Source organism: Bradyrhizobium sp. 149, from assembly GCF_023073915.1.
Taxonomy (GTDB): Bacteria; Pseudomonadota; Alphaproteobacteria; order Rhizobiales; family Xanthobacteraceae; genus Bradyrhizobium.
Map to the genome: position 1 here is coordinate 55,955 of NZ_JADPKK010000022.1, position 55,189 is coordinate 111,143.

A 55,189-nucleotide genomic window follows, 5' to 3' on the forward strand; every position below is an offset into this window, starting at 1 on the left:
TGGAAGACGCGTAGCGCCGTGCCGTAGTGCCGTAGGTTGGGTCAAGCGAAGCGTGCCCACCAGCTCCCAGTCTAATTCAACACCCGCTTGTTGTCCGGGCTGTCCAGCGAGAACGTCGGCACGTCGATCTCGAAACGTTCGCCGGTTGCGCTGACCATCTGGTAGCGGCCGGTCATGAAGCCGGAGGCGGTCGTGAGCGGCACGCCCGATGTGTATTCGAAGCGTTCGCCGGGGGCGAGCGTCGGCTGCTCGCCGACCACGCCCTCGCCCTTCACCTCCTGCTGCCGGCCGGTGGCGTCGGTGATGATCCAGTGCCGCGTCTTGAGCTGCACGGTCTCGTCGCCGGAATTGGTGATGACGATGGTGTAGGCCCAGAAATAGCGCGAGCGGTCGGCCGACGACTGCTCCGGAACAAAGTTCGGCTCGACGGTCACTTCGATCTGGCGGGTCACGGCGCGGTACATGATTGCCATCATACCGAAATCCGCTCCGGAACCAAACGCCGGAGGCGGTTATGGCGACATCGTCCCGCCAGAATTCGCAGGGAAGTACACCCGCATGTGATCCTGTCGCTTTGCGAGATGACGACCGGACCGGTACACTCCTTGCCACGTCGCGATTTGCGGAAGGGTTTTTAGGCCCCCGATGACCATTGCCGACCAAGTGACGGGACCGACGATCGCGGGAACCGCTAAACCTGTACAAACCAGGCCACGCGCGGCCGCGCCGGCCATTTCGCTGCCCGCCATCGGCGAGCGCGAGCTACGGCTCGACCTGTTCCGCGGCCTCGCGCTGTGGCTGATCTTCATCGACCACCTGCCGCCGAGCCTTCTGACCTGGTTCACGATCCGCAATTACGGCTTCAGCGACGCCACCGAGATCTTCATCTTTATCTCCGGCTATACCGCCGCCTTCGTCTACGGCCGGGCGATGCTGGAGTCCGGCATCGTCGTCGCCACCGCGCGCATCCTGCGGCGCGTCTGGCAGATCTATGTGGCCCACGTCTTCCTGTTCACGATCTTCCTTGCCGAGATCTCCTACGTCGCGACCAGGTTCGAGAACCCGCTCTACACCGAAGAGATGGGCATCATGGATTTCCTCAAGCAGCCCGACGTCACTATCGTGCAGGCGCTGCTGCTACGCTTTCGTCCCGTCAACATGGACGTGCTGCCGCTCTACATCGTGCTGATGCTGGCGCTGCCTTTGATCCTGTGGCTGATGAAATGGCGCCCCGACGTGACGCTCGGCCTCTCGGTCCTGCTCTACGCGGTGACCTGGGAATACGACCTTTATCTGTCGGCCTATCCGAACGGCTTCTGGGCCTTCAATCCCTTCGCCTGGCAATTGCTGTTCGTGTTCGGTGCATGGTGCGCGCTCGGGGGTGCGCGACGCATGTCGCGCATTCTGGCTTCGCGGGTGACGATGTGGATCTCGATCGCCTATCTGGTCGCGGCATTCTACGTGACGCTGACCTGGTATGTGCCGCAGCTCTCCCAATTCATGCCGAAGCGGCTCGAGCAGTGGATGTATCCGATCGACAAGGCCGATCTCGACGTGCTGCGCTTCACGCATTTCCTGGCGCTGGCCGCGCTCACCGTGCGCGTCCTGCCGCGGGATTGGCCGGGCCTGAAATCGCCCTGGCTGCGGCCGTTGATCCTGTGCGGCTCGCATTCCCTGGAGATATTCTGTCTCGGCGTCTTCCTCGCCTTCGCGGGGCATTTCATCCTGGCCGAAGTCTCGGGCGGCCCGGTCATGCATGCGTTAATTAGTCTCTCCGGAATCCTGATCATGTGGGCGATGGCCTGGCTGATTTCGTGGTACAAGCGGGTGGCTGACAAGAGCGGTTCCAAAACCAAAAGCGCCGTCGGCAGCGCCGATATGGCGGGAGGGGGCTGATGAAGGCGAAGGTTTTCCTGAGCCTGATCCTGCTGTGCGGTGGTCTCGCCGCGCCTCCGGCGCGCGCGGAGGATGCTGCGCCTGCTGCTTCGGCCGCGCCTGCAGCTTCAGCCGCGCCTGCAGCTTGCGAATTGCCGTCCTATCTGCTCACCAGCGAAAGCCAGCTTCCCAAGGTCGCCGATGCTGTCAAGGCCGGCAAGCCGCTCGAAATCCTGGTCATCGGCAGCCGTTCGACCACGATTCCAGCGTCCGAGGACGCCTCCTACCCCGCACGGATGCAAGCCATTCTGAAGGACAAGCTGCCGCCGTCCGAGACCGTGCACGTCTCCGTAGAAATACAGACCAAGAAGACGGCGGAGGAAGCGGCGGCCAGCTTCGTTAAGCTGATGGAAGCAAAAAAGCCTACTTTGGTCATCTGGCAGACCGGGACTGTCGATGCTATCCGAGCCATCGATCCCGACGATTTTCGCGGCGCAGTGACCGAAGGGGTTACTGCGTTGCAAAAGGCAGGGGCTGACGTCGTCTTGATGAATTTGCAATACAGCCCGCGCACCGAAACCATGATCTCGGTGCCGCCATACCTCGATAATATGCGGGTGGTGGCGCAGGAGCACGATATCCCGCTGTTCGATCGTTTCGCGATCATGCGGCAGTGGAATGATCAGGGGCAGTTCGACCTGTTCAGCCCGTCCCGCGGGCCTGAACTGGCGAAGCAGGTCCATGATTGCCTTGGCCGCGCGTTGGCACAGTTTGTGATTGACGCAGCCCATCTGGAGCCGGCCCAGCAGCAAAATTGAGGTCTAGCGTTAATGAGTTCTCTCCGCCCTTTTTGCCTGACGGCATGGCTGACTGTGCTGGCAGCAGCGCTGCTGTTGCTGAGTCCGGCCTCGCAGTCGCGCGCGCAGACCCAGGCCGCGCAGGCAACGCCCGCTCCGCAGCAATCGGCTAATCCCGCGTCCGCTTCACCGTCCCAGACCACCGTCGCAGCGACGTCCCCTGACCAGCGCGGCGTCACGGCGCGCGCCATCGACAAGGTGAAGCAGGTCGCAAAATCCGCCGGCGACATCTTCAGCCGTGTCCCCTGCCTGTCGCCGAAGGGCGGCTCGAAGACGATGGGCTCGCTGCCGCATGTCGCGGGCAAGCTCGTCGCCGGCCAGCCCGTCGTCATCGTCGCATTCGGCTCGTCGTCGACCGCGGGATTCGGCGCGAGTTCGCCGGAGTTCAACTATCCCAACCGCCTTGCCGCGCAGCTGCGCCGGCATTATCCGACCGCCGACATCACCGTCGTCAATGCCGGCGTCGGCGGCGAGGACGCGCCCGAGATGATGAAGCGGCTCCAGAAGGAGGTGATCGAGGTGCATCCGGATCTGGTGATCTGGCAGGTCGGCACCAATGCGGTGCTGCGCAATCTCGATCCCGGCGACACAGCCAAGCTGGTCGAGGACGGCATCTCCCGCATCCAGGCCGCCGGCGGCGCCGATATCGTGCTGGTCGATCCGCAATATTCGCCCGCCGTCAACCAGCGCGCGGACAGCGCCGGCAGGATGGTGAAGCTGCTCGGCAAGGTCGCCGAGCTCCGTCACGTCGGCATCTTCCCGCGCTTCGAGGTGATGCGCGACTGGCATGAGAAGCAATCGATTCCGGTCGAGAGCTTCGTGATCGCCGACGGCCTGCACATGAACGATTGGGGCTACGCCTGCTTCGCCCAACTCCTCGGCGACGACATCATACGCTCCGTCGGCCAGATCAAGCTCGGCGTCAACGTGCCGGCGGACGTGCGGACCTATCGGCCGATGTAATTGGTCGTCCCGACCCCGTGCGCAATTGCGCACTAGGCCGGGACGACACAATACCTCACGCCTTCTCCAGCGCCGCGGTCAGATCCTCGATCAGATCGTCCGGATGCTCGAGCCCCGCCGAGAAGCGAATGAATCCCTCGCTGATGCCGAGGGCTGCGCGGTCCTCCGGCTTGAGGCGCTGATGCGTCGTCGTCGCCGGATGCGTGACGAGGCTCTTGGCGTCGCCGAGATTGTTCGAGATTTTCGCCAGCTTGAGCTCGTTGAGCACGCGGAACGCACCCTGCTTGCCGCCCTTGACTTCGAAACCGACCAGCGTCGAGCCGCCGCGCATCTGCTTCTTCACCAATGCTGCCTGCGGATGATCGGCGCGGCCGGGAAACACCAGCCGCGAAATCTTCGGATGGCTCGCCAGCACGTCCGCGATGCGCGCCGCCGTCTCGGTCTGCGCGCGCACCCGCACGCCCAGCGTCTCCAGGCCCTTGAGCAGGACCCAGGCGTTGAACGGCGAGATCGACGGGCCGGTCTGGCGCATGAAATTGTGGATGTGCTCGGCGATGAACGCTTCCGAGGACAGGATGATGCCGCCGAGACAGCGGCCCTGGCCGTCGATGTGCTTGGTCGCGGAATAGACCACGACGTCGGCGCCGAGCGCGAGCGGGCTCTGCCAGATCGGGGTGGCGAACACGTTGTCGACGACAAGCCGCGCGCCGCCGCTGTGCGCGATCTCGGCAATGCCGGGAATGTCGAGCACGTCGAGCGTCGGATTGGTCGGGCTCTCCAGGAAGAACGTCTTGGTGTTCGGCTTCAGCGCGCGCTGCCACTGGTCGAGATCGAGACCGTCGACCAGCGTGGTCTCGATGCCGTAGCGCGGCAGCAAATCCTGCACGACATAGAGGCACGAGCCGAACAGCGCGCGCGAGGCCACGACGTGATCGCCGGCCTTCAGCGGCGCCAGGATCGCGGTCGTCACCGCGGCCATGCCGGTCGCGGCCGAACGGGCCGCTTCGGCGCCTTCGAGCTCGATCATGCGCCGCTCGAACATCGAGATGGTCGGATTGGAGTAGCGGGAATAGATGAAGCCGGGGTCCTCGCCCTTGAACCGCGCCTCGCACTCCTCGGCGCTGTTGTAGACGTAGCCTTGGGTCAGGAACAGCGACTCCGACGTCTCGCCATATTGCGAGCGCAGGGTGCCGGAATGGACCAGGCGAGTTTCGGGACGGTAGTGCGTGGTGGGCACCGGGGACTTCGACATAGGACCTCCTGAAGTGACCATCGAAAATGGTCACAAAAAAACCGGCCTGGAATATTTCCACGGGCCGGGATCACAGAGGTCCCCGGCCTGTTTAGCGACTTATTTAACGTGGCTGCAAGCCGGCCGGCTCAAATCACCACGGGATAAGTCATGCTCATATTCCGCAATGCCCTTTCCGTCAAGACGTCCATCGGATAGCCGTAAAACGCTAGTATTTCCCGCGTGTCGGGATGTGTTGATCCCTGATGAGGACCCCTCGGTTGACGTTCACGGTCGCCGCCGACGCCAATGGTATCCTGCCCGACCGCATGATCGCGGCGATGGCGGAGGGCGGTCTCATCCTGCCCGCTTACGACTTCGTCGAAAGCCAGATCCAGCCGGCGAGCCTCGATTTGCGCCTCGGCGACATCGCCTATCGCGTTCGCGCCAGCTTCCTGCCCGGTCCAGGCGCCACCGTCGCCGAGCGCATCGACGAGTTGAAGCTGCACGAGTTCAGCCTCGCCGACGGCGCGGTGCTGGAGACCAACTGCGTCTACATCGTGCCGCTGCTCGAAAGCCTCGCACTGCCGCCGGAGATCGTCGCGGCCGCCAACCCGAAAAGCTCGACCGGCCGGCTCGACGTCTTCACCCGCGTGATCGCCGACGGCACCCGCCGGTTCGACATGATCGGCGCCGGTTATCACGGTCCGCTCTATGCCGAGATCAGCCCGAAGACGTTCCCGGTGCTGGTCAGCGAGGGCTCGCGGCTGAGCCAGGTGCGCTTCCGCACCGGCGATGCCATCCTCAACATCGACGATCTCGAGGCGCTGCATGCGACCGAGCGTCTGGTCGACGTCGACGATGCCGATCTCACCGGCGGCGTCGCCGTCTCCGTGGATCTCTCCGGCGAGAAGAGCGGCGGCTTCGTCGGCTATCGCGCCAAGCGCCACACCGGCGTCATCGACGTCGATCGCCGCGCCGGCTACGCCGTCGAGGATTTCTGGGAGCCGATGTCGGCGCGCCCTGACGGCAGCCTGATCCTCGATCCCGGCGAGTTCTATATCCTCGCGTCGAAAGAGGCGGTGCAGGTGCCGCCCGATTACGCCGCGGAGATGGTGCCGTTCGATCCGCTGGTCGGCGAGTTCCGGGTGCATTATGCCGGATTCTTCGATCCCGGCTTCGGCTATGCCGGTGCCGGCGGGCTGGGATCGCGCGCCGTGCTCGAAGTGCGCTCGCGCGAAGTGCCTTTCATCCTCGAGCACGGCCAAATCGTCGGCCGCCTCGTCTACGAGAAGATGCTGGCGCGGCCCGACGCGATGTACGGCCAGCGCATTGGCTCGAACTACCAGGCGCAGGGCCTGAAGCTGTCGAAGCACTTTCGGGTGTAGCGATCATCCGCAGCCCGGATTACGCTGCGCTCCGTCAGGACTACATTCCGTCCGAGGTGGCGAGATGACAGATCAACCCGAGCTCGACACAAAAATCCTCGACGACGTCGCGGATGCGCTGATCTATTCGGATCGCTCCGGCACAATCATGCGCTGGAATCGCGCATCGGCCGCACTGTTCGGCTTCTCCGCGGACGAAGCGCTGGGCCAAAATCTCGACCTGATCATTCCCGAACATCTGCGCGCCGCGCACTGGCGGGGTTTCGAGGCCGCGCTGGCCAGCGGCGCGATGAAGCTTGCGGGCAAGCCGACGCTGACCCGCGCGCTGCACAAGAGCGGACGCAAGCTCTACATCGAGATGACCTTTGCACTGGTGCGGGACGCCGGCGGCGCGGTGCAGGGATCGGTGGCCATGGCGCGCGACGTGACCGAGCGCGTCGAGCGCGAGCGCGCAGCCAAAGCCACGCACAATTCGTGATGCGGAATTGGCGGGCCGGCACGCAGGGCGCCCTGCGTGCGGCTCAGGTTGTCTGTCACCGGGGGCAGTGACACACTCGATCAAAACAAGGATCGGGAGCGAACATGACCGCCGCATCGGACCCCGCGCAGGAAGCTCAATGGAAACGCTGGCGCGCGGTTGCGGACCTCTATCACGCCTACTTCACCGGCTTGATCCTCACCGTGGTCACGCGTCGCGGCACGGCGGATGCCGCGGAGTTCGTGTTTCGCGTGTTCCGGCGCCAGCAGCAGGAGCGCTTCCTGCCGGGGCTGGAAAAGCTCGGGCTGCGCCATCTGCCGCCAGCGGTCGCCGCCGCGCAATATCACTACCTCTCCAACTGGATCGGCGGCGTGCATGTCGAATACATGCATGAGAGCGACACCAAAGCCTGGATCCGTTATCCGCCGCCGCGGTGGATCTGGAAGGGCACTGCCATCTGCGGCGTGCCGGGCGAAGTTTCGCGCGCGATGCTGCGCGGCTGGCACGCCAACAACGGTGTGGCGCTCGGCGATCTCCGCCTGGGCTTTGTCTGCACCAAGCAGAGCGTCGACGGCCAGGACGGACTCGAAGGCTATTACCATCAATACGACCAACCGCTCGAGCTCGACCAGCGCTTGGTGTTTGCGCGGCATCTCGAAGCGCCGCTGTTCGATGCAAAGTCCGCGCCGGCCCTTCCCGTCGCGAGCTGGCCGAAACCGCGGCTCGAAAAAGCCTATCGCAACTATGCGATGGAATATGTGCGGACCGCCGCGCCCGTGATGGTGCAGCTGTTCGGTCCGGAGGATGCCGGCTATCTCCTGCACCTCACGGGCAAGCTGATCGGGATGCAATATTTCGATGAGGTGGCTGCGGCGCTGTCGATGGGCCGCGGCCGTGCGAGCGAATTCGCGACATTCCTCAACGCACTGTTCGTCGCGCAGGACGATGCGGCCGAGACGACGCAATCCGAAGGCACGTTTGAGCTCCGTCAGCAGAGCTGGAAGCTGATGGACGACGTCGCCGATTATCACCCCGCCTGCGCAAAGGTGCTGACGGGGTTGTTCGAAGGGCTCGCGGCAGGATGCGGGCGGCACATCTGCGTACACCTGTCCTCGACACCGGGCGGCCGTCCGCCATTGCTCTGGCGCATCGGGTAAATCCTCCAGAAATGCGCTGCCGCAGGGCACGCCTGCATCCGGCGCAGGAGGAATCGCTGCGTGCCGTGCTAACAAGCCTCTGGTTGCGCCCTGCGCGCGAACAATTTATTGGCACACCTACTCATTGCTGCGCTGCAAATGGCGCTCGCGCCCGGGAGAGGACATGTCCGACATCGCCGAAATCCCGGTCGATGAACAAGAGCGTCCGCTGCCGCCGCCTCCGCGTGCCGTGAAGAGCGCGCTGTTGGACGGCCCGATCCTGCGCACGCTGCTCGGGTTGGCTTGGCCGAACGTGATCGCGCTGTCGGCCGGCACCTGTACGGTGATCGCGGAGACCTCGTATATCGGCCGGCTCGGCGTCGAGGCGCTGGCCGCGATGGCGCTGGTGTTTCCGACAGTGATCCTGACCATGACGATGTCGGGTGGTGCCATGGGCGGTGCGGTGGCCTCGTCCATTGCGCGCGCGCTCGGCGCCGGGAACCGTGAGCGCGCCGGCACGCTCGCCGCGCACGCGATGCTGATCGGCATCAGCTTCGGCCTCGTCTTCATGCTGGGCATGTTGATCTTCGGGCCACGGGTGCTGGAAATGCTGGGCGGCCGCGGCGATGTGCTGACCCATGCGGTTGCGTACACGCAGGTATTTTTCGGCGGCGCCGTGCTGCCCTGGCTGCTCAACACCATGGCCGGCGTGCTCCGCGGTACCGGCAACATGAAGCTGCCGTCGTTCCTCATCCTCAACTCAGCGGCCTGGCAGATCGTGCTCGGCGGCACGCTCGGCCTCGGCCTCGGACCGGTGCCGCAGTTCGGCATGCGCGGCGTCGCGGCCGGCGCGCTGATCGCCTATTCCATGAACATCTGCATCATGGGCTGGTACCTGTTCTCGGGTCGCGCACGTGTCACGCCGAAGCTGCGCGGCCTGCGCATCCAATGGGCGATGTTTTTCGACATCCTCAGGGTCGGCGCCATCGCCTGCTTCTCGCCGCTGCAATCGGTGCTGACGATCTCGATCTTCACCCACATGCTGGCGAAGTTCGGCACGGCGATCCTCGCTGGCTACGGCATCGGCGCGCGGCTCGAATTCCTGCTGACCTCGATCGCGTTCTCGTTCGGCATCGCTTGTGTGCCGATGGTCGGGATGGCGATCGGCGCAGGCAACATCGCGCGCGCCCGGCGCGTCGCCTGGATCGCCAGTGCTGCCGCCTTCGTGGCTGTCGGCGCACCGGCATGCGTCGTCGCGATGTTCCCCGATCTCTGGATCAATATCTTCACGGACAGCGCGGCCGTGCGCGCGGCAAGCCATCAATATCTCTCGACGGTCGGGCCGTTCTACGCGTTTTTCGGCCTTGCCACGACGATGTACTTCTCGTCGCAGGGCGCGGCCAAGGTGATCGGGCCGGTGCTGGCGCAGACGGCGCGGCTGATCTACATCTCCGCCGTCGGCTGGTGGCTGTCGACGCACGATGCCACCGCGCAGAGCTTTTTTTGGCTGGCTGCGAGCTCGATGGTCGTGCTCGGCTTGCTCTCAGCCTCCAGCGTCGTGCTGACGCGCTGGGGACCGCGCGCGAGCAAGGCTGCGATCAGGCCGGTTCTCTCGGGCGTTGCGGACTAGCGATGCCTGTGGCGGCGATGGCCGCCGCCGCCGACATTGGCGAGCCGCATCAGTTGCGGAATCATCGCCATCATGTCGCCGCCGCCGGCGCCACCGAGCATGCCCATGATATCGCCGCCGCCCATGCCCATACCGGCCGGCATGTAGCCGCCGCCTGCCATCGGCGTGTAGCCGCCGTAATTTGGCGCACCGAAACCGCCGCCGAGATTGCCACCGGCGAGGCCACCAATGCCGCCGCCCATCATGCCGCCGAGCCCGCCGCCGCCATTCTCCATCATGCGGCTCATCATCGGGCCCATGGTCTGCATCATCATGCCGAAGCGGCGCTTGCCCATCTTGGCCTTCATCATCTCCAGCATCGGGGCCATCTGGGTCATCATGTCCTCGCCGCCGGCACCTCCGCCGCCGAGGAACTGCGCCTTTGCCGGCGCGCCCGAAATCGAAAACATCAGCAGCACGGCGGCCGCCTGGCAGATCACCTTGTCCGCGCCTCTCATGGCCTGCTCCTCGCGTGCGTGGCGCCGCCGGGAGAGCGGAGCCAACCGGACGCACGCCGCCATGGTTATTGCGGACGAAGGCTGGGCTCTGTGAGAAAGATCACGCAGCCGCTGCTGGGAACGCTCGGTGTATGGCGGCGACGGCGTCCTTGGTCTGTCCCTGCACATAGGGCGCAAGCTCGTTCGGCAGCATGTCGATGGTCCAGACCAGGCGGCATCTCGCCTCGTCCTCGGCGATCACCTGCACCGAGGCGCTGTAATGCTTCAGCCGCTCGTTGTTGATCGCGTAGACCAACCGCTGCCGCGCATCGTCGCAATCGACCAGCACCTCGCGTGCCACGGAGCCATTGGCGAAGGTGACGATGCGCGCATCGCCGTCGAGCTGACATGCCGTGACGAAGCCCGGCGCCAGCCGCCGATGCAGCGCGCCGAAATCGCGCACCGCGGCCCAGACGTCGTGCGCCGAGGCGGGGAGGGGAATGTCGTTGTGGATGGAGGCCATGAAAATATCCTTGACTGGTTGAGTAGGGTGGGCAAAGGCGCAAAGCGCCGTGCCCACCATCCATCGGCATTGTCGCGTGCGACCGTGGGCACGCTTCGCTTTGCCCACCCTACGAAATCTCGCGGGTGGCGAGCTTCACACACAAACCGCCTCGATATTGTTGCCGTCGGGGTCGATCAAAAACGCTGCGTAGTAAGTCGGGCTGTAATCCTTCCGTGGGCCGGCGCCGCCATTGTCGCGGCCGCCGCTCTTCAGGCCCTCGCTGTAGAACGCCTTGACCGCGTCATGATTCCCGGCGCGAAACGCGATATGCGCGCCATCGGCTTTCCGTCCCTTGTTCAGGTGCAGCCACAGCGCCGGCTCGCCCTTTGGCCCGAAGCCGGCATAACCGTCGCCGCTCGAGCACAGGACGTAGCCGAGCGGGGCCAGCACCGCGGTGTAGAAGCGCGTGGCCGCGTCGAGGTCGGCAACGCGCAATCCGATATGGTCGTACATGGTCGTCTCCATTTCCAAAGCGCGCCGCAACTGGCGCGCGCCGGAGACGAACCTAGTCAGTTGAGGGCGAGCTGCTCTTGGAGAATCTTGCGCTTCCCCTTCGAGGCCTGACGGAATTTTGTCGGCGACACGCCGGCGGCGCGGTGGAAGGTGCGGACGAAGTTGGAGAGATCGCCGAAGCCGACGTCATAGGCGATGTCGGTGACTGCGATGTCGTCGTCGGTCAGCAGCCGCGCCGCATGTCGCAGGCGCGAGCGCACCAGATATTGATGCGGGGTGACGCCGAGCACGGCCGAGAACAGCCGCAGGAAATGGAACGGGCTGAGGCCTGCCTGCCGCGCCGCCTGTTCGAGGTCGACCTCGGCGTGCGAATGGGCGTCGATCCACAGTGCGGCCTCCACGGCGCGGCGGCGGTCGCGCGCGGTCGGCGTTGTCTGCTTGCGCGACCTGCCCGAGACGACATCGACGAAGCGGCCGGCGAGGATCTGACCGACCTCGTCGAGACCGAGATCGCTGTTGCCATCTGCCGCCGTCTGGGCGAGCTCGCCCAGCACCATCAGCTCGGGGAGCGGCGGCGTCGCGCCGACCTTCCAGATGTCGCTTCGGCCGCCGAGAGCGTCGACCAGATCCTCGCCGAGGAAAAAGGACAGGCAGACGTCGCCGGAGACATGTTCGTGCGTGCAGGTGTATTCCTCGCCCGGCGCGCCGACCAGCATCGAGCCGGCCACCAGTTCGAAGAAGCCGGCGCGGCACTGGCAGCCGAAGCTGCCCGCGCGGACATAGGCAATGGAATGGCCGGTGCGGCACTCCGCAAACGGGCTGTCGTCCGGTCCCGCATCGCAGCGAAACTCGGAGACCGTCATCGAGGGCGTCGTCAGCAGCGTGGTCGCATCCATGTCGCCTATCTAGGTGGGCGCACGGGGCGGGGCAACGGGCAGCAGCACGTCGAACAGCGATTTGCTGGCGATCGGATGGGCGCCCTCGAGCGAGAGCAGCCGCCGCTTGGAGAGCACCCCGCCATAGGGCGAGAGCCGGTCGGTGTAGTTGCCGGCCTCCAGCACCCGGTGGCAGGGCACGATCAGCATGTAGGGATTTTTCGCGATCGCCTGCGCCACCGAATGCGTGGCGCCGGAGGCGCCCAACGCCTTGGCGATCTCGTGATAGGTGCGCGTCTCCCCGCGCGGGATGGCGCAGGCGGCCTCATAGACCCGCCGGTTGAAGCCGGGCACCGCGCTGGCGTCCAGGCTGACGTCTGAGAAATCAGGATCGCTGCCTTGCAGCAAGCCCACGATACCCTCGATCGCGAACGCGGCGTTCGCGGATGGCCGCTGCTCGCGCGCCTCGGGATGGACCTGGAAAATCCGGCGGCGGGTGTCGATCTCCCGCGCCTCCGGCAATTGCACGGCGACCACGCCGGTGCTGCTCCAGATGATGCCGCAGCGCCCTATGGTCGTGTCGAATATCGAATAGCCAAGCCCCACCATGCACACGCCCCACTCAGTGCACGTCTCTCCCCAGACACGCGATCATAACACCGCCACAATCCGGCGCACCTGGAATCTTATCGAGACGTTAACAACCATCCGGCCGGTCGCGCCAAAGCGCTTGGCGGGAAGCGCCGTCTCGGCTAATCAGAGCGGGTGTCGGCTACCGCGCATCCCGCGGGCGTAGTTCAATGGTAGAACGGCAGCTTCCCAAGCTGCATACGAGGGTTCGATTCCCTTCGCCCGCTCCATGCCTCTTCTACCGGGGCGCTCCCCCACACGGTAAGTTATTGAGCCAAGTCGCTGTTCTAGGCTTCTGTGGACGCGTCTTCGTTTATAGGTCGCGGTTTTTTTTGGGTCCGCTTCTGTCGTTTCTCAGCAATCTTAAACAGGGGCAAGCGCGGTTTTCCTCATAACCGCGAGTGCCACATCAGACCAACAACAATAGGCAGCCTCACGACAAATGGCACAAGTGATCAATCTGACACTTCATCCTGATGGTGTTGCGGCTCCGGCGCACAGATCCGCAACGATCTGCCGAGAAGTCGTTGATCTATATTTTGATGCGTTGTCCAGAGCTGACCTTTCTCGGCCCCCTCCAGCACAAGAAAGCGCATTCTTCCGGTTTGACATCAATGGGCCCGAACTGACGCAAGAACAGCGCCGCGGCGCCCATGAGCGGTGGGTGTTGGCGAAAGCATTCCAAGATCTTATGCGAGGCGTTAGAGGTTCGTTGGAAGAGGCGTACTTCTTCATCGAATTGCTCAATGCCGGCAAAGTCAAAGTGCAGACGAACGCGACATTGGAAGAGGTGCTTGCGCCATTCCGGACCAAGGCCCAGAAGCTAAGTTTTCCTGATCTCATGACGCGTGTTAATCAGGGCCTTGAAAAACCTGTCTCGTTCGCTGAAGCGTATCGGTCCATGCAATCCGCGCGAAATTGCCTTGAGCACCGTGACGGCATTGTAGGGCGTCAGGACGTGGATGTAAGCGAGACGCTCAAGATAAGCGTGCCAAGATTGAAGGCGTTCGTGGAGCGGAGTGGAATCGAGATTGAGCTCCACAAGAATTTTTATGTCGAAGCTGGCACTTTGATGCAGGTTCGCGTGGAAACTCGGGATTTGGTCTTTCAATTGGGCGAGCAGCTAAGGATCAGCGCGTCTGACTTTGATGATATCGCATTTGCGTGCGCCAATTTTGGGACGATGCTGGCGCAGCAATTGCCAAAGATGTCCCCGGCTCCATAGGTTTGTGTTTCGAATACTAAACCCGTCACTAGCATCGCTCAGACGACCAGCAGAAATTCTAATATATTAGCCCGTTACTTCCGGCGTTCGCCGCTGCCCGCGCTAAGCTCCTTTGGCCATGGCGCAGATGCGGTCCTCTTGCTGGGCGATGTCCGGATAAAGGGCCATGACTTGCAAAAAAATGGACCAGCAAAAGCTCGATCGTGCGATCGGTCATCGCGTGAAGACGCTTCGGACGCAGGCCGGCATGACGCTGAACGAACTGGCAGCGCGCTCCGGCGTCAGCCGGGCCATTGATCGGGCGGGTGGAGCGGGCGCAGAGCAGTGCGACGGCTGCGCTGCTGGGAAAGCTTTGCGCCGCGCTCGACGTGTCGCTCAGCGATGTCGTCGCGCTGGCCGAGAAGCCGCCGGAGCGGCTGGTGCGGCTCGCCGACCAGCCGCACTGGCGCGATCCCGAGAGCGGCTATCGCCGCCGGCACGCCTCGCCGACGGATGCGGCGAGCGGCATCGAGATCATCGTCGTCGATCTGCCGGCCGGCGCGCGGGTGCCGTACAGCCCTTGGGGCCGTAACGCCTTTACCCAGCAGCTCCTGATGCTGGAGGGCGCGATCGCCGTGCACATCGACGCTAAGGCGGTGCGGCTGCGCGAGGGCGACTGTCTGGATTTTGACGTGATGCGCGCGGTGATCTTCGAAAACGAGACCAGACAGGACGCGCGCTACGTCATCATCACGCGCCGCGGCGCTTCCTATGGAAAAATGTGATGATGCCGATGCGAAATGAAATCCTGGAGTGAACCTGGCGATGCAGATCCGAACCGGCGACACCTTTGATCCACGCGTCATCGCGCTGCTCGATCATCACGTCACGGCTGCGCGGGCGCAGACGGCGCCGGGCGGCGCCCACGCGCTCGATCTCTCCGGGCTGCGCGCGCCCGACATCGCGTTCTGGACCGGCTGGGACGGCGAGACGCTGGTCGCGGTCGGCGCGCTGAAGACGCTATCGGCTTCGCATGGCGAGGTGAAGTCGATGCATACGGTCCAGACCACGCGACGGCGCGGATTTGGCGGCGAGATGCTCCGCCACATCATCACGCAAGCCCGCGCGCGCGGCATGAGGCGGCTCAGCCTCGAGACCGGCTCGTGGGACTATTTCAAGCCGGCGCACGCGCTCTACCGGGCGCATGGCTTTGTCCTCTGCGGCCCGTTCGAGGGTTATGTCGTGGATCCCAACAGCCTGTTCCTGACGCTCGATCTGTCGGCGGGCCGGTAACTCAGGAGCGCGTCTCCTCGATCCTGTCAAGCACGCGCTCGGGGGCGATGTCCCGGCTTGCCTCCTCCAGATCGCGCTTCGAGTCGGGCTGGACGTCGAGCCGCTCGGCGATTTGCGTGAGGAGGCGGGCGACCTTGGTCAACTCGTGCTCGGCGAGCAGGCTGATCTGGAGATCGAGATCGGCGCGCTTGTCCGCTGCCGCGGTCATGCGGTTCTGCGAGATCAGCACGAAGGTCGACAGGAAGATCGCCTCGACCGAAGCAACCATCGCCAGCACCACGAAACTCTCGTCCCAGGCCGGGATTCCCGGCAGCCAATGCAGATTGGCAATGATCCAGAAGCCGAACACCGCGACATGGAGGTAGACGAAAACCATGCTGCCCGTGAAGGCCGTGATGGCGTCGGCAAGCTTTTCCTGGCCCCTGGCCGCGCGCTGCTCCTGGCGGCGGCGCTCGACCAGGGCCTGGATGTTACGCTCGAGCGTCGGGCTCAATCCCTCGCCGGGATCATGGGTGATGTCGTTACGCACGCGGCGGCAACGGCCGACGGACGAGGCTGTTCCTACAACAATGGCGGGAAATGCCCGCCGTCCCTCAAAATGAGTTGCGAACCTCAAAACACCTCTGCTAGCCTCCGGTCATGGCAGACACGCTCACCGCGACCGCGCTGACGCTCAAGGACATCGCCCGCCAGGCCGGCGTCAGCCTCGCGACGGTCGACCGCGTTCTGCACAATCGTCCGGGCGTGCGGCCCGATACGGTCCGGCGTGTCAGGGAAGCGATCGAGCGCAATTCGTTCCAGCCGCATGTGGCCGCCGCCGAGCTCGCCCGCGGCCGCGCCCGCCGGTTTGCCTTCGTGATGCCCGCGGGGCCGAACCCGTTCATGCAGCAGATCCAGGACTATCTCGGCGAGATGTCGGCCTGGCTGTCGGCCCGCCGCCTCGGTGTGGAGACCGTCGCAACCGACGTGTTCGATCCGTCCGTGCTCGCCGCTTCGCTGGAAGGGCTCTCCGACGATTACGACGGCATCGCCGTGGTGGCGCTGGACCATCCGGGCGTGCGCGCAGCCATCGACGATCTCGTCGATGCCGGCGCCAAGGTCGTCACACTGGTCTCGGACGTGCCGTCGTCGCGCCGGCACCATTATGTCGGCATCGACAACATCGCGGCGGGGCGCGCCGCCGGCGCACTGGTCGGGCGGCTGGTCGGCCAGAAGTCCGGCAAGGTTGCGATCGTCGCGGGCTCGCAGGGCCTGCGCGACCATGCCGAGCGCATCTTTGGCTTCAACCAGGTGATGGCGTCGGAATTCCCCAGCCTCAGCGTGCTGCCGGTGCTGGAAGGACGCGACGAGGACGGCCGTTCAGAACAGCTGTTGGCGCGGCTGTTGGACAAGCATGCTGACATTGTCGGCCTTTATAACGTCGGCGCCGGCACGCAGGGCGTCGCCAACGCGTTGAATGATTCTTGCCGCGACAAGCAGGTGGTGTTCGTCGGCCACGACGTCACCGCGCTGACGCGCCGGCTGCTGCTGCAGGGCGTGATGGACGCGGCGATCTCGCAGAACCCCGGACACGAAGCGCGCGCCGCCGTGCGCGTGCTGCTCGCGCTCGCCCGTGGCGAGCCGATCTTGCGCGAGCAGGAGAGGATCAGGATCGACATTGTGATGCGGGACAATCTGCCTTAGCGGCAGGGATTCAAAACGACCCGTTGCGGCAAGCCGACTGTGAGCTCGCGCACCGCAACAGGCGAAAGGGAAGATAGCGTGTATCTCGGAATCGACATCGGCACGTCAGGTGTGAAAGCGGTGCTCGTGAGCGAAGCCGGCGCGGTTCTCGCGACGGCGGCGCGCGAGCTTGCGCTGTCGCATCCGGCGCCGCTGTGGTCCGAGCAGGATCCCGACGCCTGGGTCGATGCGGCGGTTGGCGCGGTCGACGATCTTGCCGCCCGCCATCCGCGCGAGGTCGCGCAGGTGCGCGGCATCGGGCTGTCCGGCCAGATGCACGGCGCGACGCTGCTGGATGAGGATGGACGGCCGCTGCGCCCCGCGATCCTCTGGAACGATGGCCGCTCGCACGCCGAATGCGTTGCGCTGGAGCGACGCTGCCCCTCGCTGCACACGATCGCCGGCAATCTGGCCATGCCCGGTTTCACCGCGCCAAAACTGCTCTGGATCGCCAGGCACGAGCCGAAAATCTTCGCGCGCGTCGCGAAGGTGCTGCTGCCGAAGGCCTATGTGCGCTATCGCCTGACCGGCGAGATGATCGAGGACATGTCGGACGCGGCCGGCACGCTGTGGCTCGACGTCGGTCTGCGCCGCTGGTCGGCCCTGCTGCTGCATGCCACCGCGCTCGATCTCCACCACATGCCGCGCCTGGTCGAAGGCAGCGAGGTCAGCGCCATGCTCGCGCCGGACTACGCGCAACGCTGGGGCATGGCTCGGGATGTCGTTGTCGCCGGCGGCGCCGGCGACAACGCCGCGAGCGCGATCGGGCTCGGCGCCATCGCGCCGGGCGATGCGTTTCTGTCTCTGGGAACCTCAGGTGTGGTGTTCCGCGTCACCGATCGTTTCGCGCCGGCGCCTGCGTCGGCCGTGCATGCGTTCTGCCATGCGCTGCCCGGCCGCTGGCATCAGATGGGCGTGATGCTGTCGGCCGCGGCGTCGCTGGCCTGGCTCGCGGGCGTGATGGAGACGCCTGCGCCTGCGCTGCTGGCGCCGCTCGGCGAGCGCGTCGATGGACCGAGCCCGGTCAAATTCCTGCCCTATCTCGACGGCGAGCGCACGCCGCACAACGACGCCGCCGCCAGCGGCGCCTTCGTCGGCCTGCGCGGTGCGACCGGGCGCGGACAGATCGTTCAGGCCGTGCTCGAAGGCGTCGCCTTCGCGGCGCGCGACAATCTGGCGGCACTGAGCGCGGCCAGCGGGCCGCTGCCCGAGGTCGATCTCGTCGGCGGCGGCTCGCGCTCGCCGCTGTGGGCGCAGATCTGCGCCGATGTGCTCGGCATTCCCGTCCACCGCGTCGAGGAGGGCGAGGTCGGGGCGGCGCTCGGTGCCTCCAGGCTCGGCCGGCTCGCCGCCACCGGCGAAGACGCGGCTGCGGTCTGCACCCGTCCGCGGCGGCTCGCGAGCTTCATACCTCGCGCATCCGTCAGTGCCGCCTATGACGAGGCCTATCGCCGCTGGCGCGAGCTTTATCCCGCGTTGAAGGAGTGTGCCTGAGTGAACGCGTTAGCGAAATTCTTCGATGCAAGCACGCCTGTCGCCTTCGCCGGCAAGGACGCGGGAAACACGCCCGCCTTCCGCTGGTACGACAAGGACCGCCTTGTTCACGGTCGTCGACTGGAGGACCATCTGCGCTTTGCGGTCTGCTATTGGCACTCGCTGTGCTGGCCGGGCGGCGATCCCTTTGGCGGCGAGACGTTCCTGCGGCCCTGGCAGCACGGCACCGATGCGATGGCGCAGGCGCGCGCCAAGGCCGATGTCGCTTTCGAGCTGTTTCGCCTGCTCGACGTGCCCTTCTTCACCTTCCACGACGTCGATGCGGCGCCGGAAGGCAACTCGCTCCGCGAGTCCGTCGCCAACCTCAACGCGATCGCCGATCTGTTCGAAGCGAAGATGGCGCAAAGCAAAGTGCGCCTGCTCTGGGGCACCGCCAATCTGTTCACGCATCGCCGCTACATGGCAGGCGCGGCCACCAACCCGGACCCTGACATCTTTACTTATGCCGCGGGTCAGGTCCGCGCCGCGCTGGAAGTGACGCACCGTCTCGGCGGCCAGAACTACGTGCTGTGGGGCGGGCGCGAGGGCTATGAGACCCTGCTCAACACCGATCTCAAGCGCGAGCTCGACCAGCTCGGCCGCTTCGTTTCGCTCGTCGTGGAGCACAAGCACAAGATCGGCTTCAAGGGGCCGATCCTGATCGAGCCGAAGCCGAAAGAGCCGACCAAGCATCAATATGATTTCGACGTCGCCACCTGCTACGGCTTCCTCGCGCGCTACGATCTGCTGAAGGACGTCAAGCTCAACATCGAGCAGAACCACGCCATCCTCGCCGGTCACTCCTTCCATCACGAGGTCGCGCTGGCGGAGGCGCTGGGTGTGTTCGGCTCGCTCGACATCAACCGTGGCGACGATTTGCTCGGCTGGGACACCGACCAGTTCGCGATGAACGTGGGCGAGCTCGCTTTGGTGTTCCACGAACTCCTGAACCGCGGCGGCTTCACCTCGGGCGGGCTGAATTTCGACGCCAAGATCCGCCGCCAGTCGATCGATCCCGACGATCTGATCCACGCCCATGTCGGCTCGATGGATGCCTGCGCGCGCGCCTTCATCGCGGCTGCGGACATGCTCGACGCCGGCGCGCTCACTGCGCCGCTTGCGGAGCGCTACGAGGGATGGGCTGGGCCTGAGGGCCGCGCCATTCTTGGCGGCCAGCGCTCGCTCGCCGACCTTGCCGATCGTGCGCTCGGCCCGGGCTTCGACCCGCAGCCGCGCTCGGGCCGGCAGGAATATCTGGAATCCCTGGTCAACCGCTACGTCTGAGGAAGGCCGCTGATGACAAATACTGAAGCGACACCGGTCCTCGAGCTGACCGGGATCGGCAAGGAGTTCGGCGCGATCCGCGCGCTGCATGATGTCGACCTGCAGGTCCTCCCCGGCGAGGTCGTCGGCTTGATGGGCGACAACGGCGCGGGCAAGTCGACGCTGGTCAAGATCATCGCCGGCAATTTCCGCCCCAGCCACGGCGAAATCCGCTTCGCCGGCAGCGCGGTTCATTTCAGCCGGCCCGTGGATGCGCGCGGCGTCGGCATCGAGGTGGTCTATCAGGACCTCGCGCTCGCCGACAATCTCACAGCGGCGGCCAACGTCTTCCTCGGCCGCGAGCTGAAGCGCAGGTTCGGCCCGCTCGCGTTGCTCGACCACAAGGCGATGGCGGCGCGCGCGCTGGAGCTGTTCGGCGAGCTGCGCTCGGAAACGCGCCCCGACGATCTCGTCAAGCAGATGTCGGGCGGCCAGCGCCAGGCCGTTGCGATCGCGCGGACCCGGCTCTCCAACGCCCGGCTGGTCATGATGGACGAGCCGACGGCCGCGATCTCGGTGCGCCAGGTCGAGCAGGTGCTCGGCCTGATTCACCGGCTGAAAGAGCAGGGCGTGGCCGTGATGCTGATCTCGCACCGTATGCCCGACGTGTTCGCGGTGTGCGATCGCGTCATCGTCATGCGCCGCGGCGAAAAGCGGGCCGACAAGCCGATCCACCAGACCTCGCCCGAGGAAGTCACCGCCCTGATCACCGGCGCGAAGGAGGCGGCGTGATGGCCATGCCCTTGGAAACTCCGATCAGCTTCACCAATGTCGGCCGGATCAGATGGTGGCAGCGCGGCATCTTCGCCTCCCAGACCGGCTATGTCCTGCTCGCGCTGGCGGTGCTGCTGGTGGTCATGCATTTCGCCAGCCCGTATTTCTTCACCGAAGGCAACATCCAGAACGTGGCGAAGAATTTCTCCTTCATCGCCATCGCCACGCTCGGGGTCACCTTCGTGATCATCACCGGCGGCATCGATCTGTCGGTCGGCTCGATGATGTGCTTCTCCGCCATGATCACCTCGATGGTGATGACCGAGCTGTCGGCGCCCGGTTCGCCCGCGGGCTCCCTGTTCGTGCACATGGCGGCCGACGGCAAGACCGTGCTGGCCAATGTTCCCGGCCTGATCTTGCTGGTCTCGCTCCTCGCCGGCCTCGGCGTCGCGCTGCTCGCCGGCCTCGTCAACGGCTTCTGTATCGCCGTGCTCGGCCTGTCGCCCTTCGTCACCACGCTCGGCATGCTCTCGATCGTGCGCGGGCTCGGGTATGTCGTCTCCAACGGCCGCGGCAGCTTTCCGGGCGGACCGGATGCCGATTATTTTTACGCGCTCACCTCCGGCGACGTGCTCGGCGTCCCCGTTCCTTTCATTTATTTGATGGTCCTCGCGCTGACGATGGCCGTGGTGCTGCACCACAGCGCGTTCGGCCGTCACGTGTTCGCGCTCGGCGGCAATGAGAAGGCAGCCGAACTCACCGGCATCCCGGTCGTGCGGGTGAAGATCGAGGTCTATGTGATCTGCGCGCTCGCCGCGGGCCTCCAGGGCATCATCATCTCCGGCTGGCTTGGATCGGCGCCGGCCAACATGGCAACATCCTACGAGCTCAACGTGATCGCCGCGGCCGTCATCGGCGGCGCCAATCTCGCCGGCGGCATCGGCGGTCCGTTAGGGGCCATCGTCGGCTGCGTGCTGCTCGAGGTGATCCGCAACGGCCTCGTGCTGGCCCAGGTCAGCTCCTATTGGCAGCAGACGCTGGTGGGCGTGATCATCATCCTGGCCGTGCTGGTCGACCGCATCCGGTCGCGGATGACCTGAAATGACGTCGTTCGGGAGGGCAACGAAAATGCCGCCTGTCCGCTTCCCGGACGATCTTGAGAGGACGGGCGCCAAAGAAGGGTGGAGGAGACGATGAGAAAATTTCTTCTTGCCGGCATCGCCGTCGCGATGATGGCAACGCCGGCGTTTGCCGCGAACTACCGTTTCGTGATCGTGCCAAAGGCGATGAACAATCCGTTCTTCGATTTCGCGCGCGACGGCTGCCTGAAGCGTGCCAAGGAGCTCGGCAATATCGAGTGCATCTACAAGGGGCCGGTCGAGCACGAGCCGGCGACGCAGGCCCAGATCATCCAGGACTTCGTCACCCAGAAGGTCGACGGCCTCGCCATCTCGGTCGCCGACGTCGCGGCCATGACCAAGTCGATCGATGCGGCGACCGCGGCCGGCATCCCGGTTATCACCTTTGACGCCGATGCATCCGGCTCCAAGCGCATCGCTTATATCGGCACCAACAACAAGGAGTTCGGCGTCGCCCTCGGCAAGCAGCTCCTGAAGCTGCGGCCGGACGGCGGCAAATACGCCATAGTCTCGGGTGGTCCCGGCGCCAAGAACCTCGCCGAGCGCGTCGACGGCGTCCGCGAAGCGCTGAAAGGCTCGAAATGGGCCGAGGTCGCGGGCTCTCCGACGTTCTGCAACGACGATCCCGCGCTGGCGGTGCAGCAGATGACCGACATGCGCACCGCGACGCCCGACCTCGCCGCCATCGTTCCGATCGGCGGCTGGCCGATGTTCGCCCCCGAAGGCTTCAAGGCCTTCGCCTCCAGGAACAAGAAGGACATTGATTCCGGCAAGTTCACGCTTGTCGTTGCCGATACGCTCAAGATGCAGCTCGAGCTGTTGCGCGACGGCTATGCCAATGCGCTCGTCGGCCAGCGTCCGCTGGAGATGGGCGAGAAGGCGATGGACACGCTGCTCGCCATCAAGAAAGGCGAGAAGGTGCCGGAGATCGTCTATACCGGCCTCGATCTCGTGACCAAGGACAACGTAGCGCAGATGTTGAAGTAGGAGCGTCACCAGCCCCGCGCTCCTGCGTGCCTCTCCCGCTTGCGGTTTTCGCAAGCGGGAGAGATGATTTTGGCCGTTGGAAGCGATACTTTCGGAAGCGGGACTTTCGAAAGCAGGCTGTTGGAAGGCAATGGGAATGAAAAAATCGTGGCTCGGCTCTCTCGGCGTCACCTCGCTCGGCCTCGGTTCCGCCCCGCTCGGCGGATTGTTCACTCCGGTCAGCGATGCCGATGCGGAAGCGACGATCGCCCGCGCCTGGTCGCTCGGAATTCGCTTCTTCGACACCGCGCCGCTCTACGGCTTTGGCCTCGCGGAACGGCGTCTTGGCGCATTCCTGCGGCAGCAGCCGCGTGACTCCTACGCCATCTCGACCAAGGTCGGCCGCCTGCTGCGCACGCCCGATGGCGCTGTCGGCGAGGACGAGCATTACAAGGGCGCGCCGCGCGAGCGGCCGGTGTTCGACTTCTCCTATGACGGCGTCATGCATTCGATGGAAGAGAGTCTGGCGCGCCTTGGGCTCGACCACGTCGATGTCCTGCTCGTGCATGATCCCGATGATCACTACGACGACGCAGTCGCCGGCGCCTTCCGCGCGCTCCAGCGTCTGCGCACTGAGGGCACCATCAAGGCGATCGGTGCCGGCATGAATCAGTCGGACATGTTGGTTCGCTTTGCAGAGGCCGTCCCGGTCGACTGCTTCCTGCTCGCCGGCCGCTACACACTGCTCGACCAGGGCGCGCTGGATGCGCTGTTCCCGGTCTGCGCCGCGAAGAACATCGGTATCCTGCTCGGCGGCATCTACAACAGCGGCATTCTGGCCAATCCGCACACGGGCGCCAAGTTCAACTATCAGGACGCCGATGCGGCACTCGTCGCCCGTGCGCTCGCGCTCGACGAGCTCTGCCGCAAGCACGGCACCGAGCTGAAGGCCGCCGCGCTGCAGTTCTGCATGGCCCATCCGGCCGTCACGGTCGCCGTGATGGGCGCGCGCAACGCGGCGGAAATCGCCGACAACGTCGCAATGTCGGAGATGCCTGTGCCGGCGGCATTCTGGCAGGAGCTGCGTGGGCGAAAGCTCGTCGACGCCCGCGCGCCACTGCCCGGCGGAGCGTAGGCATGATCGTCGATGGCCATCAGCATTTCTGGGACCCGGCGCGCGCCGACTATCCCTGGATGGACGCGCCCGAGCTCACGCCGATCCGGCGCGCCTTCAGTCCGGCCGATCTCGCGCCGCTCCTGAAAGCGAACGGCATCGACGCGAGCATCCTGGTGCAATGCCGCTCCGCGCTGGCGGAGACCGAGGAATTCTTGCAGATCGCGCATGCGACGCCCACGGTGATCGGCGTCGTCGGCTGGGCTGACCTGACTGACGCTGCACTTGGCGAAAGGCTGGACCGGTTGCGCGCTTTGCCAGGCAGCGACAAGCTGGTCGGCATCCGTCATCAGGTCCATGACGAGGCCGATCCGGAGTGGCTGCTGCGCGAGGACGTCCAGCGTGGCCTCACGGCCGTGTTCGCGCACGATCTCGCCTATGATTTCCTCGTCCGCACCCGCGAGCTGCCGGCCGCGATCGCCACCGCACAGGCCTTCCCGCAGGCGCGCTTCGTGCTCGACCACGCAGCCAAGCCGCCGATCGCCGACGGCGGAAGCACCGAATGGTTCGATGGCATCGCGGCACTCGCGGCGTGCGGCAACGCCTGGTGCAAGATTTCGGGGCTGGCGACGGAAGCGGTGTGGAACGATTGGGATGCGGAGCGGCTGTTTCCGTTCGTCGCACATGCCGCGAAATGCTTTGGCGAAGATCGCCTGATCTTCGGCTCGGACTGGCCGGTGTGCTTGCTTGCGGGCAGCTATAGCGAGATCAAGGGCGCGCTGGAGGCGTGTCTGCTGAAGCTCGGTCCGCAGGTGCGGGAGAAGGCATTTGGTGTGAATGCGAAGGCCGCGTATCGGTTGGCGTGATTGCGGCGGTCGCTCTCACTTCTTCCTTCTCCCCTTGTGGGAGAAGGTGGCGCGAAGCGCCGGATGAGGGGTTGTTTCCGCAAGCGCAACTGCACAAGAATCGTGCGTGGAGAGAGACCCCTCACCGCAGTGAGGCTGTGTCTACGAACGGAGATGCCCTCTCCCGCAAGGGGAGAGGGCGCAGCAACGAGCAACGCTCCCTCACGCGCTCGCGGGCACCTGGTCCAGAAATCCCGTGATGCTCCTGATCCGCCCGTCCTTCAGCACGGCGAAATCCGTCCCCTTGATCGGGCTGTCGACGCCGTCGGGGCCGAGGCCCCAGCTGAAGCGGACATGATCGCCGTAGCCATTGGGCTCGCCGATCAGCTTGAACTTGAAGTCCGGAAAGCGCTGCTGCACGCCTGCAATCAGCGCATCGATGCCGTCATGGCCGTCGCCCTTCATCAGCGGATCGACATAGTTCGCATCCGCCGCCCAGTCCTCGCTGAGCAATTCGCGACGGCGGCCGGCGGCGCGCTCGTTCCAGAGATCGATGTAGCGGCGGGCGATGGTGATGGGGTCAGTCATTGTCGTCTCCTTCGATGGCGCCGTGTTGTTCGGCTGACCTGACTATCGAAGGTTCACGCGCGCTGATCGATTACCTCTGAGGTCATCAGCGCGCGTGAATTCCTGCGAGCTTACTTGGCTGCGGTGACCATGATTTCGACGGTGTATTGTGCCGCCGCGAGCTTGGCTTCGACGGTGGCGCGTGCCGGGGTGTTGCCGGGCGAGACCCAGGCGTCCCACACCGCGTTCATCTCGCCAAACGTCTTCATGTCGCTGATGTAGATCGTGGCCGAGAGCAGCTTCGACTTGTCGGTGCCGGCCTTGGCGAGATGGCTGTCGATGGTCGCCAGGATGTCCTGGGTCTGCTTCGTCACGCTTTCACCGGCCGCGTTGTTGGCGACGACACCGGCGAGATAGACGGTGTTGCCGTGCACGACGACCTGGCTCATGCGCGGGCCGGTTTCAAGACGCTGAATGCTCATTGGGGTCTCCTTTGAATGGCGGCCCTGTCTAGCGCAGCGGCCTGCTCCGTGCCACCCCGGGCACGCATGCGTTGTCCGCGGCGCATGCGTCGCCGGCAATACCTGCGCCGCGCTTCAAGGAAACTGGCCGAAGAACGTCCAGATCGTCTCGGCGCCGTCGATGTCGCCGTTCTGCGTCCCGAGCAAGCTGGCTGCGACCTTCGGGAAGCGGGCATCCGGAGCGAATCCGGGCATGCGGTGACCGCCCTGATTAATGCGATAGAGCACGACGTCGTGCCCCCTAGGACAGCGCGAGGAGATCCGTGTCACCGTGGACTGGTCTGCGGGCGTCCTGTCGGGCAGATCGGTCATGTCGGAATCTTCGGTCTCGCACCCGTTGAGCTTGCGCCAGAACGCAAGCGTCTCCTCGGTGGACCAGAACCCGTCTGCGGCATAATAGCTCGATCCGCGGCCGCCCTCGTAGGGGACCAGCGGGTCGGCCGTGCCGTTCATCAGCAGCATCGGCAGCGGCCGCGACGGATGGCAGGTGACGGCGGCCTCATCAGTGAGATTCATGATCACGCTCGCGCCGGCGGCAAACAGATCGGCACGGGCGCAGACAAGCGTCATCGCCATGGCGCCGCCATTGGAGATGCCGGTGACATAGACGCGGCGAGGGTCGGCGGTGCCGTTCGTCACCAGCTTCTCGACCAGCTTTGCGATGAAGGCGACGTCGTCGGTGCCTGCGGGCGGACCACGAAGCGCGGGTCCAGCTTTCGTTCTCGCATCGGCCCATGCGTGGTTGAGGCCATCAGGAAAGACCACGGCAAACCCTTCGCGCTTTGCGATCTGCGGCCACGCCGTCCGCGTCATCATGTCGGCGCCGCGCTGGGTCTTGCCATGCAGCACGACCACGAGCGGCACCAGCCGCTTCGCCGGCAATTGCACGGTGTAGGACCGCTTCACGCCGTCGATGTCGATCGTATCGGCGGACGCAGCCGAAGCGGCGGCGGCCAATGCCGCAACAAACGCCGCGATGCGCATCCGCCGCCGCATGATCTAGCCGACCGCCTTCGCCGCGGCGCGGCCCGCATTGCGGCCCGAGAACAGGCAGCCGCCGAGGAACGTGCCTTCCAGCGAGCGATAGCCGTGCACGCCGCCGCCGCCGAAGCCGGCGGCTTCGCCCACTGCATAGAGGCCCGGAATGACGCTTCCCTCCTCGCCGAACACGCGCGAAGCGAGGTCGGTCTCGAAACCGCCCAGCGTCTTGCGGGTGAGGATGTTGAGCTTGACCGCGATCAGCGGTCCTTGCGCGGGATCGAGGATGCGGTGCGGGGAGGCGGTGCGGATCAGTCTGTCGCCGATATAGCGCCGCGCATTGTGGATGTTCATCACCTGCGCGTCCTTGACGTAAGGATTGGCGATCTCACGGTCGCGCGCCTCGATCTGCATCCTGATGTGCTCGAGCTTGAGGAGGTCGCTGCCGGCCAGCTTGTTCATGGCCGCAACGAGATCCTCGATCTTGTCGCGCACGATGAAGTCGACACCATGGCTTTTGAACGCTTCCACCGGCGCCGGCGCGCCCTTGTTGGTGGCGCGCTTGATTGTCATGCGCCAGCTCTTGCCGGTCAGATCGGGGTTCTGCTCCGAGCCCGACAGCGCAAACTCCTTCTTGATGATGCTCTGGGTCAGGATGAACCAGGAATAATCATAGCCGGTGGACATGATGTATTGCAGCTGGCCGAGCGTGTCGGAGCCCGGGAAGAGCGGCGCCGGCAATCGCGTGCCGGTGGCGTCGAACCACATCGAGGAGGGGCCAGGCAGGATGCGGATGCCGTGGCGCGGCCAGATCGGATTCCAATTCTGGATGCCTTCGACATAATGCCACATGCGGTCGCGGTTGATCAGCCGCGCGCCGGATTTCTCGGTGATGCCGATCATGCGGCCGTCGACATGCTCGGGCACGCCGGAGATCATGAATTTCGGCGGCGTGCCGAGCCGCTTCGGCCAGTTCTGCCGCACCAGCTCGTGATTGCCGCCGATGCCGCCGGAGGCCACGATCACGGCTTGCGCCTTCAACGCAAACTCGCCGACGACGCTGCGCGACGAACTCTTGCCGCGCTCGACATCGTCGGGAGCGAGAACGGCGCCGCTGACGCCATCCACCGTGCCGTTGGTGATCGAGAGCGCATCGACGCGGTGGCGGAACCGGAAGCTCAGCCGCCCGCTTCTGACGGCCTCGCGCGCGCGGCGCTCGAACGGCTCGACGATGCCGGGCCCGGTGCCCCAGGTGACATGAAAGCGCGGCACCGAATTGCCGTGGCCCATCGCGTCATAGCCGCCGCGCTCGGCCCAGCCGACCACGGGGAAGATGCGATGGCCCATCGCGCGCAGCCAGGCGCGCTTCTCGCCGGCCGCGAACGCCACATAGGCCTCGGCCCATTGGCGCGGCCAGAAATCCTCGTCGCGATCGAAGCCGGCGGTGCCGAGCCAGTCCTGCATCGCAAGCTCGTAGGAGTCCTTGATGCCGAGCCGGCGCTGCTCCGGCGAATCGACCAGGAACAATCCGCCGAACGACCAGAATGCCTGGCCGCCGAGCGACTGCTCGCCCTCCTGGTCGACCACGATCACGCGCTTGCCTGCGTCCGCGATCTCGGTCGCAGCCACGAGGCCCGACAGTCCTGCGCCGACAACGACGACGTCCGTCTCTTCAGCCAATTGTTTAGCGACGTGTTGAGCCATGTGTCTCCCCCTCCACAGGTTCCCCCCTGTAGTTGCCCGGATTGAAGCCAGCGGTTGCAACTGAGATCAAGAGTGTGGCGCGTAAGACATCGTTAACTTGTTCCACTTCGGGATAAAGACCGGCTGAGTGCAGCGCGGGCGCAACACTGGATTTGAATTTGTTTTGAGCGAGCCGGCATGCCTAGACAAAACCGCGGTTACGACAGACCCTAGCAGGGCATCACCACCTGACACGCAGATTCGAATTCGACTGGGGCGGGGGATAATGAAGTTTCTGACGGGGTTGCTCGCGGCGGTTCTCCTGATCGCGAGCATGGGGGCTTCTCACGCGGTGGTCCGGATCGCGGATGACCGCGGCGGCCGGATTGGAACCTACGTCGACAGATACCAGGATCTGCGACAATCAGGCGATACCGTCATCATCGACGGCCTCTGCGCCTCGGCCTGCACCATCGTCCTCGGCGCCATCCCGCATGACCGTATCTGCGTGACGTCGCACGCGACACTGGGCTTCCACGCCGCCTGGGACTTCGGCAGCAACGGCCGCGCCGTCACCAATTCCGAAGCGACCCAGATGCTCTACGCGATGTATCCATCGCAGGTGAAGCGCTGGATCATGCAGCGCGGCGGCCTCACCCCGCATATGCTCTTCCTGAAGGGCAGGCAGCTCCAGGCCATGTACAAGCCCTGCTACCTCGACGCGCAGGCCTCGGCCAACAAGCCGTCGTCGCGGTAGGCTCGCGGGGTCGCTCGCTTCATTCAACGCTGATTTTGCGTCATGGCCGGGCTTGTCCCGGCCATCCACGTTTCTTGGGCCGGGCGAGAAAGTACGTGGATGCGCGGGACAGGCCCGGGCATGACGGAGAACCTCCGCACCACCTGATCTCCCGCCGCGCTTGCCCGGTCCCGCCCCAGCGCCTATTTGAGAGGCAGGGAACCCTTCACCCGATCGTTGTCATGGCTCAACCACTGCACCCCGCGCATCCTGTATCGGACAATTCGCCCACTGCCGGCCGGACCCCGTTCGTGCTGCTGTTGGCAGGTGCCGGCGTCGGCGGTCTGGTTGTGCTCGGCGCGCTCGCGCTCTGGTTCCACTACGGCAGCCAGGTGTTCTTCGAAATGATCAGGACCGGTTTTGCCGCCTGCTTCTGACCCGACAGGAAGTTTTCCGCCCATGAGCCCCGCCGCCCGTCCGCTGGTGATCGCGACCGCCTTCGCCGCAAGCCTCGTCGTCGGGCTGCTGATCGTCTTCTGGGCCATGGGTGGGGTCAGCAAGGTGGCGCAGCCGGCGGCGATCGGCGGCCCGTTCCAGCTCACCGACCAGAACGGCAAGGCCGTCACCGACAAGAACCTGAAGGGGAAGCCGACCCTGATCTTCTTCGGCTACACCCATTGCCCCGATGTCTGCCCGACCTCGCTGTTCGAGATCTCGGAAGTGCTGCGCGCGCTGGGCAAGGACGCCGACAAGGTCAATGCGGTCTTCATCTCGGTCGACCCCGAGCGCGATACGCCGGCGACGATGAAGGATTATCTGTCGAGCTTCGACCCGCACCTCGAAGGCCTCAGCGGCGATCCCGCCGAGACCGCCAAGGTGATCACCTCCTACCGGGTCTACGCCAAGAAGGTCCCGACCAAGGACGGCGACTACACCATGGACCACACCGCGCTGATCTATCTGATGGACCGCGACGGCCGCTTCGTCTCGCCGTTCAACCTGAAGCGCACGCCGGAAGAGGCCGCGGTGGAGTTGAAGCGGTATCTGTAGGCTCCCCTATGAACCGCAATCCTGCTCGCGTTCCCGGCCGGATGGGCTATAAGGCCTTCCGATCTCAACGAAATTCGTTCATTTTCAGCCGATGGCTCCATCGCAACAGGCGAAATCGTCCAAATCCGCCCGTGGCTTGCTGACCGGGCTGGTCGTCGGCGTTTGCCTGGTCGCGGGCCTAGCCGGCGCCAGAGCGCAGGCCCCGGCCAAGCAACCCCCAGCGGCCCCCCAAGCGACGCCGCAGGTCGCGCCGCAAGCCGCCCCGCAGGCGGTGCCGGGCTTCTGGGACCCGCGGCGGCGGCCGGAGCGGCCGGACCTGTCACGCCTGACCGTGATCCGCTTCCTGACCGAGACTGACTATCCGCCGTTCAACTACACCGGCGCCGACGGCAATCCGGCCGGCTTCAACGTCGACCTCGCCCGCGCGCTGTGCGAGGAGATCAAGGTCACCTGCACGGTGCAGATGCGCCGCTTCGAGACATTGGTCGATGCGCTCGCCTCCAACCGGGGCGATGCCATCATCGCCTCGATGGCGGTGAGTCCGCAGCTGCGCGCCCGCGTCGACTTCACGGATCCCTATTACCGCGTGCCGGCGCGCTTCGCCTCGCGCAAGGACGCGGTGATGCCGGAGATCCGGCCCGAATATCTGGAGGGCAAGAAGGTCGGCGTCATCGCCGGATCCGCGCATGAAGCCTATCTCAAGGCGATGTTCACCGACGCCGAGCTGCACCCCTATCCCAACGACGAGGCCATGCGCGGCGCCCTACGCAAGGGCGAGGTCGACTTCATCTTTGGCGACGCCATCGCGCTGGCGTTCTGGATCAACGGCACCGATTCCGGCGATTGCTGCGCCTTCTCCGGCGGTCCCTTCGTCGAGAGCCGCTTCTTCGGCGAAGGCATCGGCATCGCCGTTCGCAAGGGCAACGACGTGCTGCGCCAGGCCCTGAACTGGGCGATGTTCCGCGTCTGGGAAAAGGGCCGCTATACCGATCTGTGGCTGCGGTATTTCTCGGTGAGCCCGTTTTAGCTTCGCTGCCTCCTTGTCGTCATTGCGAGGAGCGCAGCGACGAAGCAATCCAGAGTGCTTCCGCGGAAAGATTCTGGATTTGCTTCGCTTCGCTCGCAATGACGATGGGTGCGGTTGCACCGTCTCGCAAAATTGCATTCTGCCCGGAAATCGCTATTTTCCGCGGCCCGGAGGCCTCTGTAGATGTCCGTTATCGATCTTGCCGCGAATCCGAGCGACCTGCGTGCGCTCGCCGAACAATCCAACGCCTGGCCGTTCGAGCAGGCCAAGGCCATTGTCGCGCGGCTGAAGAAAAGCCCGAAGGACGAGGTGCTGTTCGAGACCGGCTACGGCCCGTCCGGCCTGCCGCATATCGGCACCTTCGGCGAGGTCGCGCGCACCTCGATGGTGCGGCATGCGTTCCATGTGCTGACCGAAAACAAGATCAAGACGCGCCTGCTCGCGTTCTCCGACGACATGGACGGGTTTCGGAAAGTGCCCGACAACGTCCCGAACAAGGAGATGCTGGCTGCGCATCTCGGCAAGCCGCTGACGCGCGTGCCGGATCCGTTCTCCAACGAGTACCCGTCGTTCGGGCACCACAACAATGCCCGGCTGCGCGCGTTTCTGGATCATTTCGGCTTCGACTACGAATTCGCAAGCTCGACCGACTATTATACGTCCGGCCGTTTCGACGCGACGCTGCTCAAGATGCTCGCGGCCTACGACAAGGTGATGGCGATCATTCTGCCGACACTCGGACCCGACCGCCGCGCGACCTATTCGCCGTTCCTCCCCATCAGCAAGACGACGGGCGTCGTGCTGCAGGTGCCGATGATCCGCCGCGACGTTGCGGCCGGCACGGTGACCTATGTCGATCCTGAGACCAACCAGGAAGTCGAGACGCCCGTCACCGGCGGCAACGTCAAGTGCCAATGGAAGGCCGACTGGGCGATGCGCTGGGTCGCGCTCGGCGTCGACTACGAGATGGCCGGCAAGGACCTGATCGACTCGGTCAAGCTCTCCGGTGCGATCGCGAGGGCGCTCGGCGCCACGCCGCCGGAGGGCTTCAACTACGAACTCTTCCTCGACGACAAGGGCCAGAAGATCTCGAAGTCGAAGGGCAACGGCCTCACCATCGACGAATGGCTGCGCTACGCCTCGCCGGAATCGCTGTCGCTGTTCATGTATCGCGAGCCGAAGGCGGCCAAGCGGCTGTATTTCGACGTCATCCCGCGCAATGTCGACGACTACCAGCAATTCATCGACGGCTTTGCCAAGCAGGACGCCAAGCAGCAGCTCGGCAATCCCGTCTGGCATGTCCACAGCGGCCATCCGCCGAAGTTCGATATGCCCGTCACATTCCAGCTCCTGCTGACGCTGGTGTCGTCGTCGAATGCGGAGAATGCCGAGACGCTGTGGGGTTTTATTGGCCGCTACCGTCCCGGCGTGAGCCCGCAGACGCATCCCAAGCTCGATGCGATGGTCGGCTACGCCATCAACTACTACCGCGACTTCGTCGCGCCGACGAAGACGTTCCGCGAACCCACCGAGACCGAGCGCGCCGCGCTGCAGGATTTGCGAGATGCGTTGTCGCAGCTTCCGCAGGACGCATCGGCCGAGGACATCCAGAACGTCGTCTACGAGATCGGCCGCCGCGAGCCGTTCCTCGACCAGGTCAAGAAGGGCAAGGACGGCCGTCCGGGCGTGACCCTCGACTGGTTCAACATGCTCTACCAGGTGCTGCTAGGCCAGGAAAAGGGCCCGCGCTTCGGCTCCTTTGTCGCGGTCTATGGCCTGCAGAACGCCGTCAACATGATCGACGGCGCGCTGGCGCGGAGTGCGTAGGTCCAAGACTCACTGTCATCGTCCGCGAAGGCGGACGATCCAGTATTCCAGAGACCGCCGTGCCTGAACCGAGACGCCGCGGCGTACTGGATTCCCCGCCTTCGCGGGGAATGACATCGGAGTAGATGGCACGCCTCACTGGCTCGCCCACACGATCCTTGCGATCCACGCAATTTCGCTCGCCGCCATCGTCCGCTCGGCCTGTGCCGGATCGAGCGGCTGCAAATCCAGAACCTTTGCCGTGCGGCGCTTCAGCGTCGCCACCGTCAGCTCGCCCGCCTTCGTCTTCACCACGACGCGATCGCCTTTGCGGATCGGCGCGCTCGCTGAGACGAGGATGATGTCGCCGTCGCGATAGGAGGGCTGCAGCGCTTCGCCGGAAATCCGCAGCGCGAAGCTATGGTTGTCCTCGGCGGTGGGAAGCGCAAATTCGGTCCAGCCCTTGCCGATGGGAAAGCCGGTCTCGTCGAACGCGCCGCTTGCGCCCGCGAGCGCGAAGCCGAGCAGCGGCACCGAGCGGCCGTCACCCGCCTCGTCGCCGACCAGCCTGGCAAAGGTGCCGATCGATGAATCTGCCGCCGCCAGGGCTTTCGCGATCGATTCGGTCGAGGGCCAGCGCTCGCGGCCGTCGGAGGTGACGCGCTTGGACTTGTTGAAGGTGGTGGGATCGAGCCCGGCGCGCTTGGCCAGGCCCGACGGTGACAGGCCGGCGCGCTCCGCCAGCCGATCCAGTGCGCCCCAGATCTGGTTGTGGGAGAGCATCCTCTGCGCTTTGGCCTGCCTCACCATGGAAGGTCCAGCCCGTCGCAACTCAGGAAAACTATCCTTAAATCAACAGGTTTTCCGTTTTTCGCGCAAGGGGCCGTGGCTAAGTCTTGAGTTCGGAGGGGGGCGCCATTACGGTCGCGCCCGGGTTTTAACACCCGCAAGGGACGAAAAAACGCAAGAAACTCAAAGGGCTCCGCAAGCGGTGGTCAAGATCTACAAAATCTGTCCGGCCTCGGCCTGGCGCGAGGCGGAGCGGGAGGGTGTCTACCGCGGCAGCGCGGACGATTCGCGCGACGGATTCATCCATTTCTCGACCGCCGCCCAGGTTCCCGAGACGTTGCGCAAGCATTATTTCGGGCAGCGCGCGCTGTTCCTGGTCGAGGTCGACGGCGATGCGCTCGGTAGCGAATTGCGCTGGGAGCGTTCGCGCAATGAGGAGCTGTTTCCGCATCTCTATGGCGAGCTCGATCTCGGCGCGGTGATTGCGGTGGTGAACCTCAACACGCGCTCCGACGGCGGCCATGATGTTCCGGAGCTTGCCCCGTGATCCGCGCTTTTGATGCTCTTTCGCTGCCCGTGTTGCGCTGGCTCGACCCGGAGGATGCGCATCGCCTCGCGATCCAGGGCCTGCGCTTCCTGCCGCCGGGCAAGCCGCACGCGGATGATCCCAAGCTCGCAGTGCGTGCCTTCGGGCTCAACTTCCCCAATCCGATCGGCATGGCGGCGGGCTTCGACAAGAGCGCCGAAGTGCCGGATGCGCTGCTGCGGCTCGGCTTCGGCTTCGTCGAGATCGGCTCGGTGACGCCGAAGCCGCAAAGCGGCAATCCGCGGCCGCGGCTGTTTCGCCTCGAGCGCGACGCGGCCGTCATCAACCGCATGGGCTTCAACAATGACGGGGCGGAGACAGCACTGCGCCGGCTCGCGGCACGCGCTCAGCACGGCGGCATCGTCGGCGTCAATGTCGGCGCCAACAAGGATTCGCCTGATCGGGTCAATGATTACGTCAAGCTGATCGAGACCTTTGCCCCGGTGGCGAGCTATTTCACCGTCAACGTTTCCTCGCCGAACACGCCGGGCCTGCGCAATCTGCAGGAAGGCGCGCTGCTCGACGATCTCCTCGCCAGGGTGATCGACGCGCGCGAGCGGGTACGCCAGAAGGCCGGCGACACGCCGGTGCTGCTCAAGATCGCGCCGGATCTCAGCCTCGCCCAGCTCGACGACGTCGTGCAGGTCGCGCGCTCGCGCCGGGTGGACGGCATGATCGTGTCGAACACCACGATCGCGCGGCCGAGCACGCTGCGCGAGGAGATGCGCGCGAAGGAGCAGGGCGGCCTGTCCGGCCGGCCGCTGTTCCGGCTGTCGACGCGGATGGTCGCCGAGACCTATGTGCGCGTCGAAGGCGCATTCCCCCTGATCGGCGTCGGCGGCGTGGACTCGGGCGGCGCCGCGCTGACGAAAATCCGCGCCGGCGCGAGCCTGATCCAGCTCTATTCCTCGCTGGTCTACAAGGGCCTCGGCCTCGTCGACGAGATCAAACGCGACCTCACCTCGACGCTGTTGCGGACGGGACGGGATACGTTATCCGAGATCGTCGGCGCCGATGCCGCGACGCTGACGGCGGAAGACTGGCCGGGGATGTAAGCCAAGCGGCTAGTGCTTCGAAAACGTCTTCCTGAATTGCGCCGGATAGCGCGCGGCCTGCAGGCCGCCGCGCGAGACGTAGGAGGCAATCAGCGCGCTCCACAGTCCGGCATTGCCGAACGATTGCAGCGCCCACCATGCGGCGAGGAAGATCGCGAGCGAGGTCAGCATCAGATTGCGCATCTCGCGCGCCCAGGTCGCGCCGATATAGATGCCGTCGAAGCCGAAGGCGAACACGCCGGGAATGGGGGCGAGCACGACGAACGGCAGGAATTCCCGCGCGCTGCGGCGGACGGCCTCGCTCGCCGTCATGAAATCGATCAGGTGCGGTCCGAACGAAGCGAACAGCGCGGACACGACCAGCGCGAAGCCGAGCCCCCACAGCAGCACCAGCCGGGTGGAATCCGCGAATCCCTTGGCGTCGCGTGCACCAAGCGTGCGGCCGCAAAGCTGCTGGGCTGCGTTGGCAAGACCATCAAGAAAGAAGGCGCTGACCAGCAAGAAGTTGTTGAGCACGGAATTGGCGGCCAGCGTGACGTCGCCGGCCCGCGCGCCCTTGGCGGTGAAAAACAAGAACACGGCGATCAGCGCCGCGGTGCGGATCAGGATGTCGGAGTTCACCGCCAGCAGCCGCATCAGCTTGGCCCGGTCGAACAGGGCCGCGTATGGCACCGCGAACCCACCGTCCGCATAGCGCCGACAGACGATCAGGCCGAGTCCGAATCCGACCGCTTCAGACAGCAGCGCCGCGATCGCAGCACCCGCGATGCCGGTATCGCAGACCAGCACCAGCAGGATCGTCGCCGCCGCGTTGACGAGATTGATGACGACCTGGAGCGCGAGCGCCGGATTGGCGCGGGCCTGGCCGACCAGCCAGCCGAGGATGACATAGTTGGCAAGCGCCAGCGGCGCCGACCAGATCCGGACCACGAAGTAAGTTTTCGCCGCGTGCGTGACGCCTTCGCTGCCGCCCATCAGGTCGAACAGCACGGCGGCCAGCGGCAGTTGCAGCGCGATCAGGGCTATGCCGATCAGGCCGGCGACGATGAAGCCACGCACCAGGATCGCGGTCAGCTCGCCTGTCTCTCCGGCGCCGAGCGCCTGCGCCGTAAAGGCGAGCGTGCTCATGCGCAGGAAGCCGAACAGCCAGAACAGGCAATCGAAGATGACGGAGGCGATGGCGACGCCGCCGAGCAGCGCGGCATCGTCCAGCCGTCCGATCGCGGTGGTCGAGACCACGCCGATCAGCGGCGTGGTGAGGTTGGCGACCATCGCGGGGCCTGCGATGGCGAAGACCTGACGGGAACCGATCTTCAAGTGAACGGGTGCGTGCATGTCAGAACACGAGCACCATGCCGTCTTCGGCGGCGAGATGGGCGATGTCGTGGAGGCGCGACAGCACGTCTTCGCTCATATGGGTGAGCACGAGGCGTTTTGCGCCGATTTCGGGAAGATGCTGTTCCAAGGTCTTCAGGCTGAGATGGTTCTTGACCACCTTCTCGTACATATAGGCTTCCGCGATGAAAAGGTCCGCGCCATGCGCCAGCGGAATGAGCGTCTCCGTCCATTCGGTATCGGCGCTGTAGGCCAGCGTGCGGCCTTCGGCTTCGATGCGATAGGCGACGAACGGTCCGCCGGATTCGCCGTGCACGACGGGATAGGGCGTCACCGTCACCGGGCCGAAGCTTTGGCTCTGCTCGGGCGCGAGCTCGATGACGGACAGCTCGAAGCGTTGTTTCGTCTTCGAGGAGTGCTCGAACAGAGCCTCCATCACCGCACGCAGCCGCGTCTCGATGCCTTTGGGGCCAGCGATCGTGAGCGGCCGCGTCCGCCGGGAGAATTGCGCGTCGAGCAGGACAAACGGCAGTCCGGCAAAATGGTCGCCGTGGAAATGCGTGATCAGGATGAGATCGATTTCATTGCGGTCGATCTCGAGCCGCTTCAGCGCCGGCAGAGCCGACGCGCCGCAATCGATCAGGAAGTTGGCCTCGCGTCCCAAGACGTGGAAGCAGGTGTTGAGCCTGCCGCCGGATCCGAAGGCGTCGCCGCAGCCGACAAAGCGCAATTGCATCGGCGGCTCGCTCCCAAATCCTTACCTGCGGGGCGCGCCGAAAACGCGCATCAGCAGCCAGATCGGAATTACGATGACGGCGCCGAGCAGGAAGTAGCGCCACAGCCAGTTCACGGTGTCGAAGCCGAGATCCCACAAACGCTGGAACAAGAGACGAATGCTGTAGATGATATTCCAGGGATCGAAGCCGATCGCCGCCAGCACGACGCCGACGAGGATCGAGAGCAGGACCAGGCGAAACGCGACCGCCAGCGGCGAGCCGCCGAGAAAGCGGTTCAGGCCGTCGCTGCGGCCGGCCGGCAAATCTCTGACGTCGTTGGTCATCTCAAACTCCTCAGCGGATTCGACCCTATCATAGGGCACGGCGGGGGACATGGGGAACCCGCAATGGCGCGTCAATCGGCTTACGGGATTTTAATTCGGGCAAGCGGGCGAGGGGGCGCGCTGCCTTCGTGGTGGCACTCGAGCCGATCTCGCACTCTCTTCAAGCCTCCACCACCGCCGCCTCCGCTTTCAGCATCCTTTCCAGCGTTTCCAGCCGGTCGGCCTCGCGCGGCGGCTTGTCCCATCGCAGCCGGCTGATGCGGGGAAAGCGCATCGCGACGCCAGATTTGTGCCGCGGCGAGCGCTGCAGCCCCTCGAAGGCGACCTCCAGCACCAGCCCCTTGTCGCCCTCGTGCACGACGTGGCGGACGGGGCCGAATTTTTCGGTGGTATTGCGACGCACGAAGCGGTCGATCTGGAGCAGCTCCTCGTCGGTGAAGCCGAAATAGGCTTTTCCGACCGGCACCAGCTCGTCGCCGCCCGCGCCTTCGGTCCAGACGCCAAAGGTATAGTCGGAATAGTAGGACGAGCGCTTGCCGTGGCCGCGCTGCGCATACATCAATACGGCGTCGATGATGTGCGGATCGCGCTTCCACTTCCACCACTGTCCCTTCGGCCGTCCCGGCAGATAGGGTGCATCGCGCCGCTTCAGCATCACGCCTTCGACGGCGTCCGCGTCGTCGCCCGCACCGGCGCTCGCGGGATCGGCGCGTGCGGCGGTCAGTGCCTCCCAGCTTGCGAAGGGGACGGTGGGCGAGAGATCGATGCGGGGATCGTCAAGTTTCCCGATGAAGGTCTCGAGCCGTTCGCGCCGCTCCGCAAACGGCAGCTCGCGTAGATCGTTCTCGTCGTCGCCGAGCAGATCATAGGCCCGCAGATGAATCGGAAACTCCTTGATGAGCTTCGGCGACACGGCCTTGCGATTGAGCCGCTGCTGCAGAACATTGAAACTCTGCACGCGGCCTTCGCGCAAAATCAGAAGCTCGCCGTCGATGGCGCCCGGCAGGCGCAGCGACGGCACCAGGTCCGGAAAGCTGCCGGTGATGTCCTCGCCGGTGCGCGAATAGAGCCGCGCGGTGATGTGGCCGTGCTCGTCGCGGCCTGCGACTGCCTGCACGCGGATGCCGTCCCATTTCCATTCGGCGATGTAGTCGGCGGGATCGAGTGGTGCGAAATCGGTCTCCTCGATCGCATGCGCCAGCATCACCGGGCGGAACGGTGCGGGATCGCGATTGACCGGTTTTTCGCCGCGGCCTTCCAGCCAGGCGAACAGGTCGAGATAGGGCGGGCTGAGACCGGGCCAGATCAGCTCGACCTCATGCGGGTCCTTGTCGCCGAGTGCCGCGGCCGCGGTCTTGGCCAGGCGCGCGGAGATGCCGATGCGCAACGCGCCGGTGACGAGCTTCAGAAGCGCCCAGCGTCCGGTCTCATCCAGCTCGTCGAGCCAGCGTTCGAGTTGCTTTGGCAGATCGGTCTTGCCGAGCGTGCGCAGGGTGGTAACGACCTCGGTCAGTGTTGGGGGAGGTGGGTTGTTGTGAGCGGCCATCGCCGCTTTCGGCCACATCAGCGCCACCGTCTCCGAGAGGTCGCCGACATAATCGTAACTCAGCCCGAACAGCACCGGATCGGTGCGCGATGCGATCAGGTCGCGGATCAGCGCGGGCTTTGCGTGCTTGAAGCTGAGCGCGCCGGTCAGCGCCGCCAGGGCATAGCCGCGGTCGGGATCGGCGACCTCGCGAAAATAGCCGGTGATCAGCCGCAGCTTGTTGTTGCGGCCGGGCTCGTAGGCGAGGCGGTCGAGAAGTTCGGCGAAGCGGTTCATGCTTCGGCCTCGTCGGCGAGCGGCGTCTCGGTCTCCTCCTCGTCGCCATAGCCGACGAGATCGAGCGGCCGCGCCTGCAGACCTTTGCTTTGGCACCAATGCACCAGCGCGTCTTCCTGGCCGTGGGTAACCCAGATCTCGCCGGCGCCGGTCGCCGCGATGGTGGCGGTGAGGCCGTCCCAATCGGCGTGGTCCGAAATCACCAGCGGCAGCTCGATGCCGCGTTGCCGCGCCCGGGCGCGCACCCGCATCCAGCCGGAGGCGAATGCGGTGACGGGATCGGGAAACCGCCGGGTCCAGAGATCGGATGTCGCCGAGGGCGGCGCCAGCGTGATGGTGCCGGCAAGCGCGGCCTTCTTCACGCCCTTCACCGGCCGGAGCTCGCCGAGTTCGATCCCGCGGCTCTGATAGTAATGCGTGATCTTCTCCATCGCGCCATGCAGATAGATCGGCGCCTCGTAACCCGCCTGGCGCAGCAGTGCGATCACGCGCTGTGCTTTGCCGAGCGAATAGGCGCCGACGAGATGTGCGCGCTCCGGAAACAGCGCCACCGACGCCAGCAGCTTTTTGACCTCGTCGGCGGCATCGCCATGGCGAAACACCGGGAGGCCGAACGTCGCCTCGGTGATGAAGACGTCGCAGGGCACCAGCTCGAACGGCGTGCAGGTCGGGTCGGGCGCGTCCTTGTAGTCGCCGGAGGCGACGATGCAGATATCCTTGCAGGTGACCGCGATCTGCGCCGAACCGAGCACATGGCCAGCGGGATGGAATTTCACCCTGATATCGCCGAGCCGGATCTCCTCGCCATAGCGGATCGCCTGCGTCGAGCCGGCAAAATTCTCGCCATAGCGCAGCCGCATCATGTCCAGCGTTTCCTGCGTCGCCAGCACCGCACCGTGGCCGGCGCGGGCATGGTCGGAATGGCCGTGGGTGATCACGGCCCGCTCCACTGGCCGGACAGGGTCGATATGGAAGCCGCCGGGCTTGCAGCACAGGCCCGCGGCAACGGGCAGCAGGATGTCTTGTGGACGCATGCCTGTTATATAGGTTGCGCGCCCGCGTGTTCGAGTCATCCGCCCGCTTCGCTTCCTGGTTCCCCCAATGCCCCTGCGCCTGTTCCTGACCTCCGGCGATCTCATGGCCGACCGCCGCTTCGAGTTCGCGCGCGACCTCCAGCTCAAGGGCGATCTGGCGGCGGCCGCCGACCTGCTGGAGCAGACCATCGAGCTCGCGCCGAATTTCACCTCGGCCTGGTTCACGCTCGGCGAAATCCGCGCGCAACTCGGCGAGCGCGACAAGGCCATTGCGGCCTTTCGAAAATCGCGCGAATCCGACCCGAGCGATCAGCATGGCGCTCACCTGCATCTGATGCGCCTCGGCGATGCGCAACTGTCCGGGATGCCCAAGGCCTATGTGCAGGCCTTGTTCGATCAATACGCGCCGCGCTTCGAGCACGTCCTGATCAACGATCTCGACTACCGCGCGCCGTCGCTGATCTTCAAGGCGGTGGTGGCTGCCCGCGTCGCCGCGAAGAAGCCCGCCCTGTTCAAGCGCGCCATCGATCTCGGATGCGGTACGGGGCTGGCGGCCGCCGCCTTCGCAAAACAGGTCGACCAGTTCATCGGTATCGATCTGTCGCCCGGCATGATCAAGGAGGCGCGAGCAACCGCGCTCTATGCCGAGCTCGAAGTCGCCGACATGATCGAAGGCCTGCGCACCAGGACTGACGCGAGTGCGAACCTCGTCGTCGCCGCGGACGCGTTCGTCTACCTCCCCGATCTCGCGCCGGTGCTCGGCGAAGCCAGGCGCGTGCTCGCGCCCGATGGCGTGCTCGCCTTCACGCTGGAGACGCATGACGGCAGCGGCATCGTTCTCGGTGAAGGCCTGCGTTATGCCCATTCGGCGGAATATGTGCGCGATGCGATGGGGAAGGCCGGCCTCAAGCTCCTCACCTTGGAGCAGGCCTCGCCACGCATCGAGAACAACGAGCCGGTGCGCGGCCTCGTCGTGGTCGCCGAGAAAACTTGAGTCTAGGCGCTACAGGCGACGCTTTGGGCGTGATTGCACCGCAAAGCTGTGACTTCCCACTTGCGACACGGGCCGCGATGCCAGCACAATGTCCCCGCTAGGGAGAACCAAACAATGATTAGGAATCCATCGCGGCGCGATTTCAGCGCCGCCGCGCTCGCGACCATCGCGGCATCCACCTTGCCCGCGCCCTACGTCTGGGCCGCGGAGAAGAAATACGATGCCGGCGCTAGCGACACCGAGATCAAGATCGGGCAGACCGTGCCGCATTCCGGCCCCGGCTCCCTTTACGGCGTGCTCGGGCGCGTCGGCGAAGCCTATTTCCAGATGCTGAACGAGAAGGGCGGCATCAACGGGCGCAAGGTCAAATTCCTCACCATGGACGATGCCTACAGCGCGCCGAAATGCGTCGAGGCGACGCGGCGCCTGGTCGAGCAGGAGGAGGTGCTCGCGCTCTACGGCTCGCTCGGCACCGCGCCGCAGACCGCCGTGCACAAATACCTGAACTCGAAGGGTGTGCCGCAACTCCTGCTGAACACCGGCGCGTCGAAGTGGAATAACCCAAAAGAGTTCAAATGGACGATGGCGGGCCTGCCGCTCTATCCCACCGAAGCCCGCATCCTGGCGCGGCACGTCATCAGCGTGAAGCCGAATGCCAAGGTCGGCATCCTCTACCAGAACGACGATTTCGGCCGCGACTTCCTCGGGCCCTTCAAGAAGGTTCTGGAGGACGCCGGCGGCACCGCCAAGGTGATCATGGAGCAGACCTACGATCTGACCGATCCGACCGTCGATTCCCAGCTCATCAATCTCTCGAAATCGGGCGCGGACGTCTTCTACAACATCTCCACCGGCAAGGCGTCGTCGCAGTCGATCCGCAAGGTCGCCGAGCTCGGCTGGAAGCCGCTGCAGCTGCTGTCGGCCGGCTCCACCGGTCGCTCGATCCTCACTGCCGCCGGCCTGGAGAACGCCACCGGCATCGTCGCGATCCGCTACTCCAAGGATGCCGGGCCCGGCCCCTGGGAGGCGGACAAGGACGTGATGGCGTTCGATACGCTGCGCAAGACCTATTTGCCGAGCATCGATCCGGACAACACCATCGCCTTCGCGGGCTATGGACAGGCCGCAAGCATGGCCGAGATCCTGCGTCGCTGCGGCGACGACCTGACACGGGGGAACGTGCTGAAGCAGGCGTCGAATCTCAACGGCTTCCATTCGCCGTTCTTCCTCGACGGCGTCAATTACAACTACACGCCCGACGATTACACGCCCATGAAGACGCTCTTTATCTCGACCTTCAATGGCAAGGATTGGGTCGTGTCCGACAAGCCGGTGACGGAGTAGGGGGAGCGCGCTTTCTTCCTTCTCCCCTTGTGGGAGAAGGTGGCGCGAAGCGCCGGATGAGGGGTTCTCTCCGCGGATGCTTTGCGAGAGATAAATCGCGGAGAGAAACCCCTCACCCGTCTCGCCGCTACGCGGCGATCCACCGTCTCCCACAAGGGGAGAGGGGACGCAGCATCTCGCTTATTCGCAGCACTCACCCCCTCGACGAACCCAACCCGACGGCTTACCTGTGATGCCGTGCCGCCCCGCATCCTCAAATCTCCGGCAGAGCCTGCCGCGCTGTTGCCGGACCACTTCAAGGCGTGGTTCGCGGCGCGCGGCTGGTCGCCGCGCGCGCATCAATTGGCGCTGCTGGAGAAAGCGCGCGAGGACCGTTCCGCACTGCTGATCGCGCCCACCGGCGCCGGCAAGACGCTGGCGGGATTTTTGCCGACGCTGGTGGAGCTGAGTTCTGTGCCCAAAGCTTCGGCGAAAATGGCTTCGGCGAAATCGGTGGTCTCCACCGGGCGCACGCTGCAGCGCGCCGGAGGCCTGCACACCCTTTACATCTCACCGCTCAAAGCGCTCGCGGTCGACATCGCCCGCAACCTCGAGCGTCCCGTCGCCGAGATGGAGCTGCCGATCAAGATCCAGACCCGCACCGGCGACACGCCGACGTCGCGGCGGCAGCGGCAGCGCCGCTATCCGCCCGACATTTTGCTGACGACGCCCGAACAGCTCGCGCTGCTGCTCTCATCCGACGATGCGCCGTTCCTGTTCTCCTCGCTCAGGCGCATCGTGCTCGACGAGCTGCATGCGCTGGTGACGTCCAAGCGCGGCGATCTGCTGTCTCTCGGCCTCGCGCGGCTGTGGCGGTTGGCGCCCCAGATGCGCGCCATCGGCTTGTCGGCGACCGTGGCCGAGCCTGAATTGCTGGCGCGCTTCCTGGTGCCGCAGCCCGGCGGCCAAGAAGCGGCGGCCGATATCGTCATTGCCAGCGGCGCGGCGCCGCCGCTGGTCGAGATGATGGACACGCGCGAGCGCCTGCCCTGGGCCGGCCACAGCGCGCGCCATGCACTTCCCGAGATCTACGAGCTGATCAAGGCGAACAAGACCACGCTGGTCTTCGTCAACACCCGCAGCCAGGCCGAGATGCTGTTCCAGAATCTCTGGAGCATGAACGACGACAACCTTGCCATCGCGCTGCATCACGGCTCGCTCGACGTCGCGCAACGCCGCAAGGTCGAGGACGCCATGTCGGCGGGACGCTTGCGCGGCGTGGTCTGCACCTCCTCGCTCGATCTCGGCGTGGACTGGGGCGACGTCGATCTCGTTGTCAATATCGGCGCGCCCAAGGGCTCCTCGCGCCTGATGCAGCGCATCGGCCGCGCCAACCACCGGCTTGATGAAGCCTCGCGCGCGGTGCTGGTGCCCGCGAACCGCTTCGAGGTGCTGGAGTGCCGCGTCGCGATCGACGCCATCGCCGAGAATGCGCAGGACACGCCGCCGCTCCGGATCGGTGCACTCGACGTGCTGGCCCAGCACGTGCTCGGCTGCGCTTGCGGCGAGCCGTTCTTCTCAGATGAACTCTACGACGAAGTGCGCACCGCGGCACCTTACGCTGATCTCACGCGGCAGGATTTCGACGACGTCGTGGATTTCGTCGCCTCCGGCGGCTACGCGCTGAAGACCTATGAGCGCTTCGCACGCATCAAGCAGGACAAGGAAGGCCGCTGGCGCGTCGCCAATCCCAAGGTGCGGCAGAGCTACCGGATGAATGTCGGCACCATCGTCGAGGATGACATGCTGAAGGTGCGCCTGGTTCGCTCGCGCGGCGGCGGTCAAGGAAAAGCAGGCGGGTCAACGGGCGTGATCGCGCGCGGCGGCAGGTTGCTCGGCGAGATCGAGGAAGCCTTCATCGAGGGCCTCAGCCCGGGCGACACCTTCGTGTTCAGCGGCGAGGTGGTGCGCTACGAAACCCTGGTCGAGGACCAGGTCTACGTCTCGCGCGCCAACGACAAGGACCCGAAAGTGCCGTCCTATATGGGCGGCAAGTTTCCGCTCTCGACCTATCTGGCCGAACGTGTTCGCCGCCTGCTCGATGACGGGCGCGCCTGGGGCGCCTTGCCGGAGCAGGTGCGCGACTGGCTGTCGCTGCAGAAGGACGTCTCGCGCGTACCGGCGGTGCGCGAGCTGTTGGTCGAGAGTTTTCCCCGCGCCAACAAACATTATATCGTCTGCTATCCGTTCGAAGGCCGTCTCGCGCATCAGACGCTCGGCATGCTGCTGACGCGCCGGCTCGAGCGCGCCCGCGCCCGGCCGCTCGGTTTCGTCGCCAATGAATATGCGATCGCTGTCTGGGCACTCGGCGACCTCTCCTTCATGATCCGGGACGGCAGGATCGATCTGGACGCGCTGTTCGACCCTGACATGCTCGGCGACGATCTCGAAGCATGGCTCGCCGAATCCGCCCTGATGAAACGCACGTTCCGCAATTGCGCGATCATCTCCGGCCTGATCGCGCGCCGGCATACCGGCGAGGAGAAGAGCCGGCGGCAGGTGCTGTTCTCGACCGATCTCGTCTACGACGTCTTGCGAAAACACCAGGCCGATCACGTGCTGCTGCGCGCCGCGCGGGCCGATGCCGCCACCGGCCTGCTCGATCTGCGCCGTCTCAGCGACATGCTCACCCGCATCCAGGGCCGCATCACGCATCGGGAACTCGACCGTGTCTCGCCGCTCGCCGTCCCCGTGATGCTGGAAATCGGCCGCGAGTCAGTCTATGGCGAAGCTGGAGACGAGCTGCTGGCGGAGGCCGCCGACGAGCTGGTCAAAGAGGCAATGGGATAACAGCAGGTTCGGATGTGACGACAGGCGCGCTGGTTTCAGGAGATATCGAGGACATGCGCGTTTCGAATGTCAGCATCAGCGGTGTGACGTTCGCGGCCGATCTCTCCGGCGCGCTGTTCTGGGAAGAGCAGCGCCTGCTCGTCGTCTCCGATCTGCATCTGGAAAAAGGGTCAAGCTTCGCCGTGCGCGGCGTGCTGCTGCCGCCCTACGATACGCTCGCAACGCTCGGTCGTCTCGCTGCTGTCATATCCCGCCATGATCCGCGAATCGTCATTGCCCTCGGCGACAGCTTTCACGACCGCACCGCGCATGAGCGGCTTTCCGCGGAAGACCGCGACGCCATGGCCGCACTCCGGATCGGCCGCGACTGGATCTGGATTTCAGGCAATCACGATCCGATGCTGCCGGGCGATCTTGGCGGCACGGTCGCCGACGAGGTCGCGATCGGCCCGATCACCTTTCGTCACGAGCCGACCGGCGCGTGCGGCGAGATCGCCGGCCATCTGCATCCCAAGGCCCGCGTTTCCGCGCGTGGCCGCTCGATGGAGCGACGCTGCTTCGTGTCGGACGGGATGCGCGCCGTGATGCCCGCCTTCGGCGCCTATGCCGGCGGCCTCAGCATCCGCGATGCCGCGTTCGCAAAAATCTTTCCGAAAAATGGCTTTGTCGCGCACCTGCTCGGCGACCGCCGCGTGCACGCGATCGCAGCGTCGCGGTGCAGCTAAGCCGCCTTGGCCTGCACGTCGTCGCAGAACTCCGCCAGCCGGTCCGCCAGCCGCAGCGTCGCGGAGCTTGCGCCTGGCGCGGCCATCAGCGCCACCTCGGTCCGGTTGATCGGCGCAAAGCCGTCCTTCGCGCTCAGCACGCGGTGGTCGGACTGGATCGCCATCTCCGACAGGATGCTCAATCCCATCCCGGCGGCGACCGCAGCCTGGATGCCGGCGAGGCTCGATGACGTATAGGCCATGTGCCAGATGCGGCCCGCACTTTCCAGCGCGTGGATGGCACCGGCGCGGTAGAGGCAGCCGAGCGGAAAGCCGATCAGCGGCACCGACGGCGCGCTGGCATCGATCGGATGGCTCTTGCTGGTGACCCAGTGCACCTGCTCCGGCCACACCGCAATCGCGCCCTTCGCGCCGGCCTCGCGCTTGAACAGCGCCAGGTCAAGTTCGCCGCGATCGAGGTCGCGCGACAGGTTCTTGCTCTGGTCGGCGCGCACATCGAGCCGCAGGCTCGGATGCGAGCGCGAGAATGCGCCGAGCAGTTTCGCCAGCCGATACGCCGCAAAATCCTCGGGGATGCCGAGCCGGATCGCGCCTTCGCTGTCGGGCACGCGCAGCGCGTCGCGCGCCTCCTCCGCGAGCGACAACAGCCGCCGCGCATAAGACAGCAATCGCTCGCCGGCTTCGGTCGGGCGCACGTCCTTGCCGTCGCGATGCAGCAGGACCTGACCGACATCCTCCTCCAGCCGCTTGATCTGCTGGCTGACGGTCGATTGCGTGCGGTGAACGCGCTCGCTGGCCCGGGTGAAGCCGCCGGCATCGACCACGGAGACGAAGCTGCGCAAGAGCTCCAGATCGAGCATGTGATGTCTCCATTCGAAAATCCACTGATGCCGAGTTAATCATTTAATTTCCAAATGACAAGGCTGATCCCTAGATCGAGGGCTCAGGAGAATGCCCTCATGTCGCTTGCCCCCTCGATTTCGATTCCCGGCAGCCGTTTCAACACGCTGCCGCTCGCAATCGGTCTGTTCTGCCTGCTCTGGAGCTACGCTTTTGTCGCCGGGAAAATCGGGGTGACGCATTGCCCGCCGCTGATCCTGCTCGCCGCGCGCTTCTCGCTTGCCGGCATCTTGATCCTTGGCGCCACGCTGAGCCGCGGTGACGACTGGTCGCTGTCCTGGCGCGATGCCGCGATCTTCGCCGTGCTCGGCATCGCCAACAACGCGCTCTATCTCGGCCTCGGCTATACCGGTCTGCAATCGGTCTCGGCCGGCCTCGGCGGCCTGATCGTGTCGGCCAATCCGGTGTTCACCGCGGGCCTGGCCGCGCTTCTGCTCGGCGAAGGCATGACCTGGCGCAAGGCGAGTGGCCTCCTGCTCGGCATCATCGGCGTGACCTTGATCGTCTGGCACCGCCTGTCTGTCGGCACCGACTCGCTGCACGGCATCATGTTCACGCTGGCCTCGCTCGCCTCCATCGTCGCCGGCACGATCCTGTTCAAGCTGCTCGCGCCAAAGGGAAGCTTGTGGATCGGCAATGGCGTGCAGAATCTTGCCGCCGGAATCGTGCTGACGCCGGTCGCGCTCACCTTCGCCGATTTTCATGCCATCGACGTCACGCCGGGCCTGATCGGCGCCTTTGCCTTTCTCGTACTCGGCGGCTCGATCCTGGCCTACTGGCTCTGGTTTCATCTCCTGAAAGTGTGTGGCGCCACCGCCGCCAGTGCCTATCATTTCCTGATGCCGCCGCTCGGCATGCTGTTCGCCTTCATCGTCCTTGGCGAGCACGTCGAAGCGCGCGATCTGCTCGGCGTCATCCCGGTCGCCCTCGGCATCTATCTGGTGACGCGGCCCGCCAAATCCGTCTCGTAAGAGGAGTTCATCATGCCCATTTCCATCACCCTGATCGGCGGCCCCACCGCGCTGATCGAGATCGACGGCTTCCGCCTGCTGACCGATCCGACGTTCGATGACGCGCACACCGCTTATCAGCTCCCGCATGTGAAGCTGGAGAAGACGATCGGCCCTGCCCTCAAAGCCGATGCGATCGGGCCGGTCGACGCGGTCCTGCTCAGCCACGACCAGCATTCGGACAATCTGGACAATTCCGGCCGCGAGTATCTCAAGCACGCGAAGCGCGTGCTGACGACCGAGGCCGGTGCCAAGCGCCTCGGTGGGCATGTCGAAGGTCTGGTGCCATGGGGCACGGCGCATCTGAAAGATCGTGACGGCAATTCGCTGACGATCACCGCCACCCCGGCGCGTCACGGCCCGGCCGGCATCGAGCCGCTGTCAGGCGACGTCATCGGCTTCGTGGTGTCGTCGAGCCGGACCGACACCAATTCGGTCTATATCAGCGGCGACACCACCTGGTTCGACGGCGTCGCCGAGGTCGCGCGCCGCTTTCAATGCGGCGTGGTGATGCCTTTCGCGGGCGCCGCGCAAACGCGTGGGCCGTTCCATCTCACCATGGACACCAACGACACCATCGAGACCGCGCGGGCCTTCCCCGATGCGATGATCGTGCCGGTGCACACGGAGGGTTGGGCGCATTTCCGCCAGAACAGCGAAGATCTGCGCAAGACCTTTGACGTGCTTGGCTTCGGGACGCGGTTGCGGCTGCTGGAGCCCGGCGTGCCGACGGTGGTGCAGGCGCCGTAGCTGCCACAGCCGTCATTGCGAGCGAAGCGAAGCAATCCAGAATCCCTCCGCAGTGACAGCCTGGATTGCTTCGCTGCGCTCGCAATGACGGAGGCTAATCCTTCCGGAACACGATCGATGCCATCCAGCCCGTCATCAGCGCCATCGCGGCGGTGACGAGGCCGTAGATCAGCCCGTTCTGCCGCGCGGTGGTGGCGACGAACTGCTCGAAGCCGACCTTGACGATCTCGAAGGCGGTCTCGGTCTTGCCGATGAACGCGCCGTCGGAAAACAGCTTGATCTCCACCTCGTAGGTGCCGATCGGCACCTCCGCCGGCAGTGGAATGCCGGTGCGGAACAACGTCGGTGTCAGGAACGTCACCGCGCTCGGATCCTCGCGATAGAGACCGCGCTGGGTGCGCAGGCGGATGAAGGCGGAGCGGAATACGTCGTTCGGCACCACGTCGGCGTAGTCGCCGCTGACGCGTTGGGTCAGCAGCACGTTGTTGAGCCCGATTTGCTGGCGCCGCGCGATCTCGGGCGAGGTGATCGCCTCGAAGGAGCGGTTGGCGAACAGCGCGAGATAGCTCGGCACCTCCAAGAACTGGCGGTAGTCGGTATTGATCCATATCCCGAAGGTGCGCTCCTTGCGCCGCGTCACCATGTCGGCGCGCGGTCCCATCACGGTGACGACGAGATCGTAGGTCTTGCGGTCGGCGGGCGAGGAGGCCTCCTTCTCGACCGAGCCGAACAGCACCAGCTCCTCGCCGGAATAGTTCGGCGTTACCGTGACGCGATGGTTGGAGACCGACACGATCAGCCGCTCGGCGCGTGCGGCGGAGCCGAGCAGCAGAACGAGCAGGATCGCGAGAGCTGCGCGCGTCATCCGCTCACTCCCAGCTCGCGGATGGTGAAGAGGTCATCGGGCCGGATCACCAACTCGATCGCGAAGCGGACGCCGACCGAGAGGATCAGCAGGCCGAGCAGCAGCCGCAACTGTTCGCCGCGGATCTTCTGGCCGGCGCGGGCGCCGAATTGCGCGCCGGTGACGCCGCCGACCATCAGGATCAGCGCCAGCACGGCGTCCACCAGATGATTGGTCACCGCATGCAGCAAGGTCGCAAACAGCATCGTGACCAGCGTCAGGACCATCGACGTCCCGATCACCGTCGAAGTCGGCACCCGCAGCAGATAGATCATGATCGGCACTAGGATGAAGCCGCCGCCGATGCCCATGATGGCGCCGATGAAGCCGATCATGATGCCGACGATCACGATCGGGATCACCGAGAGGTAGATCTTCGAGCGCTTGAACCGCATCTTCAGCGGCAGGCCATGGATCCAGTTATGGGTGCGTCGGGGCGGCACCGCGCCGCGCCGGGTCCGCATCAAGGCGCGCAGGCCTTCGGAGAACATCAGGCTGCCGACGGTGCCGAGCAGCACAACGTAGGACAGCGCGATCATCAGATCGAGCTGGCCGAGCGCGCGCAGCTGCGTGAACGTCCACACGCCGAGCGCCGTCCCGGTCACGCCGCCGCATAACAGCACGCTCGCCAGCGCCGGATCGATCGCGCGCCGCCGCCAATAAGCGAGGGCGCCGGAAAAGGACGAGGCGGCGATGTGGCTCGCCACCGAGGCGACCGCGACCGCCGGTGTGATGCCGATGAAGATCAGCAGCGGCGTCATCAGGAAGCCGCCGCCGATCCCGAACATGCCCGAGACGAAACCGACAGCCGCGCCCATCGCCAGCACGAGGAAGACGTTGACCGGAAGGTCGGCGATCGGAAGATAGAGCTGCATTGAACCACGCGCCGGCGAGACGGATCGATTGCCGCGTCCCTCAATAGCGGAATTCGGCGCCGCGCGGTTCAGGAATTTGGGGCGTCGTGAATGATCGTGACGAGAGCGGCAGCGGTGCTCTGCCCCCTCACCCTGAGGAGCCTGCACAGCAGGCGTCTCGAAGGGCCAAGCCCGGATTTAGAGCCGGGTCTGCATGGTTCTCGCGGCGATGCGAAGCATCGTCCGCTACGCGCGCAAGTGCGCGCTCCTCACCATGAGGAGAGAGAGTCTAGTGTACCGCTGACGCGGCGCGCTTGCTCGCAACCGGCTTTGGCGCGGGCTTTGCGTTTGCCTGCGGCGCGCTATCCCAGCCGCCGGCGGGCGTCACGACATTGACGGCGTCGTCGGGCTGCGGCTCGGCGCTGAAGGTCTGGATCGCGAGCTTGGCAGCGGCGAGCGATTGCGGGTCGAGCCGCTTGGCGACGTCGTCGCGCTTGCCGGCCGCATCGGCGTCACCCTGGGCGGCTGCGAGGGTGAACCATTTGTAGGACTCGGCGAGGTTCTGTTCGACACCGATGCCGCGGGCATAGAGGATGCCGAGGTTGAACTGGCTGTCGGCGACACCGCGATCGGCGGCCTTCCGGAACCACTGCGCCGCGCTCTTGTAGTTGGCGCCGCGTCCGCCGCCGTCGGCGTCGAGCACCGCGAGATTGTGCATCGCCTTGGCGTTGCCGCGCTCGGCCGCCTGGGTGTAGTAGCGGCGGGCGATGTCGGCGTCCTTCTTCACGCCAAGACCCTTCTCGTAGAGTGTCCCGAGGCGGAAGGTCGCGGGCACTACGCCGGCCTGGGCCGCGCGGTCGTACCATTTGGCGGCTTCGTCGTAATTCGCAGCCACGCCCTTGCCCTCGGCAAAGCGCACGCCGATCTCGTAGGCCGCGGCCGCATCGCCCTTCATCGCGGCATTGCGCAAGCTCGGGCCGCCGATGGCGTCAGGCAGTTTTTCGCTCGGCGGCACCTGCACCATCGCGAGTTTCCCGCGGCTCGTGCCCGACAGCGCGCCGGTGATGTCGCTGGAGGCCGCTGGCGGGGCTGCGGCAGGCGCCGGCGGAATTTCGACCGAAGCTGACGGCGCCGGCGCGGCATTGTTCTGGGATTGACGCCCGATTGGCGTCGGCGAGGTCATCGACGGGGTGACTTGCTCGGGCGTGGCGGGCTTGTTCTCGATCGGCGGCGGGGCCTGCGGCGCGGGTGCGGGCGACGAATTCTCCATCGCCTGCGGCGACGGCGACGGGCTGCCGCCATCGAGCAGGTTCATCGCCATCTTGAAGGTGCCGAGCACGATCACGACCACGCTTGCGCCGACCAGCAGCGAGCGGATCTTCGAGGTGATGGTCGAACCGCCATCCCTACCGTTGTCCTTGCCCTTGTCCTTGGACCGATCGGCTCCAGCCTTGGCGCCGCGGGCCGGCTTTTCCGGCTGTGCGGCGGCGGCCTGGGCCGCGCGGCGCGCGGCAGCGATGAAGCTCGACGACGACACCGGCTCCTTCGGCGCGGCCGGGATCTCGCTGATTGCGCTTTCGGACGCAGCAATGCGCTCCGACGGCGTGGCGGCGCGGGCACCCGGCCGGGTGCCCGGCTCGAGCGGATGATCCGGCGGCAGTTCGGGCGCAAGCGCGGCGCGTGCGGGCGCCGCATGCGGCTCCAGGATTTCGCTGATCGCGCGCGGCGGAAAGGGCGGCGCCATCGGCATCGGCGGCGGCGCGGTCGCTGCGGCGGCGTGGAATTCGCGCGGCGCGGCGACGAAGGCAGCTTGCGCTGCCTGCGCGGCGGCGGGATTGGGCAGTTCCGGCTTGGGGTCGTAGTTCGGCGGCTGTTGCTGCGGCCGCGGCTCGCGCGCCATCGGCGCGGGCTCCATCGGTGCGGCCATCGGCATGGGCATGTGCTGCGGCGCAGCGGCCGGCGGCGCGGTGCGCACATTGCGCAGATCGCCTTCGATCATCGAGAGACGATCGACGACGTGGCCAAGTGCGTTGTGGACGGCCTCCAGCGAATCCTGGGTGGTCCGGTTGGTCTCGGCCTGGCTGAAGCGGATGTCGGAGAGCTCGCGCTTGACGATATCCACCATGCCGGAGTCGGCAGGCGGCGCGGAATTGCGGCTCTCGGCCAGCGCGGCATAGGTCGCCTGCTGCCGCTCCAGATGCCGCAGGATGTCGTGCAATCCGTCCTCGACGCGGCTCAAATTACCGTTGCGCGGATCGGAGGCGGCCTCGATCCGCTCCAGCAGATACGAGACCCGCTGTTCAAGATGCGCAAAGGTCGACGCCGAGTCACTGCCGACCTGCATGCGGTCGAAACGGTCGGACAGGGCGCGGATCGCGCTTTCGAGATGCTCGGTGTTTTCGGATGGCTGAGGCCGTTCGCGCGTTTCCAGCGCGGCGGTAAGCGCCGCGATGCGCTGCTCCAGCACCGCAAAACCGTCACCGGAGCCGGACGAGCGGGTGACCTGGTCGACCTTGGACGACAGCAGCTGCACGTCGTCCGAGAGCCGCGCCAGCGCTTCGTTGGAGGCGACGTTGGAGACGATGCCGCGCAGCGCCGAGATCGCGCCTTCGAGCTGGCGGACCGTCGAGGGATCGTCATTGGCGCGCAGGATCAGATCGAGCTTGGCGCCGAGATTGCGGATCGCCTCGTCATAGCCGGTGAGCTGTTCGGCCGGCGTCAGCGTGCGGAGCACCTGCTTGATTTCGGACAGCGCGTGCTCGATGCCGGACAGGACCTGACCGTCGGTGCCGTTGGAACGGGTCTCGTCGATGCGCCGATGCAGCGAGCGGATCTCGTTCTCGATCGATTCGATCGCGCGGCGCGGCATCGCCTCGGTGATGGCGTTGCGGATCTCCGCAAGCTCGCTGCGGAAAGTGTTGATCGCCTGCTCGGTATTGTCAGGGCGCTGGAGCGATTCGATCTGGCTCGTGATCTTGAGCAGATGGCGCTCGAGCGCGGAGAAGTCCGGCCCCGGCTGCGGTGGCGGCGGAGCGTAGGCAGGCGCGGGCGGCGCCATTGCGGGCGCGAAATGAGCTGCCGCAGGCGTGATCGAGGGTGCTGCGCGCGGCGGCATCTGCCTCGGCGCAAAGCCGTCGAGCTCGCCTTGGCGCGCGGTGATCTCGGCGACCGCGACGTCGAACGAAGCGGGGCTCAGAGGCGGTGAGTTGCGATAGACCTGCGCTGCTGCGCGCTCGACCGCATCGGCCTGGCGCTGGCGCGTCTCAACGGGTGCCTGCCGCGGTGCTGGAGCCTGCTGCGGCTTTGAGATTTGCGACAGCCGGGCATCGAGCCGCGAAATCGCGTCGTTCAGCTGGCGCGCAACGCCCTGCTCGCGCGAGACGTCTGGCCGCGAAGCGTCCTGGCGCGAAGTGTCTTGTCGCGAAGTGTCCTGCCGCGAAATGTCTTGTCGCGAAATGTCCTGGCGCGGCGCGGGCTTTGAAATCCGTTCGATCTGCTGGGTGATGGCGTCGAGCCGCTGGTGGATGTCGGCGACTTCGCGGCTTTCCTGACTCGGTAGGTTCAGGGCCTGCGGACGCTGGTCGTAAGGTCGGTGAAAATTCGGCGGGGCAGTCTCGCCGAGCGTGGAGTTCAGCCAATCGTTGAGTGACATGCCGGCGCGGCGCGCAGCAGCTTCGGCCCGCTCCCGGACGGATGGATCGATGCCGTCAACACTCCACGATACGCGCGAATTCATGACTCTGTCCGGTTCCGACTCCGGCGCCCCACCCGGCGCCTCCAGTCTTCCCTCGCGTGCCGGTTGCAAAGACAATCGGATTTGGCGCGGGTCGTCTGCCTCGAAAACCGACTTTTGTCTGTTACGGTAAATAACGGGTTAAGGAACTCGTTGACGGGGTCTTAAAGTTGGGCGGCGGAAACGGGGGGGCGGCACCCACCGCTGTCATGCTCCGCGAAGGCGGGGCATCAAGTACGCCGCAGCCTCTCGATTCCAGCCGCGCAGCCGCTGGAATACTGGATCGCCCGATCAAGTCGGGCGATGACAGGGGAGTGCATAGCGAAGGCTGAGCGCCCTCATCCCTTCCCCTCGCGCTTGCCGTCCTCCAGCGGCACCACCGTGGCCTTGCCGTTCGTCGCCGAGAGCGCGGCAAGCGTCTCTTCGCAGAAATCGGCCACCATCTGCTCGTGGCGGGCGCCGAGGCGGAGCAGGAGTAAATTACCGAGGTCGAGCACGCCCGACGCCGTCCCTTCCGGAAAGCGCTTCTTCAGGATGCGTTCGTAATTCTCGTGTCGATCGCGGTGGTGCTCGAGCCGGGCCATCAGGTCGGCGCGCATGGGCTCGATGTCGATGCTGTCGAGCGCATGCAGCCTTACCAGCAGATCGTCCTTGATCGAGGGCGGCGTGCTTGGCCGCGCGGCCCAG

55 protein-coding genes, 1 tRNA gene and 1 riboswitch (2 of these 57 cut by a window edge) are annotated in these 55,189 nt (G+C 65.4%); of the genes, 33 read left to right on the forward strand and 23 right to left on the reverse strand.

The genetic code is table 11. The features are described 5' to 3' along the window. Positions 1-14, forward strand: partial view of an Hsp33 family molecular chaperone gene (locus IVA88_RS17770; RefSeq protein WP_247498531.1) — the 3' portion only. Its footprint begins 1,018 nt before the window's first position; the window shows 14 of its 1,032 coding nt (coding positions 1,019-1,032); its start codon lies beyond the left edge, outside the window; the stop codon is at positions 12-14. A gap of 57 nt (positions 15-71) precedes the next feature. On the opposite strand, the gene apaG is transcribed toward IVA88_RS17770, so the two are convergent. Beyond that, positions 72-476, reverse strand: a complete 405-nt coding sequence (gene apaG, locus IVA88_RS17775) for a Co2+/Mg2+ efflux protein ApaG (protein WP_156948545.1) — start codon at positions 474-476, stop codon at positions 72-74. Between the two features lie 169 nt (positions 477-645). Here apaG and IVA88_RS17780 point away from each other — a divergent pair, with 169 nt between their 5' ends. From IVA88_RS17780 to IVA88_RS17790, 3 genes are read left to right on the forward strand one after another with little or no spacing between them, the layout of a single operon-like run. Continuing rightward, positions 646-1,896, forward strand: coding sequence for an OpgC domain-containing protein (locus IVA88_RS17780; RefSeq protein WP_247498532.1), 1,251 nt, complete (start codon positions 646-648; stop codon positions 1,894-1,896). Next, positions 1,896-2,693 carry an SGNH/GDSL hydrolase family protein gene (locus IVA88_RS17785; protein ID WP_247498533.1) on the forward strand — a complete coding sequence of 266 codons (798 nt, stop codon included), beginning with the start codon at positions 1,896-1,898 and terminating at the stop codon, positions 2,691-2,693. Before IVA88_RS17780 ends, IVA88_RS17785 begins: the two co-directional genes overlap by 1 nt. Before the next feature lie 12 nt (positions 2,694-2,705). Next, on the forward strand, positions 2,706-3,695 hold the full coding sequence (locus tag IVA88_RS17790; RefSeq protein ID WP_247498534.1) for an SGNH/GDSL hydrolase family protein: 990 nt from the start codon (positions 2,706-2,708) through the stop codon (positions 3,693-3,695). Between the two features lie 55 nt (positions 3,696-3,750). Here IVA88_RS17790 and IVA88_RS17795 read toward each other — a convergent pair whose 3' ends face one another. Further along, on the reverse strand, positions 3,751-4,947 hold the full coding sequence (locus IVA88_RS17795) for an O-succinylhomoserine sulfhydrylase (RefSeq protein WP_247498535.1): 1,197 nt from the start codon (positions 4,945-4,947) through the stop codon (positions 3,751-3,753). A gap of 70 nt (positions 4,948-5,017) precedes the next feature. After that, a riboswitch (SAM riboswitch) is annotated at positions 5,018-5,097 on the reverse strand. 110 nt (positions 5,098-5,207) lie between these two features. On the opposite strand from IVA88_RS17795, the gene IVA88_RS17800 reads away from it, so the two are divergent. From IVA88_RS17800 to IVA88_RS17815, 4 genes are all read left to right on the forward strand, one after another. Next, on the forward strand, positions 5,208-6,314 hold the full coding sequence (locus IVA88_RS17800) for a 2'-deoxycytidine 5'-triphosphate deaminase (protein WP_247498536.1): 1,107 nt from the start codon (positions 5,208-5,210) through the stop codon (positions 6,312-6,314). 64 nt (positions 6,315-6,378) lie between these two features. Beyond that, on the forward strand, positions 6,379-6,792 hold the full coding sequence (locus IVA88_RS17805) for a PAS domain S-box protein (protein WP_247498537.1): 414 nt from the start codon (positions 6,379-6,381) through the stop codon (positions 6,790-6,792). Between the two features lie 104 nt (positions 6,793-6,896). Further along, entirely contained in the window at positions 6,897-7,949 is a 1,053-nt protein-coding gene (locus IVA88_RS17810; RefSeq protein WP_247498538.1) for a hypothetical protein, read from the forward strand. A 163-nt stretch (positions 7,950-8,112) separates the two neighbouring features. After that, entirely contained in the window at positions 8,113-9,558 is a 1,446-nt protein-coding gene (locus tag IVA88_RS17815) for an MATE family efflux transporter (protein WP_247498539.1), read from the forward strand. On the opposite strand, the gene IVA88_RS17820 is transcribed toward IVA88_RS17815, so the two are convergent. The 5 genes from IVA88_RS17820 to IVA88_RS17840 all read right to left on the reverse strand — a co-directional run bounded on the left by IVA88_RS17820 (position 9,555) and on the right by IVA88_RS17840 (position 12,536). Next, positions 9,555-10,055 (reverse strand): hypothetical protein, encoded by a 501-nt coding sequence (locus tag IVA88_RS17820; protein ID WP_247498540.1) that lies wholly within the window; start codon positions 10,053-10,055, stop codon positions 9,555-9,557. The genes IVA88_RS17815 and IVA88_RS17820 overlap by 4 nt on opposite strands. A 100-nt stretch (positions 10,056-10,155) precedes the next feature. Next, positions 10,156-10,557: an SRPBCC family protein gene (locus tag IVA88_RS17825; RefSeq protein WP_247498541.1), complete on the reverse strand. Its 402-nt coding sequence runs from the start codon at positions 10,555-10,557 to the stop codon at positions 10,156-10,158. 135 nt (positions 10,558-10,692) lie between these two features. After that, the gene (locus IVA88_RS17830; protein ID WP_247498542.1) at positions 10,693-11,052 is read right to left on the reverse strand and encodes a VOC family protein; all 360 of its coding nucleotides are present in this window, start codon (positions 11,050-11,052) and stop codon (positions 10,693-10,695) included. Between the two features lie 56 nt (positions 11,053-11,108). Next, the gene (locus tag IVA88_RS17835; RefSeq protein ID WP_247498543.1) at positions 11,109-11,948 is read right to left on the reverse strand and encodes an AraC family transcriptional regulator; all 840 of its coding nucleotides are present in this window, start codon (positions 11,946-11,948) and stop codon (positions 11,109-11,111) included. Between the two features lie 9 nt (positions 11,949-11,957). Continuing rightward, a complete protein-coding gene (locus IVA88_RS17840; RefSeq protein ID WP_247498544.1) occupies positions 11,958-12,536 on the reverse strand; it encodes a methylated-DNA--[protein]-cysteine S-methyltransferase in 579 nt (192 codons plus the stop codon). Between the two features lie 177 nt (positions 12,537-12,713). Here IVA88_RS17840 and IVA88_RS17845 point away from each other — a divergent pair. From IVA88_RS17845 to IVA88_RS17860, 4 genes are all read left to right on the forward strand, one after another. Beyond that, positions 12,714-12,787 (forward strand) — tRNA-Gly (locus IVA88_RS17845). Positions 12,788-12,999: 212 nt separating this feature from the next. After that, complete coding sequence (locus IVA88_RS17850; RefSeq protein WP_247498545.1) at positions 13,000-13,782, forward strand: hypothetical protein; 783 nt, start codon at positions 13,000-13,002, stop codon at positions 13,780-13,782. A 293-nt stretch (positions 13,783-14,075) separates the two neighbouring features. Continuing rightward, the gene (locus tag IVA88_RS17855) at positions 14,076-14,546 is read left to right on the forward strand and encodes a cupin domain-containing protein (RefSeq protein ID WP_247498546.1); all 471 of its coding nucleotides are present in this window, start codon (positions 14,076-14,078) and stop codon (positions 14,544-14,546) included. Between the two features lie 40 nt (positions 14,547-14,586). Beyond that, positions 14,587-15,054: a GNAT family N-acetyltransferase gene (locus IVA88_RS17860; RefSeq protein ID WP_247498547.1), complete on the forward strand. Its 468-nt coding sequence runs from the start codon at positions 14,587-14,589 to the stop codon at positions 15,052-15,054. A gap of 1 nt (position 15,055) precedes the next feature. Here IVA88_RS17860 and IVA88_RS17865 read toward each other — a convergent pair whose 3' ends face one another. Further along, positions 15,056-15,583 (reverse strand): DUF1003 domain-containing protein, encoded by a 528-nt coding sequence (locus IVA88_RS17865; RefSeq protein ID WP_247498548.1) that lies wholly within the window; start codon positions 15,581-15,583, stop codon positions 15,056-15,058. A 110-nt stretch (positions 15,584-15,693) separates the two neighbouring features. Between IVA88_RS17865 and IVA88_RS17870 the strand changes: the two genes are divergently transcribed. The 8 genes from IVA88_RS17870 (at position 15,694) to IVA88_RS17905 (ending at position 24,431) form a co-directional block, all read left to right on the forward strand. Continuing rightward, complete coding sequence (locus tag IVA88_RS17870; RefSeq protein WP_247498549.1) at positions 15,694-16,737, forward strand: LacI family DNA-binding transcriptional regulator; 1,044 nt, start codon at positions 15,694-15,696, stop codon at positions 16,735-16,737. A 78-nt stretch (positions 16,738-16,815) separates the two neighbouring features. Then, positions 16,816-18,270, forward strand: coding sequence for a xylulokinase (gene xylB / locus IVA88_RS17875; protein ID WP_247498550.1), 1,455 nt, complete (start codon positions 16,816-16,818; stop codon positions 18,268-18,270). Further along, on the forward strand, positions 18,271-19,593 hold the full coding sequence (gene xylA / locus IVA88_RS17880; protein WP_247498551.1) for a xylose isomerase: 1,323 nt from the start codon (positions 18,271-18,273) through the stop codon (positions 19,591-19,593). A gap of 12 nt (positions 19,594-19,605) precedes the next feature. After that, positions 19,606-20,364: an ATP-binding cassette domain-containing protein gene (locus IVA88_RS17885; protein WP_247498552.1), complete on the forward strand. Its 759-nt coding sequence runs from the start codon at positions 19,606-19,608 to the stop codon at positions 20,362-20,364. Beyond that, entirely contained in the window at positions 20,364-21,446 is a 1,083-nt protein-coding gene (locus IVA88_RS17890; protein ID WP_247498553.1) for an ABC transporter permease, read from the forward strand. Before IVA88_RS17885 ends, IVA88_RS17890 begins: the two co-directional genes overlap by 1 nt. A gap of 93 nt (positions 21,447-21,539) precedes the next feature. Next, the gene (locus IVA88_RS17895; RefSeq protein ID WP_247498554.1) at positions 21,540-22,472 is read left to right on the forward strand and encodes a sugar-binding protein; all 933 of its coding nucleotides are present in this window, start codon (positions 21,540-21,542) and stop codon (positions 22,470-22,472) included. A gap of 136 nt (positions 22,473-22,608) precedes the next feature. Then, on the forward strand, positions 22,609-23,586 hold the full coding sequence (locus IVA88_RS17900; RefSeq protein ID WP_247498555.1) for an aldo/keto reductase: 978 nt from the start codon (positions 22,609-22,611) through the stop codon (positions 23,584-23,586). A 2-nt stretch (positions 23,587-23,588) separates the two neighbouring features. Then, entirely contained in the window at positions 23,589-24,431 is an 843-nt protein-coding gene (locus IVA88_RS17905; RefSeq protein ID WP_247498556.1) for an amidohydrolase family protein, read from the forward strand. Between the two features lie 201 nt (positions 24,432-24,632). On the opposite strand, the gene IVA88_RS17910 is transcribed toward IVA88_RS17905, so the two are convergent. The 4 genes from IVA88_RS17910 to IVA88_RS17925 all read right to left on the reverse strand — a co-directional run bounded on the left by IVA88_RS17910 (position 24,633) and on the right by IVA88_RS17925 (position 28,156). Continuing rightward, the gene (locus IVA88_RS17910) at positions 24,633-24,998 is read right to left on the reverse strand and encodes a nuclear transport factor 2 family protein (protein ID WP_247498557.1); all 366 of its coding nucleotides are present in this window, start codon (positions 24,996-24,998) and stop codon (positions 24,633-24,635) included. A gap of 110 nt (positions 24,999-25,108) precedes the next feature. Next, on the reverse strand, positions 25,109-25,459 hold the full coding sequence (locus IVA88_RS17915) for a RidA family protein (RefSeq protein ID WP_247498558.1): 351 nt from the start codon (positions 25,457-25,459) through the stop codon (positions 25,109-25,111). 114 nt (positions 25,460-25,573) lie between these two features. Next, on the reverse strand, positions 25,574-26,494 hold the full coding sequence (locus tag IVA88_RS17920) for a PHB depolymerase family esterase (RefSeq protein WP_247498559.1): 921 nt from the start codon (positions 26,492-26,494) through the stop codon (positions 25,574-25,576). A 3-nt stretch (positions 26,495-26,497) separates the two neighbouring features. Beyond that, complete coding sequence (locus IVA88_RS17925) at positions 26,498-28,156, reverse strand: FAD-binding dehydrogenase (RefSeq protein WP_247500342.1); 1,659 nt, start codon at positions 28,154-28,156, stop codon at positions 26,498-26,500. Positions 28,157-28,445: 289 nt separating this feature from the next. Here IVA88_RS17925 and IVA88_RS17930 point away from each other — a divergent pair, with 289 nt between their 5' ends. The 5 genes from IVA88_RS17930 (at position 28,446) to IVA88_RS17950 (ending at position 32,799) form a co-directional block, all read left to right on the forward strand. Further along, positions 28,446-28,916, forward strand: coding sequence for a hypothetical protein (locus IVA88_RS17930; protein ID WP_247498560.1), 471 nt, complete (start codon positions 28,446-28,448; stop codon positions 28,914-28,916). A 221-nt stretch (positions 28,917-29,137) separates the two neighbouring features. After that, entirely contained in the window at positions 29,138-29,332 is a 195-nt protein-coding gene (locus tag IVA88_RS17935) for a hypothetical protein (protein ID WP_247498561.1), read from the forward strand. A 22-nt stretch (positions 29,333-29,354) separates the two neighbouring features. Beyond that, on the forward strand, positions 29,355-29,945 hold the full coding sequence (locus tag IVA88_RS17940) for an SCO family protein (protein ID WP_247498562.1): 591 nt from the start codon (positions 29,355-29,357) through the stop codon (positions 29,943-29,945). A 91-nt stretch (positions 29,946-30,036) separates the two neighbouring features. After that, positions 30,037-30,972 carry a transporter substrate-binding domain-containing protein gene (locus IVA88_RS17945; protein ID WP_247498563.1) on the forward strand — a complete coding sequence of 312 codons (936 nt, stop codon included), beginning with the start codon at positions 30,037-30,039 and terminating at the stop codon, positions 30,970-30,972. 183 nt (positions 30,973-31,155) lie between these two features. Then, on the forward strand, positions 31,156-32,799 hold the full coding sequence (locus IVA88_RS17950; RefSeq protein WP_247498564.1) for a lysine--tRNA ligase: 1,644 nt from the start codon (positions 31,156-31,158) through the stop codon (positions 32,797-32,799). A gap of 135 nt (positions 32,800-32,934) precedes the next feature. On the opposite strand, the gene IVA88_RS17955 is transcribed toward IVA88_RS17950, so the two are convergent. Next, positions 32,935-33,588 (reverse strand): helix-turn-helix transcriptional regulator, encoded by a 654-nt coding sequence (locus IVA88_RS17955; RefSeq protein ID WP_247498565.1) that lies wholly within the window; start codon positions 33,586-33,588, stop codon positions 32,935-32,937. Between the two features lie 181 nt (positions 33,589-33,769). Between IVA88_RS17955 and IVA88_RS17960 the strand changes: the two genes are divergently transcribed. Together IVA88_RS17960 and IVA88_RS17965 are read left to right on the forward strand one after the other, a co-directional pair. Beyond that, on the forward strand, positions 33,770-34,114 hold the full coding sequence (locus IVA88_RS17960) for a DUF952 domain-containing protein (protein ID WP_247498566.1): 345 nt from the start codon (positions 33,770-33,772) through the stop codon (positions 34,112-34,114). After that, entirely contained in the window at positions 34,111-35,208 is a 1,098-nt protein-coding gene (locus IVA88_RS17965) for a quinone-dependent dihydroorotate dehydrogenase (RefSeq protein WP_247498567.1), read from the forward strand. The genes IVA88_RS17960 and IVA88_RS17965 overlap by 4 nt, the downstream gene beginning before the upstream one ends. A 9-nt stretch (positions 35,209-35,217) precedes the next feature. On the opposite strand, the gene IVA88_RS17970 is transcribed toward IVA88_RS17965, so the two are convergent. From IVA88_RS17970 to IVA88_RS17990, 5 genes are all read right to left on the reverse strand, one after another. Then, positions 35,218-36,543 (reverse strand): MATE family efflux transporter, encoded by a 1,326-nt coding sequence (locus IVA88_RS17970; protein WP_247498568.1) that lies wholly within the window; start codon positions 36,541-36,543, stop codon positions 35,218-35,220. A gap of 1 nt (position 36,544) precedes the next feature. Continuing rightward, complete coding sequence (locus tag IVA88_RS17975; RefSeq protein WP_247498569.1) at positions 36,545-37,279, reverse strand: MBL fold metallo-hydrolase; 735 nt, start codon at positions 37,277-37,279, stop codon at positions 36,545-36,547. A gap of 21 nt (positions 37,280-37,300) precedes the next feature. Next, a complete protein-coding gene (locus tag IVA88_RS17980) occupies positions 37,301-37,603 on the reverse strand; it encodes a DUF6460 domain-containing protein (protein WP_247498570.1) in 303 nt (100 codons plus the stop codon). A 160-nt stretch (positions 37,604-37,763) separates the two neighbouring features. Next, on the reverse strand, positions 37,764-39,425 hold the full coding sequence (locus IVA88_RS17985; RefSeq protein WP_247498571.1) for a cisplatin damage response ATP-dependent DNA ligase: 1,662 nt from the start codon (positions 39,423-39,425) through the stop codon (positions 37,764-37,766). Beyond that, on the reverse strand, positions 39,422-40,459 hold the full coding sequence (locus IVA88_RS17990) for a ligase-associated DNA damage response exonuclease (RefSeq protein ID WP_247498572.1): 1,038 nt from the start codon (positions 40,457-40,459) through the stop codon (positions 39,422-39,424). The genes IVA88_RS17985 and IVA88_RS17990 overlap by 4 nt, the downstream gene beginning before the upstream one ends. A 67-nt stretch (positions 40,460-40,526) precedes the next feature. Between IVA88_RS17990 and IVA88_RS17995 the strand changes: the two genes are divergently transcribed. From IVA88_RS17995 to pdeM, 4 genes are all read left to right on the forward strand, one after another. Beyond that, the gene (locus IVA88_RS17995) at positions 40,527-41,453 is read left to right on the forward strand and encodes a methyltransferase domain-containing protein (protein ID WP_247498573.1); all 927 of its coding nucleotides are present in this window, start codon (positions 40,527-40,529) and stop codon (positions 41,451-41,453) included. Positions 41,454-41,567: 114 nt separating this feature from the next. After that, on the forward strand, positions 41,568-42,797 hold the full coding sequence (locus tag IVA88_RS18000; RefSeq protein WP_247498574.1) for an ABC transporter substrate-binding protein: 1,230 nt from the start codon (positions 41,568-41,570) through the stop codon (positions 42,795-42,797). 237 nt (positions 42,798-43,034) lie between these two features. Next, positions 43,035-45,626, forward strand: coding sequence for a ligase-associated DNA damage response DEXH box helicase (locus tag IVA88_RS18005; RefSeq protein WP_247498575.1), 2,592 nt, complete (start codon positions 43,035-43,037; stop codon positions 45,624-45,626). 53 nt (positions 45,627-45,679) lie between these two features. Continuing rightward, a complete protein-coding gene (gene pdeM / locus IVA88_RS18010; protein ID WP_247498576.1) occupies positions 45,680-46,351 on the forward strand; it encodes a ligase-associated DNA damage response endonuclease PdeM in 672 nt (223 codons plus the stop codon). Here the strand turns inward: pdeM and IVA88_RS18015 are convergent. Then, the gene (locus IVA88_RS18015; RefSeq protein WP_247498577.1) at positions 46,348-47,211 is read right to left on the reverse strand and encodes a LysR substrate-binding domain-containing protein; all 864 of its coding nucleotides are present in this window, start codon (positions 47,209-47,211) and stop codon (positions 46,348-46,350) included. The two genes, pdeM and IVA88_RS18015, sit on opposite strands and share 4 nt — an antisense overlap. A 99-nt stretch (positions 47,212-47,310) precedes the next feature. On the opposite strand from IVA88_RS18015, the gene IVA88_RS18020 reads away from it, so the two are divergent. Together IVA88_RS18020 and IVA88_RS18025 are read left to right on the forward strand one after the other, a co-directional pair. Continuing rightward, on the forward strand, positions 47,311-48,222 hold the full coding sequence (locus IVA88_RS18020; RefSeq protein ID WP_247498578.1) for a DMT family transporter: 912 nt from the start codon (positions 47,311-47,313) through the stop codon (positions 48,220-48,222). A gap of 12 nt (positions 48,223-48,234) precedes the next feature. Beyond that, entirely contained in the window at positions 48,235-49,011 is a 777-nt protein-coding gene (locus IVA88_RS18025) for an MBL fold metallo-hydrolase (protein WP_247498579.1), read from the forward strand. 94 nt (positions 49,012-49,105) lie between these two features. Here IVA88_RS18025 and IVA88_RS18030 read toward each other — a convergent pair whose 3' ends face one another. From IVA88_RS18030 to IVA88_RS18045, 4 genes are all read right to left on the reverse strand, one after another. Continuing rightward, positions 49,106-49,876 carry a TIGR02186 family protein gene (locus IVA88_RS18030; protein WP_247498580.1) on the reverse strand — a complete coding sequence of 257 codons (771 nt, stop codon included), beginning with the start codon at positions 49,874-49,876 and terminating at the stop codon, positions 49,106-49,108. After that, positions 49,873-50,790 (reverse strand): sulfite exporter TauE/SafE family protein, encoded by a 918-nt coding sequence (locus IVA88_RS18035; RefSeq protein WP_247498581.1) that lies wholly within the window; start codon positions 50,788-50,790, stop codon positions 49,873-49,875. Before IVA88_RS18035 ends, IVA88_RS18030 begins: the two co-directional genes overlap by 4 nt. A 268-nt stretch (positions 50,791-51,058) precedes the next feature. Continuing rightward, entirely contained in the window at positions 51,059-54,505 is a 3,447-nt protein-coding gene (locus IVA88_RS18040; RefSeq protein ID WP_247498582.1) for a tetratricopeptide repeat protein, read from the reverse strand. A gap of 335 nt (positions 54,506-54,840) precedes the next feature. Next, positions 54,841-55,189: the 3' portion of a PadR family transcriptional regulator gene (locus tag IVA88_RS18045; RefSeq protein ID WP_247498583.1), read on the reverse strand. The gene runs 242 nt beyond the window's last position; only the last 349 of its 591 coding nucleotides appear in the window; its start codon lies beyond the right edge, outside the window; its stop codon occupies positions 54,841-54,843.

Excerpts from the sequence above, each read along its gene's own strand:
- apaG (WP_156948545.1), bottom strand. The coding sequence starts at position 476 with ATGATGGCAATCATGTACCGCGCCGTGACCCGCCAGATCGAAGTGACC.
- IVA88_RS17780 (WP_247498532.1), top strand. The coding sequence starts at position 646 with ATGACCATTGCCGACCAAGTGACGGGACCGACGATCGCGGGAACCGCT.
- IVA88_RS17785 (WP_247498533.1), top strand. The coding sequence starts at position 1,896 with ATGAAGGCGAAGGTTTTCCTGAGCCTGATCCTGCTGTGCGGTGGTCTC.
- IVA88_RS17790 (WP_247498534.1), top strand. The coding sequence starts at position 2,706 with ATGAGTTCTCTCCGCCCTTTTTGCCTGACGGCATGGCTGACTGTGCTG.
- IVA88_RS17795 (WP_247498535.1), bottom strand. The coding sequence starts at position 4,947 with ATGTCGAAGTCCCCGGTGCCCACCACGCACTACCGTCCCGAAACTCGC.
- IVA88_RS17805 (WP_247498537.1), top strand. The coding sequence starts at position 6,379 with ATGACAGATCAACCCGAGCTCGACACAAAAATCCTCGACGACGTCGCG.
- IVA88_RS17810 (WP_247498538.1), top strand. The coding sequence starts at position 6,897 with ATGACCGCCGCATCGGACCCCGCGCAGGAAGCTCAATGGAAACGCTGG.
- IVA88_RS17815 (WP_247498539.1), top strand. The coding sequence starts at position 8,113 with ATGTCCGACATCGCCGAAATCCCGGTCGATGAACAAGAGCGTCCGCTG.
- IVA88_RS17820 (WP_247498540.1), bottom strand. The coding sequence starts at position 10,055 with ATGAGAGGCGCGGACAAGGTGATCTGCCAGGCGGCCGCCGTGCTGCTG.
- IVA88_RS17825 (WP_247498541.1), bottom strand. The coding sequence starts at position 10,557 with ATGGCCTCCATCCACAACGACATTCCCCTCCCCGCCTCGGCGCACGAC.
- IVA88_RS17830 (WP_247498542.1), bottom strand. The coding sequence starts at position 11,052 with ATGTACGACCATATCGGATTGCGCGTTGCCGACCTCGACGCGGCCACG.
- IVA88_RS17835 (WP_247498543.1), bottom strand. The coding sequence starts at position 11,948 with ATGGATGCGACCACGCTGCTGACGACGCCCTCGATGACGGTCTCCGAG.
- IVA88_RS17840 (WP_247498544.1), bottom strand. The coding sequence starts at position 12,536 with ATGGTGGGGCTTGGCTATTCGATATTCGACACGACCATAGGGCGCTGC.
- IVA88_RS17850 (WP_247498545.1), top strand. The coding sequence starts at position 13,000 with ATGGCACAAGTGATCAATCTGACACTTCATCCTGATGGTGTTGCGGCT.
- IVA88_RS17860 (WP_247498547.1), top strand. The coding sequence starts at position 14,587 with ATGCAGATCCGAACCGGCGACACCTTTGATCCACGCGTCATCGCGCTG.
- IVA88_RS17870 (WP_247498549.1), top strand. The coding sequence starts at position 15,694 with ATGGCAGACACGCTCACCGCGACCGCGCTGACGCTCAAGGACATCGCC.
- IVA88_RS17885 (WP_247498552.1), top strand. The coding sequence starts at position 19,606 with ATGACAAATACTGAAGCGACACCGGTCCTCGAGCTGACCGGGATCGGC.
- IVA88_RS17890 (WP_247498553.1), top strand. The coding sequence starts at position 20,364 with ATGGCCATGCCCTTGGAAACTCCGATCAGCTTCACCAATGTCGGCCGG.
- IVA88_RS17895 (WP_247498554.1), top strand. The coding sequence starts at position 21,540 with ATGAGAAAATTTCTTCTTGCCGGCATCGCCGTCGCGATGATGGCAACG.
- IVA88_RS17900 (WP_247498555.1), top strand. The coding sequence starts at position 22,609 with ATGAAAAAATCGTGGCTCGGCTCTCTCGGCGTCACCTCGCTCGGCCTC.
- IVA88_RS17905 (WP_247498556.1), top strand. The coding sequence starts at position 23,589 with ATGATCGTCGATGGCCATCAGCATTTCTGGGACCCGGCGCGCGCCGAC.
- IVA88_RS17910 (WP_247498557.1), bottom strand. The coding sequence starts at position 24,998 with ATGACTGACCCCATCACCATCGCCCGCCGCTACATCGATCTCTGGAAC.
- IVA88_RS17915 (WP_247498558.1), bottom strand. The coding sequence starts at position 25,459 with ATGAGCATTCAGCGTCTTGAAACCGGCCCGCGCATGAGCCAGGTCGTC.
- IVA88_RS17920 (WP_247498559.1), bottom strand. The coding sequence starts at position 26,494 with ATGCGGCGGCGGATGCGCATCGCGGCGTTTGTTGCGGCATTGGCCGCC.
- IVA88_RS17930 (WP_247498560.1), top strand. The coding sequence starts at position 28,446 with ATGAAGTTTCTGACGGGGTTGCTCGCGGCGGTTCTCCTGATCGCGAGC.
- IVA88_RS17935 (WP_247498561.1), top strand. The coding sequence starts at position 29,138 with ATGGCTCAACCACTGCACCCCGCGCATCCTGTATCGGACAATTCGCCC.
- IVA88_RS17940 (WP_247498562.1), top strand. The coding sequence starts at position 29,355 with ATGAGCCCCGCCGCCCGTCCGCTGGTGATCGCGACCGCCTTCGCCGCA.
- IVA88_RS17945 (WP_247498563.1), top strand. The coding sequence starts at position 30,037 with ATGGCTCCATCGCAACAGGCGAAATCGTCCAAATCCGCCCGTGGCTTG.
- IVA88_RS17950 (WP_247498564.1), top strand. The coding sequence starts at position 31,156 with ATGTCCGTTATCGATCTTGCCGCGAATCCGAGCGACCTGCGTGCGCTC.
- IVA88_RS17955 (WP_247498565.1), bottom strand. The coding sequence starts at position 33,588 with ATGGTGAGGCAGGCCAAAGCGCAGAGGATGCTCTCCCACAACCAGATC.
- IVA88_RS17970 (WP_247498568.1), bottom strand. The coding sequence starts at position 36,543 with ATGCACGCACCCGTTCACTTGAAGATCGGTTCCCGTCAGGTCTTCGCC.
- IVA88_RS17975 (WP_247498569.1), bottom strand. The coding sequence starts at position 37,279 with ATGCAATTGCGCTTTGTCGGCTGCGGCGACGCCTTCGGATCCGGCGGC.
- IVA88_RS17980 (WP_247498570.1), bottom strand. The coding sequence starts at position 37,603 with ATGACCAACGACGTCAGAGATTTGCCGGCCGGCCGCAGCGACGGCCTG.
- IVA88_RS17985 (WP_247498571.1), bottom strand. The coding sequence starts at position 39,425 with ATGAACCGCTTCGCCGAACTTCTCGACCGCCTCGCCTACGAGCCCGGC.
- IVA88_RS17990 (WP_247498572.1), bottom strand. The coding sequence starts at position 40,459 with ATGCGTCCACAAGACATCCTGCTGCCCGTTGCCGCGGGCCTGTGCTGC.
- IVA88_RS17995 (WP_247498573.1), top strand. The coding sequence starts at position 40,527 with ATGCCCCTGCGCCTGTTCCTGACCTCCGGCGATCTCATGGCCGACCGC.
- IVA88_RS18000 (WP_247498574.1), top strand. The coding sequence starts at position 41,568 with ATGATTAGGAATCCATCGCGGCGCGATTTCAGCGCCGCCGCGCTCGCG.
- pdeM (WP_247498576.1), top strand. The coding sequence starts at position 45,680 with ATGCGCGTTTCGAATGTCAGCATCAGCGGTGTGACGTTCGCGGCCGAT.
- IVA88_RS18015 (WP_247498577.1), bottom strand. The coding sequence starts at position 47,211 with ATGCTCGATCTGGAGCTCTTGCGCAGCTTCGTCTCCGTGGTCGATGCC.
- IVA88_RS18020 (WP_247498578.1), top strand. The coding sequence starts at position 47,311 with ATGTCGCTTGCCCCCTCGATTTCGATTCCCGGCAGCCGTTTCAACACG.
- IVA88_RS18025 (WP_247498579.1), top strand. The coding sequence starts at position 48,235 with ATGCCCATTTCCATCACCCTGATCGGCGGCCCCACCGCGCTGATCGAG.
- IVA88_RS18030 (WP_247498580.1), bottom strand. The coding sequence starts at position 49,876 with ATGACGCGCGCAGCTCTCGCGATCCTGCTCGTTCTGCTGCTCGGCTCC.
- IVA88_RS18035 (WP_247498581.1), bottom strand. The coding sequence starts at position 50,790 with ATGCAGCTCTATCTTCCGATCGCCGACCTTCCGGTCAACGTCTTCCTC.
- IVA88_RS18040 (WP_247498582.1), bottom strand. The coding sequence starts at position 54,505 with ATGAATTCGCGCGTATCGTGGAGTGTTGACGGCATCGATCCATCCGTC.